Annotated in this window: 51 protein-coding genes and 3 pseudogenes; 27 read left to right on the top strand and 27 right to left on the bottom strand. The window is 71.8% G+C overall.

Going from position 1 to position 55,364, the window contains the following annotated elements; all coding sequences use genetic code 11:
• Positions 1-86 precede the first annotated feature (86 nt).
• Positions 87-527 (bottom strand): annotated as a pseudogene (locus tag ACWD1U_RS35775) (flotillin domain-containing protein); the annotation flags it as partial.
• 187 nt (positions 528-714) lie between these two features.
• Positions 715-2,160 carry an amidase gene (locus tag ACWD1U_RS35780; RefSeq protein WP_451113537.1) on the bottom strand — a complete coding sequence of 482 codons (1,446 nt, stop codon included), beginning with the start codon at positions 2,158-2,160 and terminating at the stop codon, positions 715-717.
• A gap of 221 nt (positions 2,161-2,381) precedes the next feature.
• Here ACWD1U_RS35780 and ACWD1U_RS35785 point away from each other — a divergent pair, with 221 nt between their 5' ends.
• The 4 genes from ACWD1U_RS35785 to ACWD1U_RS35800 all read left to right on the top strand — a co-directional run bounded on the left by ACWD1U_RS35785 (position 2,382) and on the right by ACWD1U_RS35800 (position 6,931).
• Positions 2,382-3,794, top strand: a complete 1,413-nt coding sequence (locus ACWD1U_RS35785; protein WP_451113538.1) for a glycoside hydrolase family 43 protein — start codon at positions 2,382-2,384, stop codon at positions 3,792-3,794.
• A gap of 183 nt (positions 3,795-3,977) precedes the next feature.
• Entirely contained in the window at positions 3,978-4,367 is a 390-nt protein-coding gene (locus ACWD1U_RS35790; RefSeq protein WP_451113539.1) for a BlaI/MecI/CopY family transcriptional regulator, read from the top strand.
• A gap of 6 nt (positions 4,368-4,373) precedes the next feature.
• Positions 4,374-5,306, top strand: a complete 933-nt coding sequence (locus ACWD1U_RS35795) for a M56 family metallopeptidase (protein ID WP_451113540.1) — start codon at positions 4,374-4,376, stop codon at positions 5,304-5,306.
• A 242-nt stretch (positions 5,307-5,548) separates the two neighbouring features.
• Positions 5,549-6,931, top strand: a complete 1,383-nt coding sequence (locus ACWD1U_RS35800; RefSeq protein ID WP_451113541.1) for an LCP family protein — start codon at positions 5,549-5,551, stop codon at positions 6,929-6,931.
• 24 nt (positions 6,932-6,955) lie between these two features.
• Here ACWD1U_RS35800 and ACWD1U_RS35805 read toward each other — a convergent pair whose 3' ends face one another.
• The 3 genes from ACWD1U_RS35805 to ACWD1U_RS35815 all read right to left on the bottom strand — a co-directional run bounded on the left by ACWD1U_RS35805 (position 6,956) and on the right by ACWD1U_RS35815 (position 9,250).
• Positions 6,956-7,570 carry a hypothetical protein gene (locus ACWD1U_RS35805; protein WP_451113542.1) on the bottom strand — a complete coding sequence of 205 codons (615 nt, stop codon included), beginning with the start codon at positions 7,568-7,570 and terminating at the stop codon, positions 6,956-6,958.
• A 76-nt stretch (positions 7,571-7,646) separates the two neighbouring features.
• Positions 7,647-8,102 carry a tellurite resistance TerB family protein gene (locus tag ACWD1U_RS35810; RefSeq protein WP_451113543.1) on the bottom strand — a complete coding sequence of 152 codons (456 nt, stop codon included), beginning with the start codon at positions 8,100-8,102 and terminating at the stop codon, positions 7,647-7,649.
• Between the two features lie 152 nt (positions 8,103-8,254).
• Positions 8,255-9,250 (bottom strand): sporulation protein, encoded by a 996-nt coding sequence (locus ACWD1U_RS35815; protein WP_451113544.1) that lies wholly within the window; start codon positions 9,248-9,250, stop codon positions 8,255-8,257.
• Between the two features lie 431 nt (positions 9,251-9,681).
• On the opposite strand from ACWD1U_RS35815, the gene ACWD1U_RS35820 reads away from it, so the two are divergent.
• Complete coding sequence (locus ACWD1U_RS35820; RefSeq protein WP_451113545.1) at positions 9,682-11,019, top strand: hemolysin family protein; 1,338 nt, start codon at positions 9,682-9,684, stop codon at positions 11,017-11,019.
• Complete coding sequence (locus ACWD1U_RS35825) at positions 11,016-12,041, top strand: hemolysin family protein (protein ID WP_451113546.1); 1,026 nt, start codon at positions 11,016-11,018, stop codon at positions 12,039-12,041. The genes ACWD1U_RS35820 and ACWD1U_RS35825 overlap by 4 nt, the downstream gene beginning before the upstream one ends.
• 1,576 nt (positions 12,042-13,617) lie before the next feature.
• Here ACWD1U_RS35825 and ACWD1U_RS35830 read toward each other — a convergent pair.
• Together ACWD1U_RS35830 and ACWD1U_RS35835 are read right to left on the bottom strand one after the other, a co-directional pair.
• Positions 13,618-13,923 (bottom strand): hypothetical protein, encoded by a 306-nt coding sequence (locus ACWD1U_RS35830; RefSeq protein ID WP_451113547.1) that lies wholly within the window; start codon positions 13,921-13,923, stop codon positions 13,618-13,620.
• A gap of 337 nt (positions 13,924-14,260) precedes the next feature.
• Positions 14,261-14,710: a spore-associated protein gene (locus ACWD1U_RS35835; RefSeq protein ID WP_451113548.1), complete on the bottom strand. Its 450-nt coding sequence runs from the start codon at positions 14,708-14,710 to the stop codon at positions 14,261-14,263.
• 654 nt (positions 14,711-15,364) lie between these two features.
• Between ACWD1U_RS35835 and ACWD1U_RS35840 the strand changes: the two genes are divergently transcribed.
• The 3 genes from ACWD1U_RS35840 to ACWD1U_RS35850 all read left to right on the top strand — a co-directional run bounded on the left by ACWD1U_RS35840 (position 15,365) and on the right by ACWD1U_RS35850 (position 17,858).
• Positions 15,365-16,285 carry an SCO2400 family protein gene (locus ACWD1U_RS35840; protein WP_451113549.1) on the top strand — a complete coding sequence of 307 codons (921 nt, stop codon included), beginning with the start codon at positions 15,365-15,367 and terminating at the stop codon, positions 16,283-16,285.
• Positions 16,286-16,334: 49 nt separating this feature from the next.
• On the top strand, positions 16,335-17,072 hold the full coding sequence (locus ACWD1U_RS35845) for a class I SAM-dependent methyltransferase (RefSeq protein ID WP_451113550.1): 738 nt from the start codon (positions 16,335-16,337) through the stop codon (positions 17,070-17,072).
• A 357-nt stretch (positions 17,073-17,429) separates the two neighbouring features.
• On the top strand, positions 17,430-17,858 hold the full coding sequence (locus tag ACWD1U_RS35850; RefSeq protein ID WP_451113551.1) for a VOC family protein: 429 nt from the start codon (positions 17,430-17,432) through the stop codon (positions 17,856-17,858).
• A gap of 336 nt (positions 17,859-18,194) precedes the next feature.
• Here ACWD1U_RS35850 and ACWD1U_RS35855 read toward each other — a convergent pair whose 3' ends face one another.
• The 5 genes from ACWD1U_RS35855 to ACWD1U_RS35875 form a co-directional block, all read right to left on the bottom strand.
• Positions 18,195-19,451 carry an MFS transporter gene (locus tag ACWD1U_RS35855; RefSeq protein WP_451113552.1) on the bottom strand — a complete coding sequence of 419 codons (1,257 nt, stop codon included), beginning with the start codon at positions 19,449-19,451 and terminating at the stop codon, positions 18,195-18,197.
• Positions 19,452-19,594: 143 nt separating this feature from the next.
• Positions 19,595-20,047: a YbhB/YbcL family Raf kinase inhibitor-like protein gene (locus ACWD1U_RS35860; RefSeq protein WP_451113553.1), complete on the bottom strand. Its 453-nt coding sequence runs from the start codon at positions 20,045-20,047 to the stop codon at positions 19,595-19,597.
• Between the two features lie 177 nt (positions 20,048-20,224).
• On the bottom strand, positions 20,225-20,680 hold the full coding sequence (locus ACWD1U_RS35865; protein ID WP_451113554.1) for an archease: 456 nt from the start codon (positions 20,678-20,680) through the stop codon (positions 20,225-20,227).
• 55 nt (positions 20,681-20,735) lie between these two features.
• Entirely contained in the window at positions 20,736-21,338 is a 603-nt protein-coding gene (locus ACWD1U_RS35870; RefSeq protein WP_451113555.1) for a DJ-1/PfpI family protein, read from the bottom strand.
• On the bottom strand, positions 21,335-22,330 hold the full coding sequence (locus tag ACWD1U_RS35875) for a GlxA family transcriptional regulator (protein WP_451113556.1): 996 nt from the start codon (positions 22,328-22,330) through the stop codon (positions 21,335-21,337). The genes ACWD1U_RS35870 and ACWD1U_RS35875 overlap by 4 nt, the downstream gene beginning before the upstream one ends.
• Before the next feature lie 118 nt (positions 22,331-22,448).
• Here ACWD1U_RS35875 and ACWD1U_RS35880 point away from each other — a divergent pair, with 118 nt between their 5' ends.
• The 3 genes from ACWD1U_RS35880 to ACWD1U_RS35890 all read left to right on the top strand — a co-directional run bounded on the left by ACWD1U_RS35880 (position 22,449) and on the right by ACWD1U_RS35890 (position 25,132).
• A complete protein-coding gene (locus ACWD1U_RS35880) occupies positions 22,449-23,105 on the top strand; it encodes a dienelactone hydrolase family protein (RefSeq protein ID WP_451113557.1) in 657 nt (218 codons plus the stop codon).
• Between the two features lie 261 nt (positions 23,106-23,366).
• On the top strand, positions 23,367-24,026 hold the full coding sequence (locus ACWD1U_RS35885; RefSeq protein ID WP_451113558.1) for a phosphoribosyltransferase: 660 nt from the start codon (positions 23,367-23,369) through the stop codon (positions 24,024-24,026).
• 125 nt (positions 24,027-24,151) lie between these two features.
• Positions 24,152-25,132: a TerC family protein gene (locus tag ACWD1U_RS35890; protein WP_451113559.1), complete on the top strand. Its 981-nt coding sequence runs from the start codon at positions 24,152-24,154 to the stop codon at positions 25,130-25,132.
• A 17-nt stretch (positions 25,133-25,149) separates the two neighbouring features.
• Here the strand turns inward: ACWD1U_RS35890 and ACWD1U_RS35895 are convergent, their stop codons facing one another.
• Complete coding sequence (locus ACWD1U_RS35895) at positions 25,150-26,340, bottom strand: CaiB/BaiF CoA transferase family protein (RefSeq protein ID WP_451113560.1); 1,191 nt, start codon at positions 26,338-26,340, stop codon at positions 25,150-25,152.
• 322 nt (positions 26,341-26,662) lie between these two features.
• Positions 26,663-27,241, bottom strand: coding sequence for a TetR/AcrR family transcriptional regulator (locus ACWD1U_RS35900; protein WP_451113561.1), 579 nt, complete (start codon positions 27,239-27,241; stop codon positions 26,663-26,665).
• Between the two features lie 246 nt (positions 27,242-27,487).
• Between ACWD1U_RS35900 and ACWD1U_RS35905 the strand changes: the two genes are divergently transcribed.
• Genes ACWD1U_RS35905 through ACWD1U_RS35920 form a run of 4 tightly spaced genes read left to right on the top strand, consistent with a single transcriptional unit; the run spans position 27,488 to position 32,253 of the window.
• Entirely contained in the window at positions 27,488-28,030 is a 543-nt protein-coding gene (locus ACWD1U_RS35905) for a 2Fe-2S iron-sulfur cluster-binding protein (protein ID WP_451113562.1), read from the top strand.
• Complete coding sequence (locus ACWD1U_RS35910; protein ID WP_451113563.1) at positions 28,027-29,019, top strand: FAD binding domain-containing protein; 993 nt, start codon at positions 28,027-28,029, stop codon at positions 29,017-29,019. Before ACWD1U_RS35905 ends, ACWD1U_RS35910 begins: the two co-directional genes overlap by 4 nt.
• On the top strand, positions 29,016-31,130 hold the full coding sequence (locus ACWD1U_RS35915) for a xanthine dehydrogenase family protein molybdopterin-binding subunit (RefSeq protein ID WP_451113564.1): 2,115 nt from the start codon (positions 29,016-29,018) through the stop codon (positions 31,128-31,130). Before ACWD1U_RS35910 ends, ACWD1U_RS35915 begins: the two co-directional genes overlap by 4 nt.
• Positions 31,123-32,253: an XdhC family protein gene (locus ACWD1U_RS35920; RefSeq protein ID WP_451113565.1), complete on the top strand. Its 1,131-nt coding sequence runs from the start codon at positions 31,123-31,125 to the stop codon at positions 32,251-32,253. The genes ACWD1U_RS35915 and ACWD1U_RS35920 overlap by 8 nt, the downstream gene beginning before the upstream one ends.
• 102 nt (positions 32,254-32,355) lie before the next feature.
• Here the strand turns inward: ACWD1U_RS35920 and ACWD1U_RS35925 are convergent, their stop codons facing one another.
• On the bottom strand, positions 32,356-32,919 hold the full coding sequence (locus ACWD1U_RS35925) for an NAD(P)H-dependent oxidoreductase (protein ID WP_451113566.1): 564 nt from the start codon (positions 32,917-32,919) through the stop codon (positions 32,356-32,358).
• 128 nt (positions 32,920-33,047) lie between these two features.
• Here ACWD1U_RS35925 and ACWD1U_RS35930 point away from each other — a divergent pair, with 128 nt between their 5' ends.
• The 3 genes from ACWD1U_RS35930 (at position 33,048) to ACWD1U_RS35940 (ending at position 36,512) form a co-directional block, all read left to right on the top strand.
• Positions 33,048-33,716 carry a TetR/AcrR family transcriptional regulator gene (locus ACWD1U_RS35930; protein ID WP_451113567.1) on the top strand — a complete coding sequence of 223 codons (669 nt, stop codon included), beginning with the start codon at positions 33,048-33,050 and terminating at the stop codon, positions 33,714-33,716.
• 81 nt (positions 33,717-33,797) lie between these two features.
• Entirely contained in the window at positions 33,798-34,847 is a 1,050-nt protein-coding gene (locus tag ACWD1U_RS35935) for a LacI family DNA-binding transcriptional regulator (protein WP_451113568.1), read from the top strand.
• A 228-nt stretch (positions 34,848-35,075) separates the two neighbouring features.
• Positions 35,076-36,512 carry a benzaldehyde dehydrogenase gene (locus ACWD1U_RS35940; protein ID WP_451113569.1) on the top strand — a complete coding sequence of 479 codons (1,437 nt, stop codon included), beginning with the start codon at positions 35,076-35,078 and terminating at the stop codon, positions 36,510-36,512.
• A 26-nt stretch (positions 36,513-36,538) separates the two neighbouring features.
• Here the strand turns inward: ACWD1U_RS35940 and trxA are convergent, their stop codons facing one another.
• On the bottom strand, positions 36,539-36,919 hold the full coding sequence (trxA, locus tag ACWD1U_RS35945) for a thioredoxin (protein ID WP_451113570.1): 381 nt from the start codon (positions 36,917-36,919) through the stop codon (positions 36,539-36,541).
• Positions 36,920-37,036: 117 nt separating this feature from the next.
• On the opposite strand from trxA, the gene ACWD1U_RS35950 reads away from it, so the two are divergent.
• Positions 37,037-38,467, top strand: coding sequence for a dihydrolipoyl dehydrogenase family protein (locus tag ACWD1U_RS35950; RefSeq protein WP_451113571.1), 1,431 nt, complete (start codon positions 37,037-37,039; stop codon positions 38,465-38,467).
• Positions 38,468-38,853: 386 nt separating this feature from the next.
• Here the strand turns inward: ACWD1U_RS35950 and ACWD1U_RS35955 are convergent, their stop codons facing one another.
• Positions 38,854-39,498, bottom strand: coding sequence for a peptide deformylase (locus ACWD1U_RS35955; protein WP_451113572.1), 645 nt, complete (start codon positions 39,496-39,498; stop codon positions 38,854-38,856).
• A gap of 134 nt (positions 39,499-39,632) precedes the next feature.
• On the opposite strand from ACWD1U_RS35955, the gene ACWD1U_RS35960 reads away from it, so the two are divergent.
• Positions 39,633-41,042 (top strand): PepSY-associated TM helix domain-containing protein, encoded by a 1,410-nt coding sequence (locus ACWD1U_RS35960; RefSeq protein ID WP_451113573.1) that lies wholly within the window; start codon positions 39,633-39,635, stop codon positions 41,040-41,042.
• A 63-nt stretch (positions 41,043-41,105) separates the two neighbouring features.
• Here the strand turns inward: ACWD1U_RS35960 and ACWD1U_RS35965 are convergent, their stop codons facing one another.
• The 3 genes from ACWD1U_RS35965 to ACWD1U_RS35975 all read right to left on the bottom strand — a co-directional run bounded on the left by ACWD1U_RS35965 (position 41,106) and on the right by ACWD1U_RS35975 (position 42,448).
• Positions 41,106-41,465, bottom strand: a complete 360-nt coding sequence (locus ACWD1U_RS35965; protein ID WP_451113574.1) for a tetratricopeptide repeat protein — start codon at positions 41,463-41,465, stop codon at positions 41,106-41,108.
• A 63-nt stretch (positions 41,466-41,528) separates the two neighbouring features.
• On the bottom strand, positions 41,529-41,975 hold the full coding sequence (locus ACWD1U_RS35970) for a MarR family transcriptional regulator (protein ID WP_451113575.1): 447 nt from the start codon (positions 41,973-41,975) through the stop codon (positions 41,529-41,531).
• Positions 41,972-42,448, bottom strand: a complete 477-nt coding sequence (locus ACWD1U_RS35975; RefSeq protein WP_451113576.1) for a MarR family winged helix-turn-helix transcriptional regulator — start codon at positions 42,446-42,448, stop codon at positions 41,972-41,974. The genes ACWD1U_RS35970 and ACWD1U_RS35975 overlap by 4 nt, the downstream gene beginning before the upstream one ends.
• A gap of 141 nt (positions 42,449-42,589) precedes the next feature.
• Between ACWD1U_RS35975 and ACWD1U_RS35980 the strand changes: the two genes are divergently transcribed.
• Together ACWD1U_RS35980 and ACWD1U_RS35985 are read left to right on the top strand one after the other, a co-directional pair.
• Positions 42,590-43,555, top strand: coding sequence for a pirin family protein (locus ACWD1U_RS35980; protein ID WP_451113577.1), 966 nt, complete (start codon positions 42,590-42,592; stop codon positions 43,553-43,555).
• A gap of 408 nt (positions 43,556-43,963) precedes the next feature.
• On the top strand, positions 43,964-45,376 hold the full coding sequence (locus ACWD1U_RS35985) for a cytochrome P450 (RefSeq protein WP_451113578.1): 1,413 nt from the start codon (positions 43,964-43,966) through the stop codon (positions 45,374-45,376).
• 319 nt (positions 45,377-45,695) lie between these two features.
• Here the strand turns inward: ACWD1U_RS35985 and ACWD1U_RS35990 are convergent, their stop codons facing one another.
• Together ACWD1U_RS35990 and ACWD1U_RS35995 are read right to left on the bottom strand one after the other, a co-directional pair.
• Complete coding sequence (locus tag ACWD1U_RS35990) at positions 45,696-46,226, bottom strand: hypothetical protein (RefSeq protein WP_451113579.1); 531 nt, start codon at positions 46,224-46,226, stop codon at positions 45,696-45,698.
• Positions 46,227-46,669: 443 nt separating this feature from the next.
• On the bottom strand, positions 46,670-47,920 hold the full coding sequence (locus ACWD1U_RS35995) for a peptidase (protein ID WP_451113580.1): 1,251 nt from the start codon (positions 47,918-47,920) through the stop codon (positions 46,670-46,672).
• 268 nt (positions 47,921-48,188) lie between these two features.
• Between ACWD1U_RS35995 and ACWD1U_RS36000 the strand changes: the two are divergent.
• Positions 48,189-48,671: pseudogene (locus ACWD1U_RS36000) on the top strand (transposase); the annotation flags it as partial.
• A gap of 159 nt (positions 48,672-48,830) precedes the next feature.
• On the opposite strand, the gene ACWD1U_RS36005 reads toward ACWD1U_RS36000, so the two are convergent.
• Positions 48,831-50,207 (bottom strand): glycoside hydrolase family 43 protein, encoded by a 1,377-nt coding sequence (locus ACWD1U_RS36005; protein WP_451113581.1) that lies wholly within the window; start codon positions 50,205-50,207, stop codon positions 48,831-48,833.
• Positions 50,208-50,456: 249 nt separating this feature from the next.
• Here ACWD1U_RS36005 and ACWD1U_RS36010 point away from each other — a divergent pair.
• Positions 50,457-50,871: pseudogene (locus ACWD1U_RS36010) on the top strand (hypothetical protein); the annotation flags it as partial.
• A gap of 114 nt (positions 50,872-50,985) precedes the next feature.
• Here ACWD1U_RS36010 and ACWD1U_RS36015 read toward each other — a convergent pair.
• Positions 50,986-51,249 carry a hypothetical protein gene (locus ACWD1U_RS36015; protein ID WP_451113591.1) on the bottom strand — a complete coding sequence of 88 codons (264 nt, stop codon included), beginning with the start codon at positions 51,247-51,249 and terminating at the stop codon, positions 50,986-50,988.
• A gap of 623 nt (positions 51,250-51,872) precedes the next feature.
• On the opposite strand from ACWD1U_RS36015, the gene ACWD1U_RS36020 reads away from it, so the two are divergent.
• The gene (locus ACWD1U_RS36020) at positions 51,873-53,072 is read left to right on the top strand and encodes a Rieske 2Fe-2S domain-containing protein (RefSeq protein WP_451113582.1); all 1,200 of its coding nucleotides are present in this window, start codon (positions 51,873-51,875) and stop codon (positions 53,070-53,072) included.
• A 6-nt stretch (positions 53,073-53,078) separates the two neighbouring features.
• Here the strand turns inward: ACWD1U_RS36020 and ACWD1U_RS36025 are convergent, their stop codons facing one another.
• On the bottom strand, positions 53,079-53,918 hold the full coding sequence (locus ACWD1U_RS36025) for an alpha/beta fold hydrolase (protein WP_451113583.1): 840 nt from the start codon (positions 53,916-53,918) through the stop codon (positions 53,079-53,081).
• A gap of 64 nt (positions 53,919-53,982) precedes the next feature.
• Between ACWD1U_RS36025 and ACWD1U_RS36030 the strand changes: the two genes are divergently transcribed.
• Positions 53,983-54,462, top strand: a complete 480-nt coding sequence (locus ACWD1U_RS36030) for a MarR family transcriptional regulator (RefSeq protein WP_451113584.1) — start codon at positions 53,983-53,985, stop codon at positions 54,460-54,462.
• A 121-nt stretch (positions 54,463-54,583) separates the two neighbouring features.
• Here the strand turns inward: ACWD1U_RS36030 and ACWD1U_RS36035 are convergent, their stop codons facing one another.
• Positions 54,584-54,892, bottom strand: a complete 309-nt coding sequence (locus tag ACWD1U_RS36035) for a hypothetical protein (RefSeq protein ID WP_451113585.1) — start codon at positions 54,890-54,892, stop codon at positions 54,584-54,586.
• Between the two features lie 5 nt (positions 54,893-54,897).
• On the bottom strand, positions 54,898-55,302 hold the full coding sequence (locus tag ACWD1U_RS36040) for an SRPBCC family protein (protein WP_451113586.1): 405 nt from the start codon (positions 55,300-55,302) through the stop codon (positions 54,898-54,900).
• Between the last annotated feature and the right edge of the window lie 62 nt (positions 55,303-55,364).

Here is a 55,364-nt window from a genome sequence, read left to right on the forward strand (position 1 = left end):
GGCCGACAAGCGCGGCGGCTTCCTCTCCGGCGGCCACGACGCGCTCACCCGCTTCACCGTCGGCCCCCGTGCTCACGCCCTTCGGGTCACTTCTCGTCCATCGGCACCTTCCGGGCCGCCCCGTCGAGCGGCGAGCCCTCGACGGGTGCCTGCCCGTCGCGGTCCATCGACGCGAGCAGCTGCCGGGCGAGGCCCAGCCCTGTGCCGCCCATGGTGAGTGCCTTGGCGAACATGTCCGCCATGCCGTCGGCGCCGTTGAGCAGCACCATGTTGTCGACGTTGCCGAAAGCGGACGCGCCCGCCTTGACGATCTCCGGCCAGTTCTCGGCGAGTTGCTGGGCGACGACGGCCTCCTGGTTCTGGGCGAGGGCGGCAACGCGGGCCTTGATGGCCTCGGCCTCCGCGAGTCCCTTGGCCTTGGCCGCCTGGGCGTCGGCCAGACCCCTGGCCTGCGCCGCCGTCGCCTCGGCCTCACCGGTGGCCCGGGTCGCCTGCGCGGCCGCCTCGCCCCGCACCTGCGTGGCCTCGACCACCATCACGACCGTGCCCGGCTCGATGCGGTCCGCCGCGGAAGCGGGGTGGGCGAGGAAGTGCTCCGCGCCGCCGCGCACGCGGACGATCACCTCGCCGACCAGCCCGGGCCCCACCGTTCCGGTGACCCGTCCCACGAGCCCGACCATCGACGCGTCCGCCGTGAGGACAGCGTACGGTCGTTCAGGCGGCGGCGGAACGTGCCGTGACCGGCGGCGGCCACTTCTCGGACCAGCGCAGCTCCGCCTCCAACTGCGCGGCCACCCGCACGAGAAGCGGCTCGCTGTTCGCCGGGCCCAGCAACTGCGCGCCCACCGGCAGGCCGCCCGGCGTGAAACCGGCGGGCACGTTGATCCCCGGCCAGCCCAGCACGTTCCACGGCCAGGCGTACGGGCAGGCCGCGATCATCGCCCGGTCGGTGGCGAAGCCGCTGAGTTCCAGCAGGGCGCCGATCCGGGGCGGGGGAGCCGCGGTGGTGGGCGCGAGGACGACGTCGTACGAGGTGAAGAACCCGCCGATACGCCGGTGCAGCACGGCCTCCGCCCGCCGGGCCGCCCGGAGCGGGGCCCCGCCGAGCAGCCGGCCCAGCCGGGCGGCGCCCCGGGTGCGCCGGTCCAGCAGCGCCGGGAAGGGCGCCTCACTCACCCGCTCGGCGATCCCGGCGGTGGCGCGCGGCACGAACGTCAGCCCGATCTGCCCGTACGGCGGGTCCGCCTCCTCGACTGTGTGGCCCAACGCGGCCAGCAGCTCGGCGAGTGCGACGACCCGGGCCCGCACCTCCGGCAGGAGCCGGGCGGGCACCGCCGTGAAGGGCGGCTCGAGGGAGAGGGCGACGCGCAGCCGCCCGGGGTCGCGGCCGACGGCCCGGGACACGTCGAGGGCCGGGGGCCGGTGCGGGTCCTGGGCGTGGTTGCCGCTCGCCGCGTCGAGCAGCAGGGCCGCGTCGGCGACCGTGCGGGCGAGGGTGCCGTTGACGGTGATGCCCTGGAAGGACTCGCCGCGCGGCCAGGTGGAGATGCGGCCGCGCTGCGGTTTGATGCCGACCAGATGAGTCCACGCGGAAGGGATCCGCACCGAGCCCGCCCCGTCCGAGCCGAGCGCGGCGGGCACCAGACCGGCGGCGACCGCGGCGGCCGAGCCGCCCGACGAACCGCCGGGCGTGTAATCCGTGTTCCACGGGTTGCGGGTCGCGCCGAACGCGGGTCCTTCGGTGAAGGGCCACTGCCCGAACTCGCAGGTGTTGGTCTTGCCGACGATCACGGCCCCGGCGGCGCGCAGCCGCCGCACCGCCTCGCCGTCCTCGGTGACCGGGGGGAACTCGCCGCAGCAGCCGAACGCGGTGGGCTCGCCGGCCACGTCCATGTCGTCCTTCACCGCCACGGGGACGCCGAGCAGCGGCTTGCGCCCGTCGTTCGAGGGCCGGTCTCCCGCGCCCGCGGCCAGCTCCCGGTCGGCCGCGTCGGCCTCCGCGAGCGCCGCATCGGCCCGCACGAGCCGGAAGGCGTTGATGCTGCCCTGCGTCGCCTCGATCCGCGCCAGCGTCCGCTCGACCAGAGCCCGGGACGTCACTTCCCCGGCGGCCAGCGCCCGGGCGGTCTCCGCCAGGCCTTCGGCGCGGTCGAGCGTCATACGGACACCTCCGGAAGCGGCTTCTCTACCGAACGGTAACGTCCGGTGGACGCTGGCGGAATGCCGACGACCGGAGTGGACGTTCACCCGCCGGCGGCCACATCTACCCACTGGGCACATCCGCTCCTGTTCAAACCATTGACGCCCCTCGGGCCCGCCTTTACGTTCTGAGCCCCTACTTCTCGATCGAGTTTCCGAACTTCGTTCGGTATTTCGAATCCATGGTGTCCGAGGGAGAGCCACCCGTGACTCCACACCCCGCTGCCCCGTCCCGCCGCACCCTGCTGCGCGCCCTGGCCGCCCTGCCCGCCTCGGCGGTCCTGCTCGGCGAAACGCCCGGACTGCTCGGCAGTGCCCTGGCCGCCGCGCCCCCGAACGGCTCGGCCACCCGCTACACGATCGTGCCGTTCCTCAACAGCGACGACGGCACCGTCAACGTCTACCAGTCGGACGACGCCACCGACTTCCGGCTGCTGCGCTCCTCCGCGTACACCCCGCCCGCGAACCGGATCCGCGACGCGAGCGTCATCAGACACACCGACGGCTACTACTACGCCACCTACACCACGCACACCTGGCAGGACACCAGCACGACCATCGGCTTCGCCCGCAGCTCCGACCGCCTCAACTGGACGTTCCTGTACGACTACACCGTCCCCGTCGCGAATCTCTCCCGGGCCTGGGCGCCCGAGTGGTTCGTCGACAGCGACGGCAGCGTGAGCATCATCGTGTCCTGCTCCACCACGAACGACGAGTGGATCTTCACGCCGTACCTCCTGCGCGCCACCGACTCGGCGCTGAGGGCGTGGAGTTCACCGGTGGTTCTGTCCGGGATCGGCGCCAACCACATCGACACCTTCATCGTGAAGATCGGTTCGACGTACCACGCCTTCCCCAAGAACGAGACGACCAAGTACATCGAGTACGCCACCGCCTCGAACCTCACCGGCCCCTACACGATCCGCAGGACGGGCGACTGGGCCGGCTGGGGCAGCTACCGCGAGGGCCCGGCCCTGGTGCGGCTCGACAACGGCGGCTGGCGGATCTTCTTCGACGGCTACGGCGACGGCAACTACTACTACAGCGACAGCTACGACACCTTCGCCACCTGGACGGCACCGGCCGCGCTGCCCGGGATCTCCGGCACGGCACGGCACTTCACCGTGGTCAAGGAGACGGTCGCGGGCGGCCCGAGCCTGGCGAAGAACGTCACGCGCTCCTTCCGGTCGGCGAACTACTCGACCCGCTACTGGCAGCAGCAGTCCTCGCTGCTCAACCTGCCCGTGGTCAGCAGTTCCAGCACCACCGCCGAGAAGCGGGCCGCCACCTTCACGGTCGTCGCCGGCCTGGCCGACGGCAGCGGCTACTCCTTCCGCGACGCGGCCGGCAACTACCTGCGCCACTGGGACTTCCGCGCCCGCTTCGACGCCAACGACGGCACGAGCACCTTCGCCAGGGACGCCACGTTCGTCCTCCGGGCCGGTACGGCCTCGGGCTCGGTCCGCTTCGAGTCGTACAACTACCCTGGGTACTACCTGCGCCACTACGCCTACCAGTTGCGCGTGGAGCGCTCGAACGGAACGGATCTGTTCCGGCAGGACAGTTCGTTCCTGCCGGTGGCTGCCTGGGCGTGACCTGCGCCGCTGCCGGCCCGGGCAATCGTGCTGGGTGTTGCGGAATGCCTCCCTTCCCTCCCTGGTTTTCCCGGGAGTTCCCGGCCGAGGCGCTCGGGCCTGCGGTGAGTGGTGACCGCTCGACCACGGCCGTCTATACGATGTCCGCGCGGGAGACGGACGGCGGCAGAAGGGAGGCAGGGCGTGGCGGAGCACCGGCAGCGTCCCCGGCGGCGGGGGCAGGGTGAGCTGGAGGCGCTGGTTCTTTCGGCCTTGCGCGAGGCGGGCGGCCCGGCGACGGCGGGCTGGGTGCAGGAGCGCCTGGGCGGCGACCTCGCCTACACGACCGTCATCACCATCCTGACCCGGCTGCTGGGCAAGGGCGCGGTGGCCCGTGAGCGGGTGGGGCGGTCCTTCGCCTGGACACCCGCCTCGGACCAGGCGGGCCTGGCCGCGCGGCGGATGCGTAAGGTGCTGGACTCGGAGATGGACCGCGAGGCCGTGCTGGCCAGCTTCGTGACCGGCCTCGATCCGGACGACGAACGTCTGCTGCGTGGGCTGCTGGGTCAGTCCCGAAACGAAGGGGAAGACTGAAGCCGCATGGGGGTGTTCGTCTTTCTGCCGCTCGTGCTGCCCCTGACGGCGTGGCCGATCGCGCGCCTCGCCGAGCAGCATCTGCACCCGCGTACCGCGACCCGGCTGCTGACCGGACTGGCGGCGGTGATGGCGACGTGCAGCACGGTATGCCTGGGCCTTGTCATGGTGGTCGGCACCGCCCAACTGCCCGGCAACCCCCTGCCCGACGGCTGGTCGGACCCCGAGGTGCGGGCGGCGGTGCCGTACGACGAGGTCGTCGGGAAGGCGGCCATTCCCGCGCTGTGCGCAGTGCTCGTCGCCTGTGGGCGGACGCTGTGGCGGCATGGCCGGGTACGCCGAAGTGCCCACCGGGCGCTGGGCGGGCTGCCGGACACGGAGGTCGCCGTACTGCCTGATGACCTCCCGTACGCGTACGCCTTGCCGGGCGGTGGTCGCGACCGCGTCGTGGTGACCACGGCCCTGCTGGACTGCCTCGAACCCGCCGAGCGTCGGGCGTTGTTCGCCCACGAGCGGGCCCACCTTGCTGCCCGGCACCACCGCTTCCTGCTCGCCGTCCAACTGGCCGCTCGCGCGAATCCCTTCCTGCGGCCGCTGCGTACGGCGGTGTCGTACACGGCCGAACGATGGGCCGACGAGGAGGCGGCCCGAAAAGTGGGCAGCCGCCGGACGGTGGCATGCGCGATCGGCAAGGCCGCCCTGGTGTCCCGGGGCACCCCGGTGGCCACACTGGCGGGCTTCGCGGCCCCGGGTCCGGTGCCGCGCCGGGTGGCCGCCCTGCTGGGTCCGGCTCCCACGGTGCGCAGCTGGCCGTCCGTGTTCACGTCGGTGGGTCTGGCGGCGTGGGGTGCTGCCGCCGGGACCGCTGTTTCGGCGATGTCGTCGGCGAACTCCGCGGTGACGATGGTCCTCATCCTGCGCGCGGCCACTCCCCTGTGAACCGAGACGTCCTGGCTGACGTCCCCGTGCCGTTGCTGCTGCTCACGCTCGTTGTTCCAAGTCATCCGCGTGTGCACGTGTGTTCAGCGTCGAGTCACGGCCGTGCCGGCCCGGCGTGATGAACCCCCCCGGCGCGTTCCCGCCGTATCTCTACAGCGATGTAGAGTTCAGCCGTTCGGTGGATACGGGTCTGGGCGCCCGAGCGCGACAGGCGGTGCGACGGAGGGCGAGGAGTGGCGTCAATGAGCGGTACGGGGAGGCGGCACGCTCCCGAGGGAGCGGGGAAGGTGCGGCTGACGCGGCGGGGCCGGGTCCTGATGTGGAGCGCAGGGGCGTGCTCGGCACTCGTCCTCGGCGCCGCGGGCATCGGTGCCTGGGTCTACCAGGACTTGGACGACAACATCCACGCCGCGGACCTCGACAACAAGCTCGGCGGCAACCGCCCGGTCAACCTCAGCCCTGGTTCGAAGAACATCCTGGTCGTCGGATCCGACAGCCGCGACGGCGACAACGCGAAGTACGGCAAGGGCCTGACCACCATGCAGTCGGACACGCTGATGGTCGTGCACGTCCCCGCCGACCGGAAATGGGCCACCGTCGTGTCGTTCCCGCGTGACTCGTGGGTGGAGATACCGGCATGTGACATGGGTGACGGCGCCACGTCCGCACCACACCATTTCAAGATCAACGAGGCGTTCGCGATCGGCGGCACGGGGGGCGAGATCGCCGAGGCCGCGTCCTGCACCATCAAGACGGTGGAGGCCAACACCGGCCTGCGCATCGACCACTTCATGTCCGTCGACTTCCAGGGCTTCAAGGGCATGGTCAACGCCCTTGGTGGCATCGAGGTCTGCCCGGAACAGGCCATCCACGACGAGAAGGCGCACCTGGACCTGGATGCCGGCTGTCAGACCGTGAGGGACGAGGAGGCGCTCGGATACGTGCGCGCCCGCTACAGCATCGGCGACGGCTCCGACACCGGGCGTATCGGCCGTCAGCAGGAGTTCATGCAGGCGCTGGCCGAGAAGGCGCAGTCCAAGCTGACCAGCCCGAACGCGCTGTACGGCTTCCTGCAGTCCGCCACCAAGTCCCTGACCACGGACGAGGGCCTGGCCGGCATCAAGCCGCTGTACGGACTCGCCTCCGAGCTCAAGGGCATCCCTAGCGACCGCCTGACGTTCCTCACCGTGCCCAACTACCCGCGCGAGGCCGATGTGCCCACCGACAAGGCCAACCTCGTGTGGCAGTATCCGCAGGCCGTCGACCTGTTCACTTCCCTGGCCAAGGATCAGGAGGTCGACAAGAAGCGGCTCCAGGCGGATGCCGAGGATCCCGTCCACGCGTCCTCGGTGCGCGTCCAGGTCCTCAACGGCACCGGTATCTCCGGCCGCGCCGCCGCCGTCGCCGAGAAGCTGCGCGAGGCCGGGTTCACGGTCGTCGGTACGGGCAACGCCCCGCAGGAGACCCGCACCACCACGGTCGGCCATCCGCAGGGCCTGGACGCCCAGGCCGAGGTCCTCGCCTCCCGGCTGCCCGACGTGCGGCCCAGGCGGGACCCGGAGGCTGCCGCGGGCGTCGTGACCTTGGTCGTGGGAACCGACCTCGACCCCGGCGCCCTCCGGTGAGGGAGCGAGCCGGTTGAGTGCGGGTCAGGCGTCCGCCGTGTCGCTTCGGGCGGGCGGCCGGACGACCTCGGTGGCATCGAGGGCGGCGGCGTAGGCGTCGGCCGCGCTCTCGGCGAGGTACGGGGACAAGCGCAGCAGCACATGGCCCTTGAGGTAGGTGTGCTCGGCGCGGACCGGCGAGCGGAACGCGGAAGTGTGCAGGCTCTCGGCCCGGGCGCGGGCGGCGTCCGCACCGGCGAACACCTCGATCGCGCCACCGAGGTGGACGCTGCCCGGATCGGGTACGGCGACCGTGCCGCCGTCGATCCGGCGGTCCTCGAAGGTCAGCTTGCTGCGACAGCCGCCGTCCGCACCCAGGAGTCCGTCGGGGTCCTCATCCGCGTGGACGTAGAGCACCGCGTCCTCCACGGGGATCCCTGCCCCCTCCACGAGACGGAAGACGGTTCGGGCCTCGTCGGTGACGGGTGCGGTTCCGGCGTTCCGGTCCTGGTGGTGCCCGGCGCGGAACGGCAGCGGGATCGGCTCCTGGGGGAGGGCGGAGAGCACGATACCGACCAGCATCCCGGCACTGGCCAGGACCGCGGCCGTGCGGAGATGCCGTAGGGAGCTCCGCTTCGGGGGGCGGCCGGCGTGCGACATCACTCCTCCAGTTCTCACCGGGGTGCGGCGGGCCGGCGCCCCGGAGGGCCGGCACTCGCCGCGTCGCCCGGGTGGGTCAGAGGTCGAACTCGTGCGGCGGCAGGTCGAGGGTGTAGCACGCCTCGCGGACCACGGCCTGCTCGTCCTTGTCGAAGTCGCCGTCGGCACCGCCGATGACGATGCCGATCTGGATGACCGCGCGCGCCTCGGCGGGCTTCTTCTTCGCCTTGGCGACTTCCTGCAGCACACTCACCTTGCCGAAGGCGAAGTCGGCGGTGAGCTTGCCGAGGTTGTCCTCGAAACGGCGGCGCAGGTCATCGGCGTCGAAGTTCTGCAACACCTCGTTGGTGGCGATGAGCTGCGCCACGCGCTGCCGCTCGGACGGGTCGACCGTGCCGTCGGCGGCGGCGACCAGTGCGCACATGGCCATGCTCGCGTCGCGGAAGGCGCCGCTCTTCAGGTCGTTCTTCTTCGCCATGAGCTGGGTCTGCATCGTCGATGCGGACTCCTTGAGACGGTCCCACAGGGCCATGAGAACTCCATACGCGTCGGGGGGCTGCCCGGACCGGAGGGCTCCGGGCAACCCCGCTTCTACATTGATGTAGAAGTTACCAGCAGGGAGCGGCGCGGTGTGTCCGCCCGCCCCCTGCTCGCGCATCCTTTGCCCCCTGCCGGGGCCCCGTATCAGCCCTCGTCCTCCTCGTCGCCTTCGAAGAAGTCCCCGACCTCGTCGACGACTTCGGCCGCGACCATGCCGCCGACGACGCCGACCGCGAGTCCGGCGGCGCCCGCGGCGACGGCGGTACCCATGCCGGGGCCGGAGCGGTGGTGGTCGCCGTGCCCGTAGGGCCCGCCGTGCCCGTGCCCGGCGTACGGGTCACCGTGGCCGTACGCACCGTGGGAGCCGTGCGACGCCCGGTGCTCCACCAACTGGCGGATCCAGTTCTCGACTTCCGCGTTCCAGTCACGGGAGTCGTGGTGGCCGACGGTGAAGCGGGTGAGCGCGTCGTGGCCGCCGGAGAGGAAGCCGCCGCGCTTGTCGGCCTCCAGGACCACCTCCATGCCGCCCGGGTTGGCCAGGAAGGTCACCTCGATCTCGTTCACCTGGTGCGCGTACTGCGGCGACGGGGTGATCTCGATCTCCTGGTAGAACGGCAACTGCTGCCCCGTGCCGCCGATGTGCCCGTACTCCAGGTCGGCCGACTTGAAGCCGAAGCCGAGCCGGCCGAGGGCTTCGAGGATCGCTTCCTGGGCGGGCAGCGGGCCGACGGTCAGCGGGTCGAGGTCGCCCTTGTTCTTGGCGCCCGCCACCGACAGTTCGGTGCGCACGCCCAGCACGATGCCCAGGGGCTGGCCGTACAGCTCGGTGATCGGGGTTTCCCATGGCAGCGTCACACTGAAGGGCACACTGCGCTGTTCGCCCTCGGTGAGCCGGAAACCGCCTCCGGCGGTGAACCGGTCGAAGGCGACGACGCCCTCGCTCTCCCCTTCGCCGTGCTCGGCCTCGACCCGCGCGACGAGTTCCAGGGTGATGTGCTCGATGTCGAAGTCGGCGCTGCCACCCTTCAGGTGGACCTGTCCGGTGAGCGTGCCGCCGGGCCGGACGGGACCCGGGTCGAGGATCGTGTCGACGGTGGGGCCGCCCACACCGAGCGAGCCGAGCAGTCGTTTGAACACCATGGTGGCGTCCACTCCTTTTGAACGTGCGTGTGTTCCATGAGGGCGGTGCCGCCCGCCCGAGGGTGCGCGAGTCCCGGCCCGCGCGAGCTTTCTACAAACGAGTAGAAGCATAGGGGGGCCGGAGGTGACGAGGAGCACGGTCCGAGCAGTCGCTTCGGGAAAGGCCGAAATCGGGTTCCTGCGCTGGACAAGTGCCAGTGCCTTGACGTATCGGCCGTTCTCCCGCTGCCGTTGCCTGTCTCCGTGAAGATCCTGGAATTTTGCGGCTCCTTTACAGTTGGTGTAGAAGCAGGCCATCCTGCTGCCACACCTTGTCTTCCTACGCGTTCGAGAAGGAGCGACGGTCCCCCGATGGGTGATCCTGCTAGTAGCAGCCGTGCCGTTGCACGCCGTCCGCGCCATGCGGCCACTGAGGGAGCGGGGGTGGCACGGTGACCGAAATCCTGCTGCTCCTGATCGCTCTGCTGCTGACGCTGGCCTGCGCGGTGTTCGTCGCGGCCGAGTTCTCGCTGACCACCGTGGAGCGCGGTGAACTGGTGCGCGCCGCCGAGGCGGGCGAGCGCGGCGCCGACGGTGCGCTGAAGGCCGTACGGCGCCTGACGCTCCAGCTGTCCGGCGCCCAACTGGGCATCACCGTCACCTCGCTGGTGATCGGCATGCTCGCCGAACCGTCCCTCGCGGCGCTGCTGCGCGGCCCGATGCGGGCGATGGGTCTGGGCGGTGCCGCCTCCTCGGTGGCGACCGTGCTGGGCGTGGTGGTGTCCACCGTCGTGCTGATGGTGGTCGGCGAACTGGTGCCGAAGAACTGGGCGATCTCCCGGCCGCTGGCGGTCGCCAAGGTGGTCGCGGGCCCGCAGCGCGCGTTCACGGCCGCGTTCGGGCCCTTCATCGGGCACCTGAACAACACCGCGAACCGCTTTGTACGCCGCTTGGGTCTGGAGCCGGCCGAAGAACTGGCATCCGCCCGCACCGCCGACGAACTGGGCGCGCTGGCCCGGCACTCGGCTGCCGAGGGCGCTCTGGAGGCGGACTCGGCGGAGTTGTTCGTACGGACCCTGCATCTGGGCGAGCTGTCCGCTGAGAACGTGATGACGCCGCGGGTCGACGTCAAGGCCCTGGAGGTGCACGCGACGGCAGCCGACGCGGCCAATCTCAGCCACGCGACCGGCCTGTCCCGCTTCCCGGTCTACCGCGACAGCCTGGACGAGGTGGTCGGCACGGTCCATATCCGGGACGTGCTCGCCCTGGAGCCGGAGAAGCGGGCCGCTACGCAGGTCACCGAGCTTGCGACGGAGCCCTTGCTGGTCCCGGACAGCCTTACCGCGGACCGGCTGCTGGAGCGGCTGCGTGCGCACCGCACCATGGCCGTGGTCATCGACGAGTACGGCGGTACGGCGGGCGTGGCCACGGTGGAGGACATCGTCGAGGAGGTCGTCGGCGAGGTGCGCGACGAGCACGACCCCGTCGAGGTGCCCGACCTGGTACCCGCCCCCGCGACGCCGGACGGGCGCGCGGTGTGGGAGGCGGACGGCAGCGTCCGCATCGACCAGCTCACGGACATAGGACTCACCGCGCCGGAAGGCCCGTACGAGACCGTGGCCGGACTGATCGCCACCCGCCTGGCCCGGATCCCCGTCAAGGGGGACGTCGTGGACCTCGACGGATGGCACTTCGACGTGGTGGAGGTCGATCACCACCGCGCCGACCGCGTACGGATCACCGAACCGGCCGACTCGTCGGCCGTCCGGCTCCTGGAGGAGGCCCGATGACCCTGCTGCAACTCGCCATCGGCGCCCTCACCCTGCTGACCAACGCGTTCTTCGTCGGTGCCGAGTTCGCCCTGGTCTCGGTGCGCCGCAGCCAGATCGAACCGCGCGCCCGGGCGGGCCACAAGCGCGCCCGGATGACGTTGTGGGCGCTGGAGCACCTGTCGGCGATGATGGCCACCGCTCAACTCGGCATCACCGTCTCCTCGCTGGTGCTCGGCGCGGTCGCCGAGCCTGCCATCGCCCATCTGATGGAGCCCGCCTTCGAGGCGGTCCACATCCCGCACGGCCTCGTGCACCCGGTCGCCTTCGTCATCGCACTGACGCTCGCCACCTACCTGCACATGCTGATCGGGGAGATGGTCCCGAAGAACATCGCACTCGCCGCTCCCGTGCCCAGTGCGCTGCTGCTCGGCCCGCCGCTGGTGGCGCTGACCCGGGCGCTCAAGCCGTTCGTGTTCGGCATCAACGCCTTCGCCAACGCCCTGCTGAAGCTGCTGCGCGTGGAGCCGAAGGACGAGGTCGAGTCGGTCTTCACCGACGACCAGCTCGCCCGCATGGTCGTGGACTCCAGCGAGGCCGGGCTGCTCAGCCCCGCCGACGGAGAGCGGCTGCGCGACGCGCTGGAGTTGGGCACCCGGCCGGTGGGCGAGATCCTGGTCCCGGCCCAGCGGATGCGAACCGTCGACCACACGATCACCCCGGCCCGACTGGAGCGGCTGGTCGCCGAGGCGGCCTTCTCCCGCTTCCCGGTCACCGGCCCCGACGGCGCCCTCCTGGGCTACCTGCACATCAAGGACACCCTCGGCGTCACCGACCGCGACGCCCCCTTCCCGCGCACCACGTTGCACAAGGTCACCCGGGTGCGCATCGACACCCCGCTCGACGACACCCTCACCGCCCTGCGCGCTGAGGGCAGCCATCTCGCCGCCGTCGTCGGGGAGGGCGGCAAGGTCATCGGCTTCGTGACCATGGAGGACGTGCTCTCCGAGCTCGTCGGACCGGCGGCCTCGGCCGCCGCCTGACCGCCACGAGCGCGCCCCCGCACGGGGCGGACCGGCTTCGCAGCGCCGGCCCCGGGCGCAGGTTGAGCGGGGACACTCGACGGGCAATCTGTGCGCCGCCCTGGAAGCGGCCGGCATGGTGACGCGCAACGGGTCGGGGTTCGCCCTCGGGCGCCCATCAGCGTCACCGTGCTCAAGGCGCGGCTCGACGACGCGTTCCGTGACGCACTGCTGAAGGACCTGCGCGAGATCGCCGCCGGGTTGGAGAACCCCGTGCTTCCGAGAGGGGCGTCCTCTCCGGGCTGACGTGATCCGTCGACTGCCACCCGTCCAGCGCCCGGCAGAGGCGGGTGCGCAGTGGGCTCGGTGCGGGCACCGTGCGCAGGCGTGTTCCATGAGTTCATCGCCCAGGGCGTGAGCTTGCTGCGTACAGCATGCTGGGCAGTGGGCGCCGACAGGGCGTTTCCACGGCAAGTCGGCCTCGGGCCCGGCGTCGGACACCGGCTCTCCCGCCTCTCGCCCGAGCGCTGGGCCCGCGCCGCCACCACGCCGCTCGCGTCCTCCTCGACGCCGATGACATGACGAACGCCTTCGCCGAGCTCCGCCCCGTCGAACCGGCCGCTCCCCATGAAGCCCGCCGGCCCGTGGTGCCCCCCGGCTGACCCGCGGTGCTCTCGGTGGAATCCCCAGCGAACGCCGAGTGCACCCCGGCCCGGACCGGCGCCAACACTGGGGGCCGGGCGGTCGGCCCGACGACCGACGTCGGCCCGGCACCGTCTCGCCGGCACGGACCGAGCGGACCACCCCGGTGCCGACAGGGCAGGCGATGGCCCTCGACGTCGGCGACCATCACGCTCATGGCGCGGGTACTGGCCGCCGGTCCGGCCGCGGTGGTCGCGACCACCGCTCCCACGACCCAGAAGATGTCGGTGTCCTGTGCGGCGGCGATCCGGTGATCCGCACCGCGGGCGGAGCCGAGGATCGCTTCCGTGGCTCCGCCCGCCGGCACTCAGGGGTCCTTGCACTATGAGCGTCCGATCAGGTCGCGTGGTCTGGTGCCGTGCATCGCAAGGCGCCGGAGGGCCCTGGTAGCGAGCTGCCTGGGCACTTCGGCAACGCGGCGAGGCGCGGTGCCAGACCACGCGACCCGGGCGGGCATAGTGCAAGGACCCCTCAGACCGAGGCGCGTGGTGTGCCGCGCATCGCTTCTCTGGCTTCGTCGAGGCCTCGGAGGGAGTCACGTCGTAGCTTGCTCCGCTCGGGTCGAGCAGCACCGGGAACGCGAGCGTCTGCCCGGCGGCGGGGGCGAGGGAAACCTCGATGCCTGTCCCGGCCGCCTTCATCGTCACGGGGACTTCGGTGCCCTCGGCGTCAACAACCCTGGGGGCACTGAGGAAGGTGACCAGGTTGCTCTGCCCGTCCGCGATCATCACCGTGTTGTTGGAAACGGCGGAGATCTCCTGCCCTTCCTGCAGATCGACCTGGTAGGTGAACGTCTGCGGTGCCTCGCTGCTGCGCAGCTGGTGGAAGACTTCGACCCGATTCTCGCTGTCGCGGACGGCGATGGTGTCGGCGTCGCGCTGGGTATTGGGGGAAATCACCAGGCCGGTCTCTTCAGTTGTGCGGCCGTAGCAGAGGCGACAGGGAGCGCCCAGGTCGTCGAGTCCTCGGTCCGGGCGGAGAGCACCTCGACGCGCTTCCCCTGGAGGACGGCGGCCAGTCTGGCCGCCGTCTCGCTCGTCGCTTCGGTGCTCTCCGCGCGATCACCCGCGCCCCCCTGGCCCGAAGCAAGCTGCTGCAGCCCGTCGGCACTGCCGTCGTCCAGGGCCGCTTCGGCCGACTGAACGGTGAGTGACAAGCAAAGTGCCAGCGACGCGGTCGTCGCTACAAGACGCTTCTTCACTCTTCCTCCCTTCACCTGCACATAACCCACCTCTTGGTGAGGGCCAGGCAACTATAAGGAGAAGATCGGACTACATGATCACGATGGAAGCTGTGTGAATCGGGCCAAAGGGGTGGTGGCCTAGTGGAGTTCGTCACGATGACGAGCCCTGACTGGAGCATTCCCGGGCAGCGCGACCGCTGGGAGGGTGCCTCGGCGGCCGCGCGCCGGAGTGTGCCGCTGCAGCCCACCTTGGTCCGCTCCTCGTTCACGAGCGCGATCCCGCGCGAAGAAGCCGGGCCACCCGGTCCCCCGCGATCGCGCGGCGGGGGAGCGCGGTGACCCGGCTGGAGGGGGGTCAGCGGGTGAAGGTGACCCGGTGTTCCTTCAGGGCCCCGCAGTTGGAGCCGTAGACCTGCACGTACGTGTTGTTGATGCTGCCACCCCAGTCCACGCAGTGGCCCTTGCCGTAGACGTACGTCGGACCGGCGTACGAGGTGAACAGCCCCTCGTCGTACTGACTTTCCCCGGTGTCCGGGACGGAGATCCAGGCGGACATGGGCGCGGCCTTGCCCGGGTTGTTGCGGATGGTCGCGACGCAGTTCCGGCCGTTGGAGGCGTTGTAGGTCAGGTAGACGGTCCCCAGCGAGCCGACGGCCGCCGAGTTGACCGTCTTGTAGCCGCTTCCGCAGACCTTCTGCGGCGTGGTGTTGGGCGCGGCGGAGGCCGGTGACGCCAGGGCGGTCATGGTCCCCAGCGACAGTGCCGCCACGGCGGAGGCGGCCAGGACGGAACGGGTGAATCTCATATTTCCCCCTTGCAACTCTTCGAGGTGGTTGCTCCTGCATGGTGTGACCCGCAGGGTGCCCAAAGGGTTGTGCTTCGGTTCGCGGGAGATGCGGCGAGAACGGCGATCTAACGGCTCGCGAGGGCAATGGAGTTGGGGGCTGGACGGCGGGCTCGCTCTCGACCGCTCCGGTCGGCTCGACACCTTCGGCCCGGGCGATCTGCACCTGGTCGACAGTTCGCGGGCCCATGACCTGTGCCCGGCCGACGACCGGGAGTCCCGCGTCGCCGGGAGGGGGCGTGGACTTTTCCAAGGAGCTGCTTCCTCTGCCGCCGCAACGCGTCCCGGAGTTGCCGGGGCGGGCGCTCGGCCGGGAGGGCATCGGTGCTCTCCTCACGGGCTTCCTGGCCGCGCTGGACCGGCAGGCGCCTGGCGGTCGCACCTCGCCACGGCCCGGGTGGCCGCCGGGTGGCCGAGCGTGCCCAGGCGGCGCCGGTTTTACTCGTGGGTCGCTTGAGGCACACGTGAGATCCAGAGGATCTGCGCAGGGGTGTCACACAGGCTGCACACCGCCCTTCCAAAGTCTCGTTAGCGTTGCAGCTCGATCCCACGTGCGAAACGTGACCAGGTCGCGGCCGGCGAGCCGCTGGAACAGCGAGATCGGGAAGACCACACATGGACTACTGCTCGTCGTGCCGTCGGCACCTCAACGGCGCCCTGGTCTGCCCGGGGTGCGGCGCCTACGCCCCGGACATCGCCCCCTCCGCCGCCGACGGCCGCGCCGGCCCGGCCCCGGCGACCGCCCCGGCCGCATGGGAGGCCGCCACGGGTCCGTGGCACGAGGGGACCGTGTGGGACCAGACTCCCGCCGGTACGCAGGAGTTCCCCGCCACGCACACCGGTCACGAACCCCTGGGCCCCGACTCGTTTGAAGGCCAGGACGCCCCGGACACCGGCACCACCGAGGGCTATGAAGCCCGGCCGCAGGGACGGGCGGCGCGGCGTCGGCAGATGGCCCGCTGGAAGAAGAACCAGCGGCGCGCCGTGGTCGCGACCGCCGTCGCGCTCGTCGGCGGCGGACTGACCGTCGCCGCGATGAACGGGAACGCGACGCCCGGCGTGCAGGCGGCCACCGCGCCGGAGGACACCACCATGGGCGGTGCGAAGGGAGAGGCGCCGACGTACACCGAACCGACGTCGAGCCGGCACGACACCGTGCGTTCCTCGCCCACCACCCCGCCAAGCGCCGACCGCGCCTCGCGCCACCAGCAGCCCCGGGCCGCCGACTCCCGCACCGCCCCCTCGGACACGCGGACCAGCGCGGCCGCCGAGCCCCGCGAGCTGCCGCTGACGACCCCGCCGCAGCGGCGGACCACCGTCCCGAGCACCGTCGACACGGTCACCGGCAACGCCGGTTCGTCCTCCTCGACGGCCACCGAGCCGACGACAGCGCCGGCCGCCGGGACCGGCACGGACACGCAGCAGCCCGCGTCCCCCGCGACGCCCCCGCCCGCGGAGAGCACCACGTCGCCCGCCACGCCCCCCTCCGACTCCGAGTCGAAGGAACTCTGCCTGCTCGTCATCTGCCTCGGCTGAGCCGAAAACCGGTGGCCGCCCCGCCACCACGCTTCGTACCGTCGGGCGCATGGCTGACGAGTGCTTCCGGCATCCGCGGCTCGCCGCGGTCTACGACCCGCTCGATCCCGACCGTCGCGATCTCGAACCGTATCTGCGCATGGCGCGGGAGTTCGGGGCACGGCAGGTGCTCGACATCGGCTGCGGAACGGGCGTGTTCGCACTGCTGCTGGCCGAACGCGGCCTCCGGGTCGTCGGCGTCGATCCCGCCGCGGCGTCCCTGGACGTGGCGCGCGGCAAGCCGGGCGGTGAGCGGGTGCGGTGGATCCAGGGCGATGCGGCGGCCTTGCCGCCGCTGACCGCCGACCTCGCGACGATGACGGGCAACGTGGCCCAGGCGATCGCCGACTCCGAGGACTGGCGGACGGCCCTGCGCGGCGCCCGTGAGGCGCTGCGGCCCGGCGGTCGCCTGGTGTTCGAGACCAGGGTCCCGGCCCGCCGCGCCTGGGAGGAGTGGAATCGCGAGGGCACGTACGGCGTGACGGACGTGCCCGGAGTCGGCGCGGTCGAGTCGTGGGCCGACCTGCTCGACGTGAGCGGGCCGCTGGTGAGGTTCCGGTGGACCTACGTGTTCGCCGCGGACGGGCAGGTGCTGACCTCGGAATCGACCCTGCGCTTTCGCGAGCGGCACGAGGTGGAGGCGCAACTCGTCGCGCAGGATTTCGTGGTGGAGGACGTACGGGACGCGCCCGACCGCCCGGGCCGGGAGTTCGTGTTCGTCGCACGGCGTCCGGAAACCTCGCGCTGAGGCGGCCCGGCCGGCTCCGCGGCAAGCGGCGCCGGCCAAGGCGTGCGCACAGCGCCGAGGCCGACCACCTTCACCTCGTCCGCACCCACGCCGTGTGCACCGTCGACGCACCGGAGCTGCCCGCCCTGGAGGGGGCGATCGCGCTGGTGGCTACTGCTGACCGGAGAGCGGACCGGAACGAGCCTGCGGCGGGTCACCGGTCCCTCGGTGACCCGCCGCAGCCCTTCTTGATACGGCCGAAAACCGCTCGACGCCCGGAGCCGCCTCTGTCTACGATCCACCGCGCGGCATCGCGTGTCGGTCACCGGCCGGGTGAGGCATGGAGGCGCCGCGGAGATGCCCGTGGAGGCATTGACCGTGTCAGTCGAGTTCAATCACACCATCGTTCTGTCCCGTGACCGGGAGAAGTCCGCTCGCTTTCTCGCGGAGATCCTGGGACTGGAGGTCGGGGCGCCGGCCGGGGTGTTCCTGCCGGTGACGACCGCCAACGGCGTCACGCTGGACTTCCTCACCATCGACGCCGACATCCCCATGCAGCACTACGCGTTCCTCGTCTCCGAGGACGAGTTCGACGAGGCCCTCGCCCGCCTCGTCGAGGCCCGGATCCCCATCCAGGCCGATCCGCACGGCAACCACCCCCGCCGCATCAACCGCAACGACGGCGGCCGAGGCGTCTACTTCCTCGATCCGGCGGGCCACGGCCTGGAAATCATCACCCGCCCCTACGGCACGGACCCGTCCTCTCCCTTGAACGGGGTCACGGAGGATGTGCCCGGGGCGGTCTGAGGGGTCCTTGCACTATGAGCGTCCGATCAGGTCGCGTGGTCCGGTGCCGTGCATCGCAAGGCGCCGGAGTGCCCTGGTAGCGGAGCTGCCTGGGCGTTTCGGCAACGCGGCGAGGCGCGGTGCCAGGCCGCGCGACCCGGGCGGGCACAGTGCAAGGATCCCTAAGCCCGGACCGCGGCCGGGGACGGGGGCGCATCCGCTCCCGTCCCCGTACTCCGCACGGGAGGAGCTGCTGTTCGCCGACAATGCGGGAACCTGCCCCGCGACCCGAGGTCGAGTCCGACGCCATGTACGTCCAGGACTCGTGCATGCGGCCCCGGTCTGCTCGTCGGGCGGTCAGCCGCCGTCCGACTCCGGCGCCAGGGTCGCCGGCTCGGCGGTCGTGGCCGGTGCGTGGTCCCGGCGGGGGAGTAGGAGAGGGGTGGCGAGGAGAAGGCCGCCCGCGAGGGCGATGGCCGTGCGGGGGCCGGCCAGGCCGGCCAGGAGGCCCCACAGGGCGGTCGTGCCCGCGGTGGTGGCCTTGCTGGTCGCCGACCAGGCGGCGAGGGTGCGGGTGACCCGGTCCGTGGGGGTGCGTTCGAGGCGGTAGGTGGTGAGGACGGGGTTGAACACGCCGCAGCAGGCGATCAGTCCGAACTCGACCAGCATGACCAGGGCCAGCCCGGGCGTACCGGGGCCGATGAGTGCCAGACCGATGGACCAGCAGGCCCGGAGCGCCCCCGTGGTGCGCAGGACCCGGTCCCGGCCGTGGCGCGCGACGAGGCGGGGGGCCAGGCGTGAGCCGAGCAGGCCGCCGGTGCAGGGCACGGCGAAGGCGAGGGCGTACTGCCAGGGGGCGAAGTGCAGGTCGTCGACCATCAGGACGAGGAGCGGGGGTGAGGCCGCCATGATCAGGGCGTTGACCAGGACCGTGTTGAAGAACAGCGGGCGCAGGGCCGGATCGGCGAGGATGTGCCGCCAGCCGTCGAGCAGATCTCCGGCCCGGGGGCGGGCCACCGGCCGCACAGGGGGTTTCTCCGCCCCGCCGATCGCCCGGAGTCCGAGCGCCGAGAGCAGATAGCTCGCCGCGTCGGCCACCACCGTCGTCACCGGGCCGAGCAGGCCGATCGCCGCCCCGCCCAGCGGCGGCCCCACCATGCTGGCGGTCCAGGTCGTCGCCTCGAACCGTCCGTTCGCGACGAGCAGGTCCTGCCGCGGCAGCAGCGACTTCAGGAACGCCCCGGCCGCGGCGTTGAACGTGATGTCGGCCGCCGCGACGGCCACCGACACCAGCAGCAGCTGCCCGAAGCTCAGCCGGCCCAGGGCGAACGCCACCGGGACGCTCAGCAGCACCACGCACCGCACCAGGTCCGCCGCGATCATCACGGGCCGTTTGCGGCGGACCTCCACCCACGGCCCGAGCGGCACCGACACCGCCGCGCCGACCGCCGGTCCCACCGCGGCCAGCAGCGACACCTGCCCGGGCCCGGCGTCCAGTGCCAGGACCGCGATCAGGGCGAACGCGTCGAACGCGAGCCACGTACCGGCCGTACTGACCGCGTAAGCACCCCACAACCACCTGAACTGCCGGCCCAGCGACCGCCTGCCCGCCATACCCGGCCACACTCCCAGCTCCCGCGGACAACCCGGTGTTGACCAGGGGCCATCCAAGCGAGGACCGGGCGGGCCGATCAAACAACCGCCCGCACCCGCGCCACAACCGACCGTTGTGCCACGGGCGGACGAGGACAGGAGTCTCAGCGCTGGTACAGCCCCACCAGCGTCCCGTCCGCGAGTCGGCGCTTCTCGACCTCCTCGTGCACCTGGTCCGCACGCGGCGCGTCGGGCAGGACGCACGGTTCGGACAGGGCGTAGAGCCGGAAGAAGTAGTGGTGGGCGTCGTCACCGGGCGGCGGATGCGGGCCACCCCAGCCCGGCTGACCGTACCCGTTGACGAGCTCCGTACCACCCGGCGGGCAGTGCCCGGCCTCGACGCCGTCGCTGTGCGGATCGATGCCGACCACGACCCAGTGGGCGAAGGTACCCGAAGGGGCGTCGGGGTCCTCGCAGAGCAGAACCAGTTCGGCCGCGTCGTCCGGTACGCCGCTCCAGGTCAGCGGCGGAGAGACGTTCGGTCCCTCGTACGCGTACCGGCGCGCGAGGAACGAATGGTCGTTGAACGCGTTGCTGCGCAGTTCTATGCCGGTCATAGGGGCCGGGGTACCCCTGCGGGAACACCGGGACACGCGGTTCGAGCCGATCGGCCCGCCCGCGACGAGCCGCCGAGGCGCATCGCGGGCGACGACGGGAATGCGACGACAGGGCCTCCGGGCCGGCCTCGTCCCGCCCCGACGTGCGATCACGCGGGCGCCCCGTCACCGGCAGCGTCAGGCGTCCACCCGTACCGCGCACGACCAGCCGTACGGATCCGGGCCGATCCGCAGCTCGTCCCAGGCCACCGCCCTCGGGACCGCCCCGGTGATCCGCACGTCCGCGAGAGCGGCGACGGCGAGGCGTACGTCCAGGCCGCCGTCGGCCTCGTCCGCCTCCACGTCCACGGGCACTTCGCCGTACTCCTCCAGCCGGAAGATGATCTCGTCCAGCAGGGAGGCGAGCAGGTCGGCGTCGCTGGCCTCGGCGAGCCGCACTCTGTCCGTGGCGGTGGGCCGTACCCCGGACACATCGGCGAAGGACTCCACCATCGCCAGCACCGCCTCGGCCAGACAGTGCTCGCGGCACGCCGCCCACGCCTCGATCCGGATGTCGTCCGGATGCGGCACCGCACGGTGCCCGCACTCGCCCGGTCGCCGTACCTGCCCGCCGTCGCCCGTGTCACCGCCCATGAACATCGCCTGCCCGGGGCTCGCGCACCCATGCAGCGCCCGCCCGGCGCGTCGATCAGACGGGTTCGTCCGCGAGGTACGGCGGCGCCGGGTCGTACTGGATGTAGCGGCGCACGGCCCGCGCGTGCTCCCGCCCGTGCAGCCGGCCGACCAGCCACAGGGCACTGTCGATGCCGGCCGAGACGCCCTGGCTGGTGACCAGGTTGCCGTCCACCACATAGCGGGCGTCCCGGACGACCGTCACGTCACCGCGCGCCTGGAGGGTGTCCTCGTGGCTCCAGTGCGTGGCCACCCGGCGTCCGCGGGCGGGCCCGGCGGCGTGCAGCAGGAACGTGCCGGTGCACACGCCGTGCACCCACGCGGCCCGGTCGGCCGTCTTCCCGATCCAGTCGGTGACCACCGGGTTGTGCACCTGGACCTCACGCGCGCCCCGGCCGCCCGGCACGTGCAGCACGTCCAGCGGCGGATGGTCGTCCAGGGTGTGGTCGGGCAGGACGCGCATGCCCTTGTTGCAGCGCACGGGGCCGGAGTGCTCGGCGACGAGCACGGCCGTGTCCGCGCTGTCGCGGAGCAGGGCGGACACGGTGAACACCTCCCAGGGGCCCACGAAGTCGAGCTCCTCCGCCTCCTCGAAGACCAGCAGACCGTAGGTCGTCATAGGGGTTCCCCTTCCTCTGAGTCATGGAGAGCGCCGGTGGGTTCCGCGGTGGAGCGGAACCTGGCGCGGTAGTCCGACGGCGCGACACCGAGCCGGCGGTGGAACGTGCGGCGCAGCGTCTCCGCGGTGGTGAAGCCGTAGCGGCGGGCGATGGCCTCGACCGGTTCGTCGCCCTCAGTGAGGGCCCGCTGGGCCGCTTCGAGGCGCACCCGTTCGACGTACGCGGCGGGCGGCACGCCGAGTTCGGCGGTGAACCGGCGCTGGAGGTGGCGCGGACTCAGCCCGGCGTGCGCGGCGAGGCCGGCGATGTCGTGCCGGGCGCCCGGATCGGCATGGATCGCGGTGACGGCGGCCCGCACCGGGTCGGTCGCCGGCTGCCGTGACCACAGCGCCACGCTGAACTGCGACTGGCCGCCCGGGCGGCGCAGGAAGAGCACCAGGTGGCGGGCCACCGCGTGCGCGACGTCCCTGCCCAGGTCGTCCTCGACCAGGGCAAGTGCCAGATCCATCCCCGCCGTCACCCCGGCCGACGTCCACACCCGCCCGTCCCGGACGAAGATCGGGTCGCAGTCCACCCGCACCTCGGGATGCTCCCGGGCCAACTGGCCCTCGCGGGCCCAGTGCGTGGTGACCCGGCGCCCGTCCAGCAGCCCCGCGGCGGCCAGCAGGAACACCCCGCTGCACACCGAGGCCACCCGCCGCGCACCGGCCGCGGCGGCCGCGATCCAGGAGACCAGCACCTCGTCCTCCCGGGCCGCGTCGACGCCCTGCCCGCCGACGACCACGAGGGTGTCCGTCCCCGCCGGATCCAGGTCCGCCACGCCGTGTGCGGCGTGCACGAGCAGCCCGCTGACCGAGTTGACCGGCCCCGCCCGGGGCGCCACGACCTCGCAGGCGTAGCCGCCCGCGCCGTGGAACACCTCGTGCGGGCCCGTGAGGTCGAGCGGCTGGAAGCCGTCGAAGACGACGAAGACGATACGACGATCGGTCACGTCTCCACGCTCCTCCGGGCCGGGGCATGGCGTCAACGACACGCACCCCACACTTCGCGCCATGGGACGTCTGCCACCGCCGGGGTACCACGGGACGCAGGGGGAGAGGAGGCTTCCGATGATCTCTGAGACGGTCACCGTGCCCGCCGGCGGCGCCGCCCTCGCCGGCGATCTGGACCTGCCACCGCACGCCCGGGCCGTCGTGCTGTTCGCCCACGGCAGCGGCAGCTCCCGCCACAGCCCCCGCAACCGCGAGGTAGCGGCCGGCCTGCGCACCGCCGGACTCGGCACCCTGCTGATCGACCTGCTCACCGAGGCCGAGGAACGGCAGGACCTGCGCACCGCCGAACTCCGCTTCGACATCCCCCTGCTGGGTCGCCGGCTGGTCGCCGCCGTCGACTGGCTGGGCCAGTGGCACGCCACCCGGGGCCTGCCCGTCGTCCTGTTCGGGGCGAGTACCGGTGCGGGCGCGGCCTTGGTCGCCGCCGCCGAACGCCCCGATCGGGTCCGGGCGGTCGTCTCGCGCGGCGGGCGCCCCGACCTGGCGGGTGACGCGCTGGACGACGTACGGGTACCGGTGCTGCTGATCGTGGGCGGGCGGGACGGGCACGTGCTGCGGCTGAACGAGGAGGCGGCCCGGCGGCTGTCCGCGCCGTACACCCTCCATGTGGTACCCGGCGCCACCCACCTGTTCGAGGAACCGGGCGCGCTCGAGCAGGTCACCGAGGCGGCCCGGCGGTGGTGCGACGAGCAGCTGACGACCGCCGCGGGCTGACGACGGCGGGCCCCGCCGTCCATCGGCAGGCCGACGCGCAACCGCGCGCTGTGCGGCAGCGTTTCCGGCGGCGGCGTGAGGAGGGCCGAGCCCTGCCGGGTGCCGGGTGCCGGGTGCCGCGTGCCGGGACCGCTTGCCCGTGCCGCGTGCCGGGTGCCGTGCGACCGCCCGGCTCGCGGTGCATCGTCCGGAAGGCAGGGGGGTACGCGGGAGCCGGACCGGCCGGGTGGCCTCTCCGTTCGGGAAGCAGAGGTGACCGTCATGCGGTTCCGTGATCGCCGGCAGGCCGGCGGAGAACTGGCCGAAACGCTGCGCACCCGGCAGGGTGAAGGTGCCCTGCCCGATCCCCTTGTTCTCGCCTTGCCCCGCGGCGGCGTCGCCGTGGCGCGCGAAGTCGCCGACGCGCTGGACGCCCCGCTCGACGTACTCGTCGTACGGAAGATCGGAGCGCCCTTCCAGGAGGAGCTCGGCGTCGGCGCGATGGCCGGGGACGAGGTGCCGCTCCTCGACGAGGACGCCCTGCGATACCTGGGCATCGGCGAGGCCGCCCTCGCCCCCGTCATCGAGCGGGAGCGCGCGGAACTGCGCCGCCGCGAACGGCTGTACCGGCAGGGCCGCCCCGCCCCCGAGCTGCGCGGACGCACCGTGATCATCGTGGACGACGGACTCGCCACCGGCTCCACGGCCCGCGCCGCGCTGCGCTTCGCCCGCCGCCAGGCGCCCGAAAGGGTGGTGCTGGCCGCCCCGGTGTGCTCCCCGGAGGCGGCGAGGCTGATGCGAGCCGAGGCCGACGAGGTGATCTGCCTGCACCAGCCGGCCGCGTTCATGGCCGTGGGCCTCTGGTACGAGAACTTCGACCAACTGACGGACCAGGACGTCCTTCGGGCGCTGCACGGTCGGCACCGCTCGGTGAGCCAGTAGCGGGCCATCCCGCGTGAACCCGGACCACGCTCGGATGTAGCCGTTTGTTCACCTGGCAGGAGTGGCGAGAATCAGCCACGACGGGCGACGATGTGCCATCCCCGGATCTGCACCAGGAGTAACGAGTGAACGTCTCTTTGTCCGTGTGGCTGCTGACCGTCGCGGCCCTGTGCCTGCTCGTCGCCGTCGACTTCTTCGTCGGCCGCAAGCCCCACGATGTCTCCATCAGGGAAGCCGGGACGTGGACGGTGGTGTGGATCGTTCTGGCCGTGCTGTTCGGGCTGGGGCTGTGGTACTTCGGTGGGAGCGGGCCCACCGGCGAGTTCTTCGCCGGTTACATCACGGAGAAGTCCCTCAGCGTCGACAACCTCTTCGTCTTCGTCCTGATCATGGCGAAGTTCGCGGTGCCCTCGCAGTACCAGCAGCGGGTGCTGATGATCGGCGTTCTGATGGCCCTGGTGCTGCGCGCCGTCTTCATCGCGGCGGGCGCGGCGATCATCTCCACCTTCTCGTGGGTGTTCTACCTCTTCGGCGCGTTTTTGATCTGGACCGCCTGGAAGCTGGTCCAGGACGCCCGCAAGGAGGACCACGAGGAGGAGTACCAGGAGAACAAGCTGCTGAAGATGGCCGAGCGCCGCTTCGGCGTGGCCGACCGCTACCACGGCACGAAGCTGTTCATCACCGAGAACGGCAAGCGGATCATGACCCCGATGCTGGTCGTGATGCTCGCCATCGGCTCCACCGACGTGCTGTTCGCCCTCGACTCCATCCCCGCGATCTACGGTCTGACGCAGGACCCGTACATCGTGTTCACCGCCAACGCCTTCGCCCTGATGGGCCTGCGCCAGCTGTACTTCCTCATCGGCGGCCTGCTGAAGAAGCTGGTCCACCTCTCCTACGGCCTGTCGATCATCCTCGGCTTCATCGGCGTGAAGCTGGTGCTGCACGCCCTGCACGAGTCGGGCGTCCACGTCCCGGAGATCAGCATCCCGTTCTCGCTGGGCTTCATCGTGCTGGTCCTGGCCATGACGACGTTCACCAGCCTGCGGGCCTCGAAGAAGCAGGAGGCCGAGGAGGCGGCACGGCGCGCCGCCGGGTCCCGGTAGGCCGGACCGGGACGTGGTCAGACGACGCCGTCCGCGCGCAGCGCCGTCACCTCCCCGGTGGTGCGGCCCAGTTCGGTGAGGATCGCCTCGGTGTGCTCGCCGACCGCCGGGACGGGGTCCATGCGCGCGGGCAGCCCCGCGAGGTCGGCCGGCGGGAGCAGCGCCTCCACCGTGGCGCCCGGCACCCCGACCTCGGTCCAGCGGCCGCGGGCGGCCAGCACGGGGTGGTCCAGGAACGCGGCGACGTCGTTGACCCCTGCGCAGGCGATGCCGATGCGCTCCAGGTCCTTCAGGATCTCCTCGGAGCCGGAGCGGGCGAAGCGTCCGGCGACGATCGTGTCGAGCTCCTCGCGGTGGCCTACGCGGTCGGCGGCGGTGGCGAAGCGCGGATCGTCGACCAGCTCCGGCCGGCCGAGGAACTCGGCGCACAGTGCCGTCCATTCCGGCTCGTTCTGGATGGAGAACAGCACCTCCTTGCCGTCGGCGGCGGTGTACGTCCCGTACGGCGCGATGGTGGCGTGCCGGGTGCCCAGGCGCGGGGGCTGGGTGCCGCCGTGCCGGGTGTAGTAGGCGGGCTGGCCCATCCACTCCGCGAGAGCCTCGAACAGGGACACCTCCACGGGGTGCGCCTCGCCGGTGGTGGCGCGGGTGTAGAGGGCGGTGAGGATGCCGCTGTAGGCGTACATTCCGGCGGCGATGTCGGCGACGGAGATGCCTGTCCGGGCGGTCCCCTCCGGGGTTCCCGTCAGCGACACCAGCCCGGTCTGGCTCTGCACGAGCAGGTCGTACGCCTTGCGGTCGGCCCAGGGGCCGGTGGTGCCCCAGCCGGATATCGTGCACGGGATCAGGCCGGGGCGGCGGCCGGTGACGGTGGCGGCGTCCAGGCCGAGCCGGCCGGCGGCGCCCGGGGCGAGGTTCTGCACGAAGACGTCGGCGCCGTCGAGGAGGTCGTGCAGGATCTCACGGCCGCGCGGGTCCTTCAGGTCGAGGGTGAGGGACTCCTTGGAGCGGTTGAGCCACACGAAATAGCTGGAGTGGCCGTGCACCGTCGTGTCGTACCGGCGGGCGAAGTCGCCGCCGCCGGGCCGCTCCACCTTGATCACGCGGGCGCCGAGGTCGGCGAGCTGCCGGGTGGCGTAGGGCGCTGCCACGGCCTGTTCCAGGCTGACCACCGTGACCCCGGCCAGGGGATACCGCTGCACGCTCATGCCTCAAGCTCCTGAACCTCGTACGGACGGCGCCCGGACAGTTTCCCCCAGGCGGAGAGCGACGGCGCGGGGTGCCGGCGCGGTCCCGGTCACGGTGGCCGGTACGCGGCGGACCGGGTGGGGCCCCGCGCGCGGCTCTCGGCAGGGCGGCGACGGTGCTCTTCTGCGCCGGGAGGGTGACTGGAGGCGCCGCGTCATGCCGGGTGCCGCCCGGACGCCGGAGGGCCGCCGAGCACCGCGAGGCGGCGGAACGCCCGCCTGGGGCCGCTCGGCTGCCCAAGGCTCGCCAGGTTCGCGCCCGGCCGCCTGAAGGCCTCGGCCCTCACCGCCCGGGCGCCCCCGCACGCAGTGCGTCCATGACGAGATCCAGCAGGCGGGTCGCGCGCGGCTGCCAGTCGCTGTGCGGGTCGATCATCCAGAGACCGCCGATGGCGAGGAAGAGGTCGTCCGCGGTGATCCCGGGGCGGATCGTGCCCGCCTTCTCGGCGGCGCGGAGCAGAAGTTCGGCCCCCTCGGTCACCGGGGCGTGCCCCGGTTTCGCGGGCTTGCCCGGCGCGCTGGTGGCCTGCCGGATCGCGTCGGCCAGGCCCGCCTTGGCCATGGCGAACCGCGCGAGGCGGTCCATCCACTCGCGCAGGGCCCGGTCGGGCTCGCGGCTCTCCAGCAGCCGAGCCGCGGTGTCGGCGACCTGCTGCATCTCGTGGCGGTAGATCTCCAGGACGAGCGCCTCCCGGGTGGGGAAGTGGCGGTAGAAGGTCCCCTGCCCGACGCCCGCCTTCTTGGCGATCGCGCTCAGCGGTGCGTCCGCCGACCGCGTCAGTTCGACCAGCGCCACTTCCAGGATGCGCTCGCGGTTGCGCTGCGCGTCCGAGCGCAGAGGAGCGTCCTTCTTCTGGCCCACTCGCCCTCCTCGCGGTTGGTGGCCGAAACCCGGCCCTTGTTAAGCGGACAGTTGTCCGTTACGTTTTCCCGGGTAACGGACAACTGTCCGCTTGTTCTCATCGTATCGGCGTGCCGTCCGTGCGGACAGCCCCGCGGCGGCCGAGCCCCGGCCGGCGTGCCCCCGCATCCTGCACGGTCGCCAACCGGCACTGCCACCCGCGGCGCCCGAACCACCCGACCCGGCGAAGTGAGAGAGAAGGCTTCCATGCCCCCATCGACGTCCAGCGACCTCACCCTGTCCGTCAACGGCGAGAAGTTCACGCTGACCGTCGACCACCGCACCACCCTGCTCGACGCCCTGCGTGAGCGCCTGGACATGACCGGCACCAAGAAGGGCTGTGACCAGGGGCAGTGCGGTGCCTGCACGGTCCTGGTCGACGGCCGCCGCAGTGTGGCCTGCCTCCACCTGGCGGTCGCTGTCGAGGGCCGCGAGATCACCACCATCGAAGGCGTGGCCGAGGGTGACCGCCTGCACCCGGTGCAGCAGGCGTTCCTCGACCTCGACGGTTTCCAGTGCGGCTACTGCACGCCGGGGCAGATCTGCTCGGCCATCGCCGTGATCGAGGAGCACGCGGCCGGCTGGCCGAGCGCGGCCACCGGCGACGTACGGCCCGAGGCGGGACCGCCACCGCTGACCCCGGAGGAGATCCGCGAGCGCATGAGCGGCAACCTGTGCCGCTGCGGCGCGTACGTGTCGATCGTCCAGGCCGTAACCCGCGCTGCCGAGGCGAACGGAGCGGCCGCATGAGGGAGTTCGGCTACCAGCGCGCCTACGACGTGACCGGCGCCGTGGCGCTGCTCGACGGCGACACCGAGGCCCGTTTCCTGGGCGGCGGCACCAACCTGGTCGACCTGATGAAGACCGGCGTCGAGCGGCCCGCCCGGCTCGTCGACATACGCGAACTGCCCCTGAACCGCGTGGAGCCGACCGACGACGGCGGGCTGCGCATCGGGGCGACCGTCACCAACAGCGACCTGGCCGCCCACCCGGAGGTCCGGCGCCGCTACCCGGCCCTGGCGCAGGCGGTGCTGGCCGGTGCCTCCGGGCAGCTGCGCAACATGGCCACCGTCGGCGGCAACCTGCTCCAGCGCACCCGCTGCGGCTACTTCACCGACGTCAGCTCGCCCTGCAACAAACGCGATCCGGGCAGCGGGTGCCCGGCCGTCACCGGCGAGCACCACAACCACGCCGTCCTGGGCGCCTCCGACCACTGCGTGGCCACCCATCCGTCCGACATGGGCGTGGCCCTGACCGCCTTCGACGCCGTCGTGTCGTACGAGACGGCCGACGGCCCGGGCGAGGTGCCGCTCGCCGACTTCTATCTGCCGGTGGGGGAGACCCCGCACCGGGAGACCGCCCTGCCGCCGGGGGCGCTCATCACCGGCGTCACCCTGCCGCCCACCGCCACAGCGGCCAACTCCCGCTACAGCAAGGTGCGCGAGCGGGCCTCGTACGCCTTCGCCATCGGCTCCGTCGCCGCCGCGCTCGACATCCGCGGCGGCCTCGTGCACGACGTGCGCCTTGCCTTCGGGGCCGTCGCCTCCCGCCCCTGGCGGGCCCGCACGGCCGAACGCGTCCTGACCGGCGCACCGGCCGGCGCCGAGATTTTCGCGGCCGCCGCGGACGCCGAACTGGCGGCCGCAAGGCCCCTGCCCCGCAACGGATACAAGGTGACCCTGATGCGCAACCTCGTCGTGGCCGTGCTCAGCGAACTCGCCGAGGAGGCCGCCCGATGACCATCGCCACCCGGCGTTCCGCCGGCACCGCTCACACCCGCGTGGAGGGCCGCGACAAGGTCACCGGAGCGGCCCGCTACGCCGGCGACATCCCCTTCGCCGAACTCGCCCACGGCTGGCTGGTGCTGTCCACCGTCGCCCGCGGCCGCATCCGCGCCGTCGAGACCGAGGCCGTCCTCGCGATGCCGGGCGTCCTGACCGTCCTCCACCACCACAACGCCCCGCGCGTCGACACCGGCTTCGTCGGCATCATGGGCGTCCCGCCGGACCCCGGCACCGGACTCTTCCAGCACGACCGGGTGCCCCACCTGGGCTGGCCGGTGGCCCTGGTCGTCGCCGAGACGCCCGAACAGGCCAGGGAGGCCGCCGAGGCCCTCGTGGCGCACTACGAGCCGGAGCCGCACGACGTCGCGTTCTCCGCCGGGCGGGCGTCCGAGGCATACCCCGTCGACGGGCACCTGCCGGCCGTGGTGGAGAAGGGCGACCTGGAGGCCGGGCTCGCGGCGTCCGCCGTCGTGGTGGACGCGGAGTACACCACCCCGGAGGAGCACCACAATGCGATGGAGCCGCACGCGTCGACGGCCCGGTGGGAGGGCGGCCGGCTCGAGGTCGTCGACTCCAACCAGGGCACCGGCTGGGTCGCCGGGGAACTCGCGAACCTGTTCTCCCTGGACCCGGCCTCCGTGCGGGTGCGGTCCGAACACGTCGGCGGCGGATTCGGCAGCAAGGGCGTCCGCGCGCACCAGGTGGCCGCCGTGATGGCCGCGACCGTGCTGCGGCGCCCGGTCCGGGTCGTCATGACCCGGCGGCAGATGTTCTCGCTCGCCGGCCACCGCAGCCCCACCGCCCAGCGGGTCAGGCTCGGCGCCGATCCGGACGGACGGCTGCGCGCCCTGGAGCACCGGTCCCTGAGCCAGACCTCGACCGTGCACGAGTTCATCGAGCCGAGCGCCGGGGCGAGCCGGTCGATGTACGCCGCCGACGCCCACCACACGGCCAGCCGGCTCGTGCGGCTCGACGTACCGACCCCGAGCTGGATGCGCGCACCGGGCGAGGCACCGGGCTCGTTCGCGCTGGAGTCGGCGCTGGACGAACTGGCCGAGAAGTGCGGCATCGACCCGATCGAGCTGCGCGTGCGCAACGAACCCGCGGTGGGCCCGGTCTCCGGGCTGCCGTTCGCCGGCCGCAACCTGATCGCCTGCTTCCGCGAAGGGGCCCGCAGGTTCGGTTGGGCGCAGCGGGACCCCCGGCCCGGAGTGCGCCGGGAGGGGCGCTGGCTGCTCGGCACGGGCACCGCGGCCGCCTCCTTCCCCGCGGCGGCCATGCCCTCCACGGCGGCCGTGACCGCTGAGCCGGACGGCACCTTCACGGTCCGGATCAACGCCGCGGACGTCGGCACCGGCGCCCGGACCGCGCTCACCCTGGTCGCCGCCGACGCCCTGGAGGTGCCGACGGACCGCGTGCGGGTGCGGATCGGCGACAGCGACCTCGGACCGGCGATGATCGCCGGCGGCTCGATGGGCACCCGCTCCTGGGCCTGGGCCGTCACGGCCGCCGCCGAGGAACTGCGCCGGAGCCTCGCGCCGGGCGCCGACATCCCGCCGGAGGGCATCACCGTACGGTCGGACACAGCCGAGGCCGTCGGCGCCCTCGCCCACAAGGAGCGGCACTCCTTCGGGGCGCAGTTCGCCGAGGTCGCCGTCGACCCGGCGACCGGCGAGGTCCGCGTCCGCCGCATGCTGGGCATCTTCGCGGCCGGCCGGATCGTCAACCCGCTCACCGCCCGCAACCAGCTCGTCGGCGGCATGATCTGGGGCCTGTCCATGGCCCTGCACGAGGAAGCGGTCCGGGACCGGGCCACCGGCGGCGTCTACGGCGCCGACCTCGCGGGCTACCACGTCGCCGCGCACGCCGACGTCCCGCACATCGAGGCCGACTGGGTCGACGACCCCGACCCGGACGACCCGATCGGCATCAAGGGAATCGGCGAGGTCGGCATCGTGGGCGGGGCCGCGGCGATCGCCAACGCCGTGTGGCACGCCACCGGCGTACGCCACCGGAACCTGCCGATTCGGCCCGACCGCGTGCTGATGGCGGGCGGCGATGCTTGACCTGGCCGGGCCGCTGCACGAGTGGATCGAGGAGGGCCGGGAGTTCGCCGTCGCCACGGTCGTCGCCGTCGGCGGCAGCGCCCCGCGCCCTCCGGGCGCCGCCCTGGCCGTCTCGGCCGACGGCACGGCGATCGGCTCGGTCTCCGGAGGCTGCGTGGAGGGGGCCGTGTACGACCTGTGCCTCCAGGCCCTGCGGGACGGGGAGACGCTGGTCGAGCGGTTCGGGTACAGCGACGAGGACGCCTTCGCGGTGGGGCTGACCTGCGGCGGGACCATCGAGGTGATGGTCACCCCGTTCGCCGCCGGGCAGGCGGTACAGGGGGCCGCGCTGTCGGCCGCCGTCCGCGGTGAGCCGGTGGCGCTGGCCCGGATCGTCCGAGGTCCCGCCGACCTGCTCGGCCGGGCCCTGCTCGTCCGCCCCGACGGCTCGCACGAAGGCGGTTGCGGCGGCGGCCCGGACCTGGACCGAGCGGCGCGCACCGAAGCTCGCGCCCTGCTGGACAGCGGCCTGACCGGCACGGTCGAGCTCTCCGAGGACGGGTCGCACCGCCCGGGCGGTCTCACCCTGCTCGTGGAGTCGGCCGTGCCGCCGCCCCGCATGATCGTCTTCGGTGCGATCGACTTCGCGGCGGCGCTCGCCCGTGCGGGCGGGTTCCTCGGCTACCACGTCACCGTGTGCGACGCCCGCCCGGTCTTCGCGACCCGGGCCCGCTTCCCGGACGCCGACGAGATCGTCGTGGACTGGCCCGACCGGTACCTGCGCGGCACGGAGACGGACGGGCGGACGGTGCTGTGCGTGCTGACCCATGACGCGAAGTTCGACGTGCCCCTGTTGCGGGAGGCCTTGCGCAGGCCGGCTGCCTACATCGGCGCCATGGGTTCCCGACGCACCCACGAGGACCGCGAACGGCGGCTGCGGGAGGCGGGCGTGAGCGAGCGCGAGCTGGCCCGGCTGAGGTCGCCGATCGGCCTCGACCTCGGGGCCCGGACACCCGAGGAGACCGCCGTGTCCATCACGGCGGAGATCATCGCGGCGAAACACGGCGGGACGGGCGCGCCGCTCACCGGCTCGGCCGCACCCATCCACCGGGCCGGGCGGGAGACGCTGCCCCAGCCGGTCTGAGCCGGGCCCGGTCCGGGCCGGGCAGCGGGCCCTGCGCGCACGCCGGAGGGGCCGAGGCCGTTGCCGGCCGCGGCCCCTCCGTGGGCGCGGGATGTGCACGGGTCAGGCCGCGGCCGGCTCCGTGACGAAGCCGTGCAGGCGGGCGATGACCTCCGTCAGCTGCCCGGCGACCTCCGCGTCGTCGGCCGGGTGCGTCTCGGCGAAGCGGGTCACGGAGCCGGGGATGGACAGCTTGACGTCCTCCAGCACCCTGCCGCCGGCGACACCCACGGACTTGCGGGTCTCGTCGTGCGCCCAGACACCGCCGTACTGGCCGAACGCGGTGCCGACCACGGCCACCGGCTTGTCGCTGAGGGCACCGGCGCCGAACGGGCGGGACAGCCAGTCGATGGCGTTCTTCAGGACGGCCGGGATGGTGCCGTTGTACTCGGGCGTGAAGAGGATCAGGGCGTCGGCGGCGTCGGCGGCGTCGCGCAGCTTCGCGGCGGCGGCCGGGACGCCGCCCTCGACGTCGGTGTCCTCGTTGTAGAAGGGGATCTCGGCCAGTCCCTCGAACAGTTCCACCTCGGCCCCCTCGGGGGCGAGCTTGACGGCCGCCTCGGCGAGCTGTCGGTTGTGCGAACCGGCGCGCAGGCTGCCGACGAGCGCGAGGATACGAACAGACATTCTGACTCCCATGTATGGATAACGGGCTCTGAAACCGCGATCGCGATCCGGACCGAAGTCCGTTTAATGTTCTAGCATCCTAACCGGACCGCGGTCCAGTTTCCTTTCCGATGCTTTACGCTGGCTTCATGTCCGCCGTTCCACCGCCCCTGCCGCCGCCCCAGGAGCCCGTCGACCATCCCGAGCTGCTCCAGCTCGGTTCCGTCGGGGAGGCGGACGAACCCTGCCTGCGTGCCGATGCCGCGCGCAATCGCGCCCGGCTGCTGGAGGCCGCCGCGCGGCTGGTGGCGGAGCGCGGCGCTGACGCCGTCACCATGGAGGCGGTGGCCGCCGCGGCCCGCGTGGGCAAGGGCACGGTCTTCCGCCGCTTCGGCGACCGCACCGGCCTGCTGACGGCGCTGCTCGACCACTCCGAGAAGAAGTTCCAAGCCGCGTTCCTCACCGGCCCGCCTCCGCTCGGGCCCGGAGCGCCGCCCGTGGAGCGGCTGCGGGCGTTCGGCCGCGCCATGCTGCGTCGCTCGGCCGACGAGCTGGAGCTGCAGTTGGCGGCCGAGCCGGACGCCAACCGCCGTTTCCTCGTCCCACCCCGCCGCGTGCTGCGGCATCATGTGGCGGTGCTGCTGCGGCAGGCGGTCCCCGACGCCGATGGCGAGCTCCTCTCCCACACGCTGATGGGTCAGCTGGACCCGGCCCTGATCCACCACCTGACCAGGCAGCGCGGCATCCCCTTGTCCCGCCTCGAGGCCGCGTGGATCGACCTGGTCGACCGCGTGACGGGCGGGTGCCCCGCCCGCTGAGAGCGACTGCCGCTCGCCGTGAGGGCTCACGTCATTCTCACAACTCCCCCGCCGGAAGCGCGTATTGAGGCTTCTGCCAAGATGCCGTACGTCATGGTGCAGATACCCAAAACGCCCGCGCCCCCGTCCCCCGCACCGTCGCGCTCCGTGCCCACGAGCGCCGATGTGGCCCGCCTGGCCGGCGTCTCGCGCGCGACCGTCTCCTACGTCCTCAACAACACCAGCGCCGTACGGATCAGCGAGCCCACCCGCCGCCGGGTCCACGAGGCCGCGAAAGAACTCGGGTACGTCCCGCACGCGGCGGCCCGCAGCCTGCGCGCCGGGCACAGCCGCATGGTCCTGATCCCCGCGCCGACCTTCCCCGTCGGCCCGCTCTACAGCCGGTTCCTCACCAACCTCCAGCGCGCGCTCGGCAGCCTGGACTACACGGTCGTGCAGTACGGCACCGGCGGTCCGCACGGCGACGAAGCCGCCCGCGTCTGGGCCGAGTTACGGCCTGTGGCCGTGCTCGTGCCCGGCTCCGGGCTCGGCCCGCGCGGAGTGGCGGTACTCAAGCGCTCGGGGGCGCGCGCGGTGGTCACCCTCGGCCCCGAGACCATCGAGGGCGCGCACGCCCTGCTCATGGACCACGACGTCGTCGGACACAGCGCGGGCGCCCACCTCTACGACCGCGGCCGGCGCCGCATCGGCGTCGTCGTCCCGCAGGAACCCGGCCTCGAGGCGTTCTCCGCGCCCCGCCTCGACGGGGTGCGCCAGTCGGTGCGCGGCACGGACGCCACGGTGACCGAACTGCCCCTCGCCTACGACGAGCAGGCCGCCGCGCGCCTCGCCGCCCGCTGGCGGAGCCTCGGTCTGGACGCCGTGTTCACCTACAACGACGAGTACGCGATGCTGCTGATGCGGGCCCTGCAGGACGAGGGCATCCGCATCCCCGGGGAGACGGCCGTGATCGGCGCCGACGATCTGATGCTGGGCCGGCTGCTGCGGCCGCGGCTGAGCACGGTCCGTCTGAAGCTGCCCTCCGGCCGTGAACTGGCCGAACTGGTGGACCGCGCGGTACGCAGGCCCGGCACCGCGCCCGAGACGTACAAGATGTTGGGCGCGACCGTGCTGCACCGCGAGTCCAGCTGACCTCAGGGGAACTCGACTCACCGTCACGCAACCGTAGTTCCGGCCCTCGCTCCGCGACACGGCTAGGATGTTGCATGCTCAACAAAATGGGGGCGCGTGCGCACGCGGGCCGCAATGCGTACCGCTGCGACCGACCGGCGCGCCCCGCCATGTGACCGCCGAACCGGCCGCGTACTTACGGGAGTTGACCATCCCGTCAGCCGGTGACCGATCGATCGGAGAGCCGTCATGCCGTTGCTCGACTCCAGGGCCTGGCAGCCCCGCGCCCTCTCGGGCCCCGGGTACACCGTCACCGAGCCCGCCACCGGCCAGACCCTCGGCACCCTCGCCCTCGCCGGCCCCGAGGACGTCGGGGCCGCCGCGGGCAGGGCCGCCGCCGCCCAGCGCGCGTGGGCACGTGCCCCGCACTTCGCCCGCGCCGCCGTGCTCCGCAAGGCGGGCGACCTGTTCACCGAGCACGCCGCCGAACTGCGCGAGTGGCTCGTCCGCGAGTCCGGCTCCGTCCCCGGCAAGGCCGACTTCGAACTGCACGTCGCCGCCCAGGAGTGTTACGAGGCCGCCGCGCTCGCCTCCCGCCCGGCCGGCCAGGTCCTGCCCAGCGAGGCGCCGCGGCTGTCGTACACGCGCCGTGTCCCGGCCGGTGTCGTGGGTGTGATCTCCCCGTTCAACGCCCCGCTGATCCTGTCCATCCGCTCCGTCGCCCCCGCCCTGGCCCTGGGCAACGCGGTCCTGCTGAAGCCCGATCCGCGCACGGCCGTCTGCGGCGGGCTGTCCCTCGCCGCGGTCTTCGCCGCCGCGGGCCTGCCGGAGGACCTCCTGCACGTGCTGCCCGGCGGCCCGGACGCGGGGCAGGCCCTGGTCGCCGACCCGCGCGTGCCCGTCATCTCCTTCACCGGCTCCACCGCCGCCGGGCGCGCCGTGGGCGAGGCCGCCGGCCGTCACCTCAAGCGGTCCCACCTGGAACTGGGCGGCAACTCGGCCATGATCGTGCTGGAGGACGCCGACCTCGACGCGGTGATCTCCACGGCCGCCTGGGGCTCGTTCTTCCACCAGGGCCAGATCTGCATGACGACCGGACGCCACCTGGTGCACGCGTCCCTCTACGACGAGTACGTGGAGCGGCTGGCCGCCAAGGCGGACTCACTCGCCGTCGGCGATCCGTACCGGGGCCAGGTCCATCTGGGCCCCATCATCGACTCGGGCCAGCTCGCCAAGATCAGCGGCCTGGTCGAGGCCAGCAGAGCCGCGGGCGCGAAGGTCGCCGCCGGTGGCACGTACGACCGGCTGTTCTACCGGCCGACGGTCCTCGCCCACGTCGACGACCACACCCCGGCCTACACCGAGGAGGTCTTCGGCCCCGTGGCGCCCGTGCGCTCCTTCACCACGGCCGACGAGGCCGCCGCCCTGGCCGCGCAGAGCCCGTACGGCCTCTCCCTGGGCATCGTGACCCGGGACACGGCGCGCGGCCTGGACCTCGCCGAGCGCATTCCGACCGGCATCGTCCACATCAACGACCAGACGGTGAACGACGAGGCCGTGGCGCCCTTCGGCGGAGTCGCCGCCTCCGGCACCGGCGCCCGCTTCGGCGGCGAGGCCAACCTGGAGGCCTTCACCGAACTGCGCTGGACGACGGTACGCGCAGACGTCGCTCCGTACCCCTTCTAGGGGCCGGCTCCCGGGCCCGGGGCGGGTCACTCGGCCGGCTGCTGGGCCTGCTGCTCGGCGACCGCCTTGCGGACCTCGTCCATGTCCAGATTCCGGGCCTGCCCGATGACGTCCGTCAGGGCGGCCTCGGGCAGGGCGCCCGGCTGGGCGAACACGGCGACCTGGTCGCGCACGATCATCAGCGTCGGGATCGACTGGATACCGAAGGCCGCGGCCAGCTCAGGCTGCGCCTCGGTGTCCACCTTGCCGAACACCAGGTCCGGGTTCTCCTGCGCCGCCTTCTCGTAGACCGGCGCGAACTGCTTGCAGGGCCCGCACCAGGACGCCCAGAAGTCGATCAAAACGAACTCGTTGTCCGTGACCGTCTGGTCGAAGTTCTCCTTGGTGAGCTCCACGGTGCTGCTCATGGCAAATCCCTCTTCCTGGTGTGGGGTCAAGCCGTCGGCACAACACGGCCGACCGGACACGTATTCCGCGCCCCTACCCATGTGGCCAGGGCGCACACCACCCACCAGACTGACCCCATGACGGAAACGGAAACCAACGCGTACGACGTCGTGGTGCTCGGGGCCGGGCCCGTGGGGGAGAACGTCGCCGACCGCACCCGCGCGGCCGGACTGACCACCGCGGTCGTCGAGAGCGAGCTGGTCGGCGGCGAATGCTCCTACTGGGCGTGCATGCCCAGCAAGGCCCTGCTGCGGCCGGTCATCGCCCGCGCGGACGCCCGTCGCGTGCCCGGCCTGCGCCAGTCGGTCCAGGGTCCCCTCGACGCGTCCGCGGTCCTCGCCCACCGGGACCACTACACCTCCCAGTGGAAGGACGACGGGCAGGCCGGGTGGCTAGACTCCATCGGCGCCGACCTGTACCGCGGCCACGGGCGGCTCTCCGGCCCCCGCACGGTGACGGTCACCGGCCCCGACGGCGCCGATCGCGTCCTGACCGCCCGGCACGCCGTCGCCGTCTGCACCGGCAGTCGCGCCGCCCTGCCGGGCCTGCCCGGGCTCGACGCCGTGCGGCCGTGGACGAGCCGCGAGGCCACCAGCTCCAAGACCGTGCCCGGCCGGCTGATCGTGGTCGGCGGCGGCGTGGTCGCCACCGAGATGGCCACCGTCTGGCAGGCCCTCGGCTCCGAGGTCACCCTGCTGGTCCGCGGCAAGGGCCTGCTGCCCCGCATGGAGCCCTTCGCCGGGGAACTGGTCGCCGAGGCCCTCACGGAGGCGGGAGCGAACGTCCGTACCGGCACGTCGCTGGAGTCGGTGACCCGCGAGAACGGAACGGTCGTGGCCGTCACCGACAAGGGCGACCGCATCGAGGCCGACGAGATCCTCTTCGCCACCGGACGCGCGCCGCGCACCGACGACATCGGCCTGGACACCATCGGCCTCGCCCCCGGCACGTGGCTGCCGGTCGACGACAGCCTCCGCGTCACCGGCCGCGACTGGCTGTACGCGGTCGGCGACGTCAACCAGCGCGCCCTGCTCACCCACCAGGGCAAGTACCAGGCCCGCATCGCGGGCGCCGCCATCGCCGCGCGGGCCACCGGAGCGGACCTCCTCGCCCAGCCCTGGGGCGCTCACGCCGCGACCGCCGACCACGCCGCCGTGCCCCAGGTCGTCTTCACCGACCCGGAGGCGGCGGCCGTCGGGCTGTCGCTCGCCGAGGCCGAACGGGCCGGGCACCGGGTGAAGGCCGTCGACGTGGACCTGTCCTCCGTCGCCGGGGCGGGCCTGTACGCCGACGGCTACCAGGGCCGCGCCCGCATGGTCGTGGACCTGGAGGAGGAGATCCTCCGCGGCGTCACCCTCGTCGGCCCCGGTGTCGGCGAACTCATCCACTCCGCGACGATCGCCGTCGCCGGCCAGGTGCCGGTCAGCCGCCTGTGGCACGCCGTTCCGTCGTACCCGACGATCAGCGAGGTGTGGCTGCGCCTGCTGGAGGCGTACCGGGACGCGTGAGCTCCGCTCTGTCCGGCCCTGAGGCTGTCCGCCACGCGCGGGACGGCCCCGGCCGGAGGAAGACGACGCCCTTCCGGGTGTCAGGAAACAGGGCTACGCGCGCGCGGGCACCACGGAAGCGAGCAGCCTGGGCGACGGTGAACCAGAAACAGGGCTACGCGCGCGGGCACCACCGGCGTGCGGAAGTCGTCGTCCCTCAGGTCCTCCTCCGCCTCCGGCAGCAGAAGCACGCGGTCCGGGCGGAGCGCGTCGACGGCGTCCTCGTCGTGCGTGACCATGACGATCGCGCCGGGGGAGGCGCCCACCGCGGCCGCGGCCGCCCGCCGGGCGTGTGCGCCGTGGAGGCGGCGCGTACGGCGAAGCGGTGCTCCGGCGGGCGGCCGGCGCTACGGCAACTCGAAGCCGAGCGCCCGCGCCGCCTCCCGCGGCGTCGGCTGCGCCCAGCGCTCCGCCGCCGCCTGGTTGGACGACAGCGACCGCGTCTCGGCCCGGTCCAGATACAGCACGCCGTCGAGATGGTCCGTCTCGTGCTGCACGATCCGGGCGGGCCAGCCCGTGAACACCTCGTCCAGCGCCCGCCCCTGCTCGTCCTGCCCGGTCAGCCGCACCTCGGCGGGTCGCGCTACCACCGCCTGCCAGCCCGGCACGCTCAGGCACCCTTCGAAGAACGCGGCCCGCGCGTCACCGACCGCCTCGTAGGCGGGATTGACCAGCACACGGAACGGCTGCGGCACCCGCCCGCGCGCCAGACGCACCTCCTCCGGCACCGGCGCCGGGTCCTCGATCACCGCGATCCTGAGCGGCACACCGACCTGCGGCGCCGCCAGGCCGACCCCGGGCGCCGCGCGCATGGTGACCCGCAGGGCCTCGACGAACCGGGCCAGCAGCGCGGGGCCCAGCTGACCGTCGTACGGTTCCGTGCCGCGCCGGAGCACCGGATCGCCCGCCGCGACGATGGTCAACGGACCGGCGCCGGCGAGGAGTTCCTCGACCCGCTCTGCCAGGGGCGTGCGATCGCTCGGAGTTCCCATCGCGTCAGGATGACACGGCACCCCCCACCCCCGCGTGACGCACACCACATGACCCTGCCGGGAACTGGACGCCCCTCCGCTCCGACTTCTGCACCGCAACCGCCACGCAGACGTTCCCCGGGAGAAGCCCGCCGATGACCACCGCTCCCTCGACCGCCACGGACGAGGCCCCGCGATCAGCCACCCCGGCCCCGTCGAGCAGCAGCTGGGCGCCCCTGCGTCCGCTCGTCCTCCGCCTGCACTTCTACGCCGGGGTGCTGGTGGCGCCGTTCCTCCTCGTCGCCGCCGTCACCGGCCTGCTGTACGCCGCCTCGTTCCAGGCCGAGAAGATCGTGTACGACCACGAGCTGACCGTCCCCGTGGGTGAACGGAAGCTGCCCGTCAGCGAGCAGGTGACCGCCGCCCGCAAGGCCTACCCCGAGGGCACGGTCTCCGCTGTACGCCCTTCGCCCGAGGCCGACGCGACGACCAGGGTGTTGCTGTCCGGTGTCCCGGGCGTCGACGGGGGCCACACGCTCGCCGTGTTCGTCGACCCGTACACGGCGCGGGTGCGCGGCGCCCTCGAACAGTACGGTTCCACCGGCGCGCTCCCCCTGCGCACCTGGATCGACGAGTTCCACCGGGACCTGCACATGGGTGAGCCGGGGCGGCTGTACAGCGAGCTGGCGGCCAGCTGGCTGTGGGTGATCTCGGCCGGCGGCCTGGCGCTGTGGTTCTCCCGCCGCCGCGCCCTGCGCAAGGTGCGGGGGACGACGGGGCGGCGCCGCACGCTCGGACTGCACGGCAGTGTCGGCGTCTGGGCGGCGGCCGGGTTCTTCTTCCTTTCCGCTACCGGCCTGACCTGGTCGGCCTACGCCGGCGCCACCATCGACGAGCTGCGGACCTCGCTGGGCCAGGCCACCCCGTCGGTGTCGGCGGCGGCCGGTGGTGAGCACTCCGGTCACGGTTCGGCCGCCGGGCAGGCGGGAGACGCCGCCCATGGCGTGGGGCTGGACAAGGTCCTGGCGGCCGCGCGGGCCGAGGGCCTCGGCGACCCGGTGGAGATCGTGCCGCCCGCCGACGCGAACTCGGCGTACGTCGTCAAGCAGGTGCAGCGCAGCTGGCCCGGGAAGCAGGACGCCGTCGCCGTCGAACCGGCGAGCGGCGAGGTCATGGACGTGCTGCGGTTCGCCGACTACCCGGTGCTCGCGAAGCTCACCCGCTGGGGCATCGACCTGCACACCGGCGTCCTGTTCGGCCTCGCCAACCAGATCCTCCTGATGCTGCTCGCGCTCTGCCTGATCCTGCTGATCGTCTGGGGTTACCGCATGTGGTGGCAGCGCGGCCGGGGCAGTGCCTTCGGCCGGCCGATCCCGCGCGGCGCCTGGCAGCAGGTGCCGCCGCAGATCCTGGTCCCACTGCTGGCCGGGGTCGCCGTACTCGGCTACTTCCTGCCTCTGTTCGGTATCCCGCTCGCGGCCTTCCTCGCCGTCGACGTACTGCTGGGCGAGATCGCCTACCGGCGGGGACGGCGGTCCTACCGGACCGGGACGCAGGCGCAGTGACAGCCGCCGGCACACAGGTGCCCGGCTCCGCGCGGAGCCGGGCACCTGTCGGTACGTGACGGGTCAGCTCTGCTCGAAGTCACCCGCGAGCGCGGCGGCGATCCGCAGGTGCGACTCCGCCTCCTCGTGCCGGTTCTGCCGCTGGAGCGTGCGGCCGAGCATCAGCCGGGCGTAGTGTTCCACCGGGTCCCGCTCGACGATCGTCCGCAACTCGGCCTCGGCGCGGCGCAGTTGGGCCGAGTGGTAGTAAGAGCGCGCCAGCAGCAGCCGCGGCCCGGTCTGCTCGGGCACCTCCTCGACCAGCCCGGTAAGGACGCGCGCGGCGGCGGTGTAGTCCTTGGCGTCGAAGAACAGCCGTGCGCGCTCCCAGCGCTCCGCCGGTGTCCCGTGGGCGTAGTACGTGACGTCGTGGCTCGTGTTCACTCGTGCCTCCTTCGAGGCCGACAACCCGACTTGTTGGTTCAATATTCCACTACCGGGTGGGGGTCATCGGGGCAGGCCGGCCAACTCGGCGTCGGCGCGCCGGGTGATCAGGCTCAGCACCCGTCCGGCGACGGCCAGGTCCTCGGTGGGGATGCCGTCGTAGATCCGGGCGGTGATGGGCGCCGTCTCGCCGGAGGTCCTGGCGTACAGCTCCCGCCCGGCGTCCGTGATCCGCACTTCCGACGCCCCGTCCGTGGCCAGGAGTCGCGCGGAGATCAGCCCGTCGACCACGTCGGAGACCTCGTCGGTGTCGATCTTCAGCGCGCCGGTGACACCGTCGAGAAGTTGCTCCCGCCCGACCGGGCCGTCGGCGACGGCGGCGAGCCGGAGGGTGACGCACTGCTGGAAGGTGACGCCGTGCCGGGCCAGCACGCTCTCCAGGACCGCGCGGGCGGCGTAGTGGGCCAGGGCGATGACGCGGGGGTCGAGCAGGGGTGCGGTGGTGGTCATGACTGCTCCGTCTCGAGGGAAGGATCAAGAGGTACGTCGAGCAAGGCCGTCAGCTCGCGCGTGAACTGCCGGGTGCGGGCGCTGTCGAGGCCGCCGAGCGGGTCCAGGAGCTGTTGAAGGAGCCCGTGGACGACCTCGATCGCGCGCCGGGTGACCTCCCGTCCCCGTTCGGTGAGCGCGAGCTGCACCGCGCGCGGGTCACGGGGATCCCGGGTCCGTTCCAGAAGGCCGGCGGTCTCCAGCGCACGGGCCAGCTTCGACACGTAGAGCGGTTCGAGCCCGGTGTGGTCGGCGAGGCGGCGCTGGCTGGGGCGCTCGCCCGTGCGCCGCATGCCGTACAGCGAGGCCAGGAGTGAGTACTGCGCGTGGGTCAGCCCCAAGGGGGCCACCGCGCGGTCGACCGCGACCCGCCACTTCATCGACAGCCGCCACACCAGGAAGCCGGGCGTCGCGCCTTCGGAACTTTTGCTCATGGTGGATACAGTACATAGCTATTATGTACATGGCTACTATGTGCAGCTCGGTGCCGGACGGGTGATCGTTCCGCCGTCGGGGCAGGGCACCGCCCGAATGACGCGCTGACGTGAGCCCCGCACCGGACTAGGTTGTGCGCCATGAGCAATCTTGAGCGCGAGGCGACCCCTGCCCTGTGCGGTGGTCGTGGTTTCGTGGTGGCGGAGCCGGTGCGTGAACTCCTCAGCCCTCGCCAGGTCAGACTGGGCGAGTCCAGCGAGGTCCGGCGGCTGCTGCCCAACCTCGGCCGCCGCATGGTCGGAGCCTGGTGCTTCGTCGACCACTACGGCCCCGACGACATCGCCGACGAGCCCGGCATGCAGGTGCCGCCGCATCCCCACATGGGTCTGCAGACGGTGAGCTGGCTGCACGAGGGGGAGGTGCTGCACCGCGACTCCACCGGCAGTCTCCAGACGATCCGCCCGCGCGAACTGGGCCTGATGACCTCCGGCCGGGCCATCAGCCACTCGGAGGAGAGCCCGCGTTCGCACGCCCGGTTCCTGCACGGCGCGCAACTGTGGGTCGCCCTCCCCGACGGGCACCGCCACACCGACCCGCGCTTCGAGCACCACGCCGGTCTGCCGGTCGTCACGGCACCCGGCCTCACGGCCACGCTGATCCTCGGCGACCTCGACGGCGCGACCTCGCCCGGCACGGCGTACACCCCGATCGTCGGCGCCGACCTGGCCCTCGCCCGGGGCGCCGACCTACGCCTGCCGCTGGAGCCGGACTTCGAGTACGCGGTCCTCTCCATGTCAGGCGAGGCCCACGTCGACGGCGTCCCGGTCCTGCCCGGCTCCATGCTCTACCTCGGGTGCGGCCGCGGCGAACTGCCCCTGCGGGCCGAGTCGGACGCGGGCCTGATGCTCCTGGGCGGCGAGCCGTTCGAGGAGGAGCTGATCATGTTCTGGAACTGGATCGGACGGTCGCAGGAGGAGATCGAGCAGGCGCGGCGGGACTGGATGGAAGGGACACGGTTCGGTGAGGTGAAGGGGTATGACGGGGCTCCGCTAGCTGCTCCGCAGCTGCCACCGGTGCCGTTGAAGCCGCGGGGAAGAGTGCGCTGACCTGCTGGAATGCTCGCGGGTCGGTGGCTGCTGAGTGGGCGGCGGCTGGGCATTGCCGGCCGCTTTTGGACCGCTCGCCGGTCGGCGGCCGAGCGCGTCGCTTGCTCGGGTCGGCGGGGTCGGTGATTGCGCGGTGTGGCTGTCTGTGGGCAGCTGTGGCAGGACTCTTGCTGACCTGACGCTGACTTTGCTGACGCTCAATCACGTGCGATGGAGAAGCTCTTCTCTCAGCTCCGCACCCAGGCCCAGGCGACCAAGCTCGGCGGACCGGAACGGGGAGGGGACGGGCTCCTCCTCCCCTCAACCAGCTCGTCCCAGGTGGCGCAGGACACGTTCATGACAGGATTGCGCTGGGGAAAGTTCAGGGAAGTCATAGGGGTGCCCAAGATCGACGTGAAGGGATGACCCGTGACGTCCACTGCGCCTCCCCCCATACCTCGGGCTGCAGGATCGTTTCCGTTCATCGGCCACGCTCTGAAAATGCGCGACAACCTCGGCTTCATCGACTCGCTGCGCGAGACACGGGAACCACTCGTCGAGATCGTCCTGCAACCCGGGACGCGCACCGTCGTGGTCCAGGACCCGGCCCTGATCCACCAGATGCTCAAGGCCCTGGCGCCCACCCTCGACAAGGGCCGACTCTACGACAAGCTGGGCCAACTGCTGGGTGACAGTGTCGTCACCGCCACCGGCCGGACTCACGTACGCAAACGTCGCCAGGTACAACCGGCGTTCGCCCACACCGAGATCAGCCGGTACGTCGACATCATGCGCGCCGAGGTGACGGCCACGGTCGCCGGCTGGGAGCCCGGGCGGGCCCTCGACGTACGCGAGGCGATGGTCGGGCTGAGCCTCGACATGCTGGCCAAGACGGTGTTCTCCGGCAGCCTCGACGACGCCGTATTCCGACGGCTGCGCAGCGACCTGTCGGTGGTGATGAACGACGTCGGTGTGCGCATGATGCTGCCCGACTGGGCCGAGCGCCTGCCGCTGCCCTTCAACCGCCGCTTCGACCGGGCCCGGGCCGGCGTACGCGCCACCATCAACACCGCCGTCGACGAACTGCAGGCCTCCGGGCACGACACCGGGGACATGCTCTCCATGCTGCTGCGCGCCGTCGACGAGGAGACCGGTGAGCCGCTGACCGGGGATCAGATCTGCTCCGAGATCCTCACCCTTGCCGTGGCGGGCACCGAGACCACCGCGTCGGTGCTGTCCTGGACCCTGTACGAACTCGCCCGCCACCCCGGCATCGAGGCCCGGGTCCTGGCCGAGCTGGACGAGGTCCTCGCCGGACGGCCGGTCGCCTTCGACGACGTGACCCGGCTGCCGTACCTGAACCGGGTGATCAACGAGACCCTGCGGCTGCACCACCCCGGCTGGCTGGTCACCCGCCGTACCACCGAGGAGACCCGGCTCGGCGAGTGGACGCTGCCCCCCGGCACCGAACTGGCCTACTGCCAGCACGCCCTGCACCGCGACCCCGAGCGCTTCCCCGACCCGCTCACCTTCGACCCGGACCGGTGGAACGACGCCGCGCAGGAGCTTCCGCCGGGCGCGTTCGTGCCCTTCGGGGAGGGCAAGCACAAGTGCATGGGGGACCGTTTCGCCCTCACCGAGATGGTCACGGCGCTCGCGACGATGCTGCGTTCGGTACGGCTGGAACTCACCGAGGGCCAGGTCATCCGCCAGGTCGCCCGGCTCACCGTACGGCCGCGCGCGCTGCGGATGACCGTCCGCCCCCGGAACCGTCCCGAGCCGGGGTCGGCCTCTGGCGCGTGTCTCTTCGATGGGGGGCCTTCGACGGCACTTGGGAGATGATCCTCCGCAGCCCTCATCAACTACCGCCGACTCACTACATAGACGACAGCGACCAGGATCTACGGCGACATCGCGTGTCGGTCACCGGCTGGGTGAGACATGGAGGTGTCGGGACACCCCAGGTCCGCACCGTCTCCGCGGCACCGATGTCCGGCTTCGTGGCGATCGCCTTCATTTCGGCCCACTCGGTCGGGTAGTTGGGGCGGATCTTTTGCGACCATGCGCACTGCACGCTCGCGAAGCTCGGCAGGGTAGGGGGACGGACGTGCTGTGACTCGGTCCTCTCAGGGAGTCGAGCCTCCATCGGACCGGGAGTGGTTCACCTCGTGACCTGTGTGGCCGCGGTAGCGGCGCTGACGATGATGGGTTCTGAGGTGATCCACGCCTTCTGGGCCTTCCGGGGAAGGACGACCGTGAAACGGTAGCCGTTGGCGGGCCTTTTCAAGGCTGGCCAGGTGGTTTTGGGGCACAGGCTGTCTACAGCCACGGATCCCGTGGAGGGGCCGCGGTCGAGGGGGTGGGGACGGGTGGGCGTCGTGGGGGTGTTGCTGGAGTAGCCGACGATCTTCCCGTTCAGCGTCAGATAACCCGAGGGGGCCTTGTCGCCCGATGTGAATGTCTCTCCATGGTGGTTCTCGGTGATCCGGTAGACGGCGCCAATGGAGTGGGCGCCCAGCGATATTCGGGAAATGTTCAGTTGTACCGGGTCATGGAAGCCGGTGACGAGGCCCTTGACGGTTTGCCCACAGGGTTCGGCGTTCATGGCAGCGGGCGTGGACGCAGTGGTGTGGGTGCCGCAGCCAGCCAGAAGGGCTGCTGGGAGCACCAGCACGGCAAGTGACTTCTTCACGGGATCTCCCATCGAGTTGTCGGTTGGATGAGCACGGGGTGCCCCTGGTTTCACGGATGCGGCCGGGAGGATGAGGCTTGGGATGCTCCCGTAGGCGTCAAGCCACCAGAGCAAGATCGGTTTGAGTGACTCGTTCGGTTGGTTTGCTGGTCAGCGTGCGGTGGACCACGCGGGTGACGAATCGCTGTGATCTCCGGGCCTTTGTGCGTCATGCTGGTTGTGTCAGCCCTTGCGTGTCCGTGCCGAGGGCGGCACGCGCCGCTCGGGCGGCTGGACAAGACAGTGACGGGGCTTTTGGGCCATGCTCCTGAAGTCACGAGCGCCCGGCCGGCAGCATGCGTGGTGACGCCCGGCGGGCCGGCAGATCCCCAACCGGACAGTCGAGACGTAAGACAGTCGCTGGGTCAGGCCCACCAGCGGCGTCACCACGGCATACATCACTGTCAGGTGTGCGGGTTCAGCTTGAGCCCGAAGTGCCCGAGGATGTCAGGGGCCTCGGTCCAGAACATGGTGTCGTTGCCGTCCATCGCGGAGACCTCCCCCCGGGCCTGCCGGCAGCAGCTGGAGGCGACGGAGAAGACGAGTCCGCCCGAGTCGCCCTGTTCCACGGCCCAGCCGGACTTCTGGCCCTCGACCCCGCGGATTGCGTGGACCGAGCCGTCGTCCCACGTCGCGTTGTAGGTGATGTCCTGGTTGACAACATTGATGCCGCAGGGCACACCGTGGCCGTCGTAGTACGAGCGAGCGCCGTCCTGGCACACCGAGTCGCCGTTGTAGGAGTAGAAGTCGCTCTGGACCGGGTACCACGTGCCTTGCGGCTGGTCGGCCTCGTCGGAGTTGCTCCCGGCGCCCGACTTGTGGCCGGTGTCGATGATCTGGGCGTCCCAGTAGTCGTCGCCGCTGGTGACTTCGCCCAGGTAGTTCCCGTAGTTGGTGCCCCAGGCGCCCACCGGAGTGGCTTCACCGAAGACATCGGCTCCCAGGGGGTAGCAGTGGTCGGCGGTGATGAGGTAGTCCTCGCCGGTGGAGGCGTTTTCTGCGGCGATGCCGGATGTGCACTGGTCCACGTACCCGGATTTGACACCCTGACCGAGGAGGACGTCACCACCGATGAGCGGATAGGTGTCGTTCCACCGCCAGGTAGCCGCCTTTATCGGGGAACCGGCGGTGACGGTGACGGGTATGGACGGTCCGCCCGCAAGCCCGTCCGCCGTGGCGTGAACGTGAGAGACGATCGCCTTGACCTCGGCGACGGCAGAAGGCTTGGCCGTGACCTGGACGCTGGAGCCGTCGGGGGTGACGGCCGCCGAATACACCGTCAGCTGCGATGCCTTCGAGACCTTCGAAGACGCCATGATCTGTGCCACGGCGGCGTCGAGTTGCTTCTTGGTGTACTTGGCCCGCATGAACTTCACCTTCGACAGGTCGATGTCGTGGTGGGCTCTTTTCGCAGCGGCGATCATTTTCTGACCGCGGGCCGAGTCGGTGGCGTAGACGTCCACCTGGTGGTGCTTCTGGTCGAGGAATATGTTGCTGTAGGTGTCGGTGTAGGCTCCGCGCCCCTGTTCACCGACCGCGTTGGCGATGGCCCGGAGCGGGGCGAGCGCCTTCGCCTGGGCGACGAGGGCGGCGTTGGAAGTAGTGGCCTGGTGGCCTCCCTTGGCATAGGCCTGGGGCGCGAGCGCCGTCCCCATCAGAGCGAGTGCCGCGCTTCCGACCACAGCAGCGACACGACCGAAAGGCTTCAAGTGCTTCTCCTCAGATCAGAGTTGGACCATCCTGCGGAGGGCCGACTCGGAACATAGGTGACAGCTCAACTGTTCTCGCGCACTTGACGATCACAATGGAAAAGCGATGAATAATGAATACTCGAACGACATACGGGGAGTAAGAAGCCATCTTATGAAGAGTAAGAATCCAGAAGTCATCCGCTTGCCGATCAGCGAGCTTGTCTGGTGACCGACCTGCAAACACGGCTTCGGCTACCACCCGCTGCTGTGCTTCCTCGACAACACCGGCGAGGCCCTGGCCGGCCTGCTGCGGCCCGGTAACGCTGCGGCCGACACCGCCGCCGACCACATCGCCGTCCTTGATGCCGCGCTTGCCCAGCTTCCGGACGCCCACCGGCACGGCACCGACATCCTCATCCGCGCCGACGGCGCCGGATCCGCCAAGACGTTCCTGTCCCACATCCGTGCCCTTCGCTCGCGCCGGATACACGCCTCCTTCTCTGTCGGATGGTCCATAACCGAACCGGTCCGCCGCGCGATACGCCAGCTGCCCCAGCAGGTCTTACTGCTGGAGGTCCGCCACCGTGCGCACGCCCGGGTCGAGGACCGCATCCGCTGCGGCAAGACCACCGGATTCGGCCGGTTCCCCTCCCGCCACTTCGCTGTCGATGCCGCCCGGCTGGAGTTGTCCCTGGCAGCCATCGACCTGCTCGCAAGGGACACGGTTCGGTGAGGTGAAGGGGTGACGGGGCTCCGCTGCCTGCTCCGGAGCTGCCGGCCGTGCCTCTGAAGGCGCGGGGGAGGGTGCGCTGACCCGCGAGCACGCGGGCGGTCGGGGAAGTGGCTCCGTCGACGCGGCCGGCCCGTCTCCGGCTCAGTAGCCGACGCGGAACGTCGCGTCCTGCCGGTCGGTCGTCGTGGAGACCGGGTCGATGCGCAGGGCGTAGTCGGAGTGGCGGATGTAACGGGTCGGGTTGTTGTGCGAGCGGAAGGACGACCAGTTCGCGTCCGCCAGGCCCGCCGTGCGGTGGAAGGTCGCGTCCGCGGCGAACGTCGACGTGCCGTCGTTGACGTCGAGGCGGAGCTCGTAGTTGTAGTGCCGCAGGTAACGGGTCGGGTAGTTGACGGACCGGAAGGAGACCCCGGAGCTGTCGGCGAGCCCGGGGACCAGGGTCCACAGGGAGTCCTTGTACGGCTCGACCGGGTATACGTCGATGCGGCCCGCGTAGTTGGAGTGGCGCACGTAACGGTCCGGGTAGTTGTAGGACTTGAGCCGGTTCCAGGCCGGCGCGCCCCACTTCGCGAGCAGGTTGTCGTACTCGGCCCCGGTGATCGTCGCGATGCCGCAGTGCTTGGAGTTGACCGGCTGGGTGTAGGCCCTCTGGTCGAGCGCCGTCCAGGTGCCGGAGGCGAGATTGCCGGACTGCCAGGCGTAGAAGACGCCGTTGGGCGTGTAGGTGTCGCCCCACAGCCACCAGGTGCTCGACGTCAGCGACTTCACCAGCGTGGGCGCCTCGGTGCCGCCGTGCGCCACGCCCGTGCTGAACTCGGTGAAGCTGCCCGGGTTCAGGGACGTGGATCTGGCCCCCACCAGTGTCTGGTTCTTCTTGAAGTAGAGGTAGTTGTAGCCGTTCACGCCCACGGCCATGTCCCCGTCGATGACGTCGTAGCCGGGGTCGAAGAAGACCTGCGGGGCGGAGGCGGTCACGAAGTCGGTCGTGTAGTTGACCATGATCACGTTGTGGCCGCTGGAGTTGACCGAGGAGTAGATCACCGCGTACTGCCGCCGGCCGGCGTCCCAGAACGCTTCGGGGGCCCAGCTGTGGGTGGTCATGTCGTGCAGCTTCAGCCGCCGGTAGCCGGTGAAGGTGCGCAGGTCGGCCGAGTCCCAGACGTGGATGTACTGGCTGTTGTAGCTCCAGTCGGTGCCCTTGAGGTCGGTGGCGAGGACGACGAACGTGCCGTCCTGCTTGCGCATCAGGAACGGGTCCCGCAGCCCGAGCGCCCCCGCGGTCGGGGTGACGAGGGGGTTGTTCTGATTGAGCGGGGTCCAGTTGAGCCCGTCGGCGCTGACGGCGAGGTGCAGCCCGTAGTCGGTGCCGTCCCCGAGCTTGGTCGACTCGGTGAAGTAGACCATCGCGTACGCCGAGTCGGCGGCGTGCGCGGTGCCGGTGCCGAGGGTCAGGGCGAGCGGCACGGCGGCGGTCATGCCCAGGAGGCCGCGGCGGGACAGGTGGGGGTTTGCGCTCATCTTGTGCTCCAGGGAGGCGTGCGGGGGACGTGGAGGTGGCGCGGGCGTGAGGGGGCGTGCGGTGCTAAACCGTCGGTATATCGAACGAAGTTCGGGAAATCGATCAGAAGGTAGGGCCTGGCCAGGGGTGCGTCAATCGTCCTGACACGCCTTTGTGATTCCTGTGCCGACCGGACGGGAGGTGACGTGCCCGTCACCCGCTCTTCTCGGGCCGCACTCCGTACGCGTGGCCCTGCGTCCGCCGCTCGCCTGCGCGAACTCGCCCGCCTCCAGGCCCAGCGGCAGGGCCCCGACGGTCTGGACGACGCCTCCGCCTTCCTCGCCGACGCCGGCCGGATCGCCGACGAGGTCCGCGCCGCCGGTCACGAGGCCCACGGCCGCTCCCTGGACACGGCCCTGGCCTGCGAACACGGGCGGCGCCCGCGCCGCCGGTCACGAGGCCCACGGCCGCTCCCTGGACACGGCCCTGGCCTGCGAACACGGGCGGGTCAACGCCTACGCCGGCGCGTACGAGGACGCCCTGGCCGCCCTGGACAAGGCGCTCGCCCTGCTCGGCGAGCCGACGGTGGTCCGGGTGACGGTCGCGCAGTTCCGAGTGGCCCTCGCACGCGGAGCTGCGGCAGACGCGGTGGTCGATTCATCCGCTCCAGAACTCGAACGCCTCGCCGGACCGCGGGTGGCGCGGATGGGCGAAGTGCGTACGTCCATCGTCATCGCCGGGAAACAAGCGCACAGGATGTGGGGTCAAGGCCCCTGGCGCACAGTCGGTTTCCCTGTCCTACTTCCGGTCGACGAGGGGAGTGAACTCATCGACGTAGATCTTCGGTACCTGCGGAACCGGACCCATGTCTGCCGAGCCGATCACCGCGTCATCCCGCCCGGTTCTTCCCGGAGGGACGTCCTGAAGCCAGAACCGGTTGTACGCGGTCCAGCCCTTACCGTCAGCGATGCTGATCTGGACCGAGTACGTCGCCTTTCGCTGGTAGGTATTGGCTACCTCGATCTCGGTACGCACACCGCTGCTCTCCGGTGTGGCACGCACGATCAGGTCTCCGTACTCCAGTACACGCGTACGGCCTTCGGAGTGCACCGAAGCCACAGGCGACGGACGCACCCGCGGACTGCTCTGCTCCGCGCTCGGGGTCGTCGGCCGCTGTGACGCGGGCGCCCTGTCAGCGGCGCCGGCCGTACACCCGGTGGCCAGCGCACACGCCGCCATCAGACACAGTGCCCGGGCCATGCGCGGCCCGGGCCCCACTGCACCAGCCCTCACCGGGCGCAAGCCGCCGTCTGCTCGCGCGCCGTGGCGAGGATGCCTCTCATCGCATCTCCATCGATAGATCATTTGTGCGGAGAGGACCCTCGCACCGACGTGGATGTCACAGCCATGCTTTTTGCGTGATCGAAACCTGCGTGAGGAAGAACCTTGACCTGCCCGCGCGGCTCCTTCCGGCAGGAGTCGGCGCCCTCGCGCCGGGTGGGCCGCGCCATCAGCGAGCGTTCAGGGGGCCTCACCCGTCCGCACGCGCTGGGCAGGGCGTGGCCGTGGGGCGGCGGTCAGGATGGAGCGTGCCCGGGGGCTCGCATCGGTGGCTCGACGCCGTCCGGTGGGGCGCGCGGCTGTCGCTGCCCGTGAAGGTGGACGTGGACGTGCGAGGGAGAGGTATGACCGACACCGACGAGGCCGGGGCCTTCCCTGCCGGGGCCGGAAGCAGTCGGCCCTCGCCGCATCGTGACGCGAGGCCCGGCGTGGTCGACCTCCGGCGGGTCGGGGCCAACCCGGACCACTGGTACCCGGTCGCCCTGTCCCGGAGCGTGCGGAGCGGGCGGGCGTTCGCGACGGCGTTCGCCGGTGAGCGCATCGCGCTCTTCCGCGGGGCCGGCGGCACGGTGTACGCCCTGGAGGACCGGTGCGCCCACCGGCAGGTGCCGCTGAGCATGGGTGTCGTGGAGGGCGAGACCCTCCGCTGCCGCTACCACGCGTGGGCCTATCGCGGCGACGGCCGCATCTCGCAGATCCCGTACCTGTCCAAGGGCGACGGCCGGCCGCCGCGCGGCGTGCGCGGCTATCCCGTCCGTGAGGCGTACGGCCTGGTGTTCGTGTTCCCCGGCGACCCCGACAAGGCGGCCGCCACCCCGCTGCCCCACCTGCCGGCCTTCGGCTCACCGCGGTACCGGACCATGACGTACTCGCGGACCGTGCGCTGCCACTACTCGTTCATGCACGAGAACCTGCTCGACATGAACCACCAGTTCCTGCACCGAGGCGTCGTCGGCAGGCTGCACCCCGAACTGCTCGACCACCGGGCCGACGAGCGGTCGGTGGAGGCCAGGTACCTGTTCACCCACGCCGGGGGCAAGCGGAACCGCGGAGCCAGCCTGCTCGCCGCCGAGGGCATCAACGGCAGCGACTCCAGCGACGTCATGACCATCCGCACCGAGTACCCGTACCAGACCCTCGACCTGGTCCCGGAGAACGCCGAGCGGCCCGCCTTCCGCCTCTGGGCCGCGTACGTGCCCGAGGACGCCGAGCAGCGCATGAGCCACACCTACGGCCTGCTCATGATCGAGAAGCCCCGGATCCCCGGCGCCCTTCACCTGGCCCGGCCGTTCATCCGGCGGTTCACCGAGCGCGTGTTCGCCGAGGACCGCATGGCCGTCGAGGCCGAGCAGCGGGCTTGGGACGAGCAGGGCGAGGACCGCAACCACGAGGTGTTCTCCCTGATCCTGGACGTCCGTGAGGTGCTGCGCAGCAACGGCGTCCCGATTCGGCCCCGGGCCGCCGTGTGCGGCTCGGCCTCGGTGTGCGACGGCCAGGAGCGGCGCCCGGCGCCCGTGACCGGCATCGCCGACCCCGCGTCCTGAGTCTCCTCAGGCCAGGAACTCCGTCAGCAGGCGGTTGAGTTCGGCGGGCCGTTCGGTCGGAATGGAGTGGTGGGAGGCGCCGGGCAGGGTGGCGACGCTCGCCCCGGGCAGGAGTCGGCGGGCGGTGGCCGCCACACGTCGTACGTCGTGGACACGGCTGTGCTCGGCCAGGAGCACCAGGGCCGGGACGGTGCACCCCCGCACGTCCCCTGCCCTGGGGCGGCGCGTCGCGACGACCTTCGACCGCCGGGCGCCGGCGGTGCTGCCCAGGAAGGCCTGCCACGCCGGATCCTCGGGGTCGCGCCCGGTCTCCCACCGGTGGAAGGCGCGCACCCGCTCGGCGGTGGGCCGCAGCAGCATCGGCAGCGCGTGCGCGAGGTAGCGCGGGCTCATGCCGGCGAAGCAGCCGGTCGGGTCGAGCAGGGCGAGCCTGCCCAGCCGGTGGGGTGCGTGCAGGGCGTAGTTCAGGGCGATCCAGGCACCGTAGGAGTGACCGCACAGGTGCGCCCCGTCCAGCTTCATCTCGTCGAAGAGGGCGTCGAGCCATGCCATCAGGTCGGCGGTGCCCCGCAGGGGCGCCCCGTCGTGCACGCTGCGGCCGATGTCGCCCATCAGGTCGACGGCATGCACCCGATGAGCGGCGGACAGGGCGCCGACGTTGCCGAACCAGGCCACGGAGGTCGTACCGCCGCCGGGCAGCAGGACGAGCGGAGCGCCGTCCGCATGGCCGCTGATGTGGACCCGGGTGCTGCCGTAGGGGGAGGGCACGTCCACGCTCCGCACCTCGACGGGCCATTCGCGCAGGACGGCGTCGTACGCCGCGAGGAAGGCTGCCTCGGCACCCATGTCTCCGCCTCACATGACTCGGTGAGCGATAATCTCGCTCAGCGAGATATTAGGGGAGTGAAGCATGGACGACCAGGACCCGGGTCTTCAACTGGTCCATCTGCTGCGAGCCGTGACGATGGAACTGGACCTGTTCGCAGCCGAGTTCGCGGGTCGCAACGGCCTGCATCCCACGGACGTACGCGCGTTGATCCACCTGCTGGACGCCGGCCGGGCGGGAACCCCAGCCACCCCGGGGTGGCTGGGCGCGCAGTTGGGCGTGAATTCGGCGTCGACCACCGCCCTGGTGGACCGGCTGGAGCGGCTGGGACTCGTGCGCCGCGAACGGGACACACGGGACCGTCGGCGCGTGCTGCTGCTCGTGCGGGACGAGGCCGTCAGGCTGGGTTGGTCGTTCTTCGGACCGCTGATCCACGAGATGGTCGGCTCGATGCGGGACTTCGACGAGAGGGAGTTGGCTGCCGTACGGCGGTTCCTGCTGGTCATGCGTGAGGCCGCGGCCGCGGGGCGGCGGGTGCAGCGGGACGGGACCACGGGGGAGTGAGCGAACGAGCGCCGCCGCGCGGGCCCCCGACGGCGACCGCCGTGCGGCTTCCCCGCGTCGTCGGCCGAGCCGCCGGCCGGAGGCCGGCTCAGTCGGCCGAGCCGTCGGCCGGAGGGGGGGCTCAGGGCCGGGGATTCGTGCGCCGCCACCGCGGCCGTGCGTCGTGGCCCCGGCGGCCCGCCACCGAGGCGCAGCGCGGGCACTGGCGCCGTACCCGGTCCGCCGCTCCACCCGACTCCGGAAACGTGTCCGGCCAGCTGACATGGGGGAAGCGCAGCAGCCGGGAGCGGCTCAGGGAGAGGCCGCAGACGGTTTCGTTCCGGCCCGGTTCCCAGGCGTGCACCTCGCCGGAGGGAAGACGGCGTCGGCCCTCCTCCTCGTCGGTCCACTGCCCGGACGCCGCGACGGCGAACTGCTGGGTGCGTGCCATGGGCGTCAGCCCGCCTCGTGGTCGACGCGCAGCCGCACCTGCTCCTCCAGGCGCTCGAGACCCGTCTCCAGGGCGGCGCCGAAGGCATGTTCACCGGGATCGCGGCTGTCGTCGAAGAACGACAGGTACATCGTCACCTCACCGGCCCCGCCGTCGAGGCCGGCGACCTGGAACCGGCCCGCGTAGCCGCCCTGGTCACGGGTGCCCCATTCGAGCGGCGTCCGGGCGCGCAGCAGGGTGGAGGTGCCCTCGCCGGTGCGGTCCTCGTGCACCGTGACGGCGGGCAACTCCTCCGCATCCACGTGCGGGGCTTCCGGCAGCCGGCCGTCCAGCCGGCCCGCGTTCGCGGCCTGGTCGAAGACGTGCTCGGGCTGTGCGGGCATCGTGCGGGAACGTTCGTACTCGGTCATCGCCGCACCGGCCTCCTCTCGGGGACACACCGCGCACCGCGTTCCCGGCCGGCCCGGACCCA

It is taken from the genome of Streptomyces sp. NPDC002788, from assembly GCF_053592115.1.

Coding starts and splice junctions, on each gene's coding strand:
- ACWD1U_RS35780 (WP_451113537.1), bottom strand. CDS start 2,160: ATGACGCTCGACCGCGCCGAAGGCCTGGCGGAGACCGCCCGGGCGCTG.
- ACWD1U_RS35785 (WP_451113538.1), top strand. CDS start 2,382: ATGGTGTCCGAGGGAGAGCCACCCGTGACTCCACACCCCGCTGCCCCG.
- ACWD1U_RS35795 (WP_451113540.1), top strand. CDS start 4,374: ATGGGGGTGTTCGTCTTTCTGCCGCTCGTGCTGCCCCTGACGGCGTGG.
- ACWD1U_RS35800 (WP_451113541.1), top strand. CDS start 5,549: ATGAGCGGTACGGGGAGGCGGCACGCTCCCGAGGGAGCGGGGAAGGTG.
- ACWD1U_RS35805 (WP_451113542.1), bottom strand. CDS start 7,570: ATGTCGCACGCCGGCCGCCCCCCGAAGCGGAGCTCCCTACGGCATCTC.
- ACWD1U_RS35810 (WP_451113543.1), bottom strand. CDS start 8,102: ATGGCCCTGTGGGACCGTCTCAAGGAGTCCGCATCGACGATGCAGACC.
- ACWD1U_RS35815 (WP_451113544.1), bottom strand. CDS start 9,250: ATGGTGTTCAAACGACTGCTCGGCTCGCTCGGTGTGGGCGGCCCCACC.
- ACWD1U_RS35825 (WP_451113546.1), top strand. CDS start 11,016: ATGACCCTGCTGCAACTCGCCATCGGCGCCCTCACCCTGCTGACCAAC.
- ACWD1U_RS35835 (WP_451113548.1), bottom strand. CDS start 14,710: ATGAGATTCACCCGTTCCGTCCTGGCCGCCTCCGCCGTGGCGGCACTG.
- ACWD1U_RS35840 (WP_451113549.1), top strand. CDS start 15,365: ATGGACTACTGCTCGTCGTGCCGTCGGCACCTCAACGGCGCCCTGGTC.
- ACWD1U_RS35845 (WP_451113550.1), top strand. CDS start 16,335: ATGGCTGACGAGTGCTTCCGGCATCCGCGGCTCGCCGCGGTCTACGAC.
- ACWD1U_RS35855 (WP_451113552.1), bottom strand. CDS start 19,451: ATGGCGGGCAGGCGGTCGCTGGGCCGGCAGTTCAGGTGGTTGTGGGGT.
- ACWD1U_RS35860 (WP_451113553.1), bottom strand. CDS start 20,047: ATGACCGGCATAGAACTGCGCAGCAACGCGTTCAACGACCATTCGTTC.
- ACWD1U_RS35865 (WP_451113554.1), bottom strand. CDS start 20,680: ATGGGCGGTGACACGGGCGACGGCGGGCAGGTACGGCGACCGGGCGAG.
- ACWD1U_RS35870 (WP_451113555.1), bottom strand. CDS start 21,338: ATGACGACCTACGGTCTGCTGGTCTTCGAGGAGGCGGAGGAGCTCGAC.
- ACWD1U_RS35880 (WP_451113557.1), top strand. CDS start 22,449: ATGATCTCTGAGACGGTCACCGTGCCCGCCGGCGGCGCCGCCCTCGCC.
- ACWD1U_RS35885 (WP_451113558.1), top strand. CDS start 23,367: ATGCGGTTCCGTGATCGCCGGCAGGCCGGCGGAGAACTGGCCGAAACG.
- ACWD1U_RS35895 (WP_451113560.1), bottom strand. CDS start 26,340: ATGAGCGTGCAGCGGTATCCCCTGGCCGGGGTCACGGTGGTCAGCCTG.
- ACWD1U_RS35905 (WP_451113562.1), top strand. CDS start 27,488: ATGCCCCCATCGACGTCCAGCGACCTCACCCTGTCCGTCAACGGCGAG.
- ACWD1U_RS35910 (WP_451113563.1), top strand. CDS start 28,027: ATGAGGGAGTTCGGCTACCAGCGCGCCTACGACGTGACCGGCGCCGTG.
- ACWD1U_RS35915 (WP_451113564.1), top strand. CDS start 29,016: ATGACCATCGCCACCCGGCGTTCCGCCGGCACCGCTCACACCCGCGTG.
- ACWD1U_RS35920 (WP_451113565.1), top strand. CDS start 31,123: ATGCTTGACCTGGCCGGGCCGCTGCACGAGTGGATCGAGGAGGGCCGG.
- ACWD1U_RS35925 (WP_451113566.1), bottom strand. CDS start 32,919: ATGTCTGTTCGTATCCTCGCGCTCGTCGGCAGCCTGCGCGCCGGTTCG.
- ACWD1U_RS35930 (WP_451113567.1), top strand. CDS start 33,048: ATGTCCGCCGTTCCACCGCCCCTGCCGCCGCCCCAGGAGCCCGTCGAC.
- ACWD1U_RS35935 (WP_451113568.1), top strand. CDS start 33,798: ATGCCGTACGTCATGGTGCAGATACCCAAAACGCCCGCGCCCCCGTCC.
- ACWD1U_RS35940 (WP_451113569.1), top strand. CDS start 35,076: ATGCCGTTGCTCGACTCCAGGGCCTGGCAGCCCCGCGCCCTCTCGGGC.
- trxA (WP_451113570.1), bottom strand. CDS start 36,919: ATGAGCAGCACCGTGGAGCTCACCAAGGAGAACTTCGACCAGACGGTC.
- ACWD1U_RS35950 (WP_451113571.1), top strand. CDS start 37,037: ATGACGGAAACGGAAACCAACGCGTACGACGTCGTGGTGCTCGGGGCC.
- ACWD1U_RS35955 (WP_451113572.1), bottom strand. CDS start 39,498: ATGGGAACTCCGAGCGATCGCACGCCCCTGGCAGAGCGGGTCGAGGAA.
- ACWD1U_RS35960 (WP_451113573.1), top strand. CDS start 39,633: ATGACCACCGCTCCCTCGACCGCCACGGACGAGGCCCCGCGATCAGCC.
- ACWD1U_RS35970 (WP_451113575.1), bottom strand. CDS start 41,975: ATGACCACCACCGCACCCCTGCTCGACCCCCGCGTCATCGCCCTGGCC.
- ACWD1U_RS35975 (WP_451113576.1), bottom strand. CDS start 42,448: ATGAGCAAAAGTTCCGAAGGCGCGACGCCCGGCTTCCTGGTGTGGCGG.
- ACWD1U_RS35980 (WP_451113577.1), top strand. CDS start 42,590: ATGAGCAATCTTGAGCGCGAGGCGACCCCTGCCCTGTGCGGTGGTCGT.
- ACWD1U_RS35995 (WP_451113580.1), bottom strand. CDS start 47,920: ATGGGGACGGCGCTCGCGCCCCAGGCCTATGCCAAGGGAGGCCACCAG.
- ACWD1U_RS36005 (WP_451113581.1), bottom strand. CDS start 50,207: ATGAGCGCAAACCCCCACCTGTCCCGCCGCGGCCTCCTGGGCATGACC.
- ACWD1U_RS36020 (WP_451113582.1), top strand. CDS start 51,873: ATGACCGACACCGACGAGGCCGGGGCCTTCCCTGCCGGGGCCGGAAGC.
- ACWD1U_RS36025 (WP_451113583.1), bottom strand. CDS start 53,918: ATGGGTGCCGAGGCAGCCTTCCTCGCGGCGTACGACGCCGTCCTGCGC.
- ACWD1U_RS36030 (WP_451113584.1), top strand. CDS start 53,983: ATGGACGACCAGGACCCGGGTCTTCAACTGGTCCATCTGCTGCGAGCC.
- ACWD1U_RS36035 (WP_451113585.1), bottom strand. CDS start 54,892: ATGGCACGCACCCAGCAGTTCGCCGTCGCGGCGTCCGGGCAGTGGACC.
- ACWD1U_RS36040 (WP_451113586.1), bottom strand. CDS start 55,302: ATGACCGAGTACGAACGTTCCCGCACGATGCCCGCACAGCCCGAGCAC.